This window comes from Catellatospora tritici (assembly GCF_019083965.1).
Classification (GTDB): domain Bacteria; phylum Actinomycetota; class Actinomycetes; order Mycobacteriales; family Micromonosporaceae; genus Catellatospora; species Catellatospora tritici.
This window is the reverse complement of sequence record NZ_JAHRCY010000002.1, coordinates 575,691-630,313: the sequence shown is the minus strand read 5'-3', so window position 1 is coordinate 630,313 and position 54,623 is coordinate 575,691. Positions and strand designations below refer to the sequence as shown.

The window sequence follows — 54,623 nt, the reverse complement described above, 5'->3', positions numbered from 1 at the left end:
CGAATTCAGGCCAAGATTCCCGCACTTTCCCCGAAACTGCAGCGATCTTGGCAGCGCGCGCGGTCGTGGGTGGCGGGTGGCGGGTGGCGGGTTGCGGGTGGCGGGGACGTGCGTCACTCCGGTTCGGCCGCGTATGGGACCAGCGCGGTGATCTCCGCGCCGCCGTCCGGGCTGTCGCGGACCTCCACCTCGACGCTGTCGGAGAAGGTGCGCACCAGCCACAGCCCGCGCCCGCCGGTCGCGCCCGGTCCCGGCCGCTGCGCGTGCAGCGCTTCGAGGGACGGTCCGCTGCCCGCGTCGATGACCTGGCAGGCGATGGCGTCGCCGTCCCCCCACAACCGCAGCCGCCCGTGCCCGCCGCCGTGCCGGACCGCGTTCGTGGCCAGCTCGTACGCGATGAAGACCAGGACGTCGATCCGTGCGTCCGGCATGCCCGCCTCGCTGGCGTGGGCGGCGACGGCGGCGCGCAGGCCCACCAGCTCGGACTCGGCGAACCGCAGGTCGAGCAGCAGCCGTCGGTGGTCGGGCCGTGGCGAGTTGCCCGGCCGGTCGCGCGCGGGTTGGTCAGTCACCATGCGCTACGGCCATCAGAGTGACGCCGGGGATGTCCCGCAGGCCCAGCGCGGTGAGGATCTTGTATGGCATGCCCTGGCAGCGCACCGTCATCCGCTGCGCGGCGGTGAGACCGACGGCCGACTGCACGATCACACCGGCGGCGACGGTGTCGAGGAAGACGAGCCGGGTGAGGTTGACGTCGATGTGGTCGTCGAGGGCCAGCGCCTCGGCCATGGCGCGGGTGAGCGGCTCGGCGGCCCGGTAGTCGATCTCTCCGGCGACCCGTACCCCCGTGGGCACGTGCTGTCGGCAGATTCGCAGCATGGCGTCGTCGTGGTACGTGATCGCGGCGACGGTGGCGCCGTGCGCCTCGGCCGCGGTGGCCAGGGTGACGGTGTCGAAGCACTGGCGGTCGTACTGGCAGACCGCCGTCGCGTTCTCCTGGGCCAGGATCCTGGTCAGCTGCGACTCGTAGTCCATCAACCCGGCGGCGCCGCTGACCGGGCGCAGCGCCCAGCACATGTCGCTGGTGACCCGCAGTCCGTGGTAGCCGTCGCGGCCGGCCAGCTCGATCTGCGCCCGCAGCGCGCCGAGGACGCGGCCCGAGTCGAACACGCCGTCGGGGACGAAGAACTCGCCGGCGGCGGCGATGTGCAGTTGCCCGTCGGCCCGTTGCGGCGCGAAGCCGCGGCGGGCGAGCTCCTCGGTGAGCGCGGTCGGGCTGAGCGACTCGGTGAGGCAGACGACCTTCTCCCCAGCGCGCAGCCCGTCGCGGACGAAGGCGGCGACGATGTCCAGCCGCTCGTCGGTGTCGGAGAACGTCAGACAGGCGTGATCGCCTGGCCGCAGGTCCTCCACGGACGTACCGCTCACCGGCCCTCCTCTACCCACTTTGTGGGCAACACGGTAACCCGGTATCAAGGGTGCAACCGAGCTACCCAGGGAGCGGGCCGGTCAAACTCAGCCGAGCCGGGACAGCGTGCCGAGCGCGCGGCTCAGCGGTGCAGGTGCTCCAGGTTGCGCCACTGGCCGATCGCGCACAGGCCGTCGGCGACCCGGCGGGCCTCGTTCTCGGTGGCGTACTCCCGCATGATGGACCGTCCGTGCTGGCGGTGCTCCACCTCCCAGGGCCCGGCGGGGTTGACCCGGAGGAACACGTCCTGACGTGCGTAACTAGTGGTGGTGCCGTTCCAGCGGTGTTCGACCAGACGCATCATGGCGCGTATCGTACACACGTTCGAACGAACGTGGGAGCTTTCCGGTGACAGGGGCGGGCCGTAAAGTGTTGGGGGCGATGCTCCCCCGGTGGGATGTTCTCGGCTGACCTGCGTTGTGAATCCCCACCGAACGGCTATAGTTCCGCGTGTCCGCGGCGTGGCACGCCGCCCGGACTTCCGCCATGCTGGGCGACTGTGGCACGATCCTGTTGAGTTGTGAGGGCCTCGTGTGCAGGAGTCGGAGATGCGAGTGAACAAGCTAGGGCGATGGGTCCTCAGCGGCATGCTCGTGTGCGCCGTGCTTTCCTTGGGAGACAGCGCTACCGAGTCCGATCAGGACTTCACCTGGGGAGCCCAGGACTTCACGTGGGGGCGGATGATCGCGGACAGCGACGCCACCACCTCGCCGGACGCTGTCGTAGTCGATCCGGCCGCCACCGACCTCGTGATCCCGGCTGGAATGAATACCGAGAAAGACTTCACCTGGGGCTGATCCCCGGGTGAGAGGCCGGCGAGGGCGAGGCTTGGGTGGCGAGAACTGACAGGTCTATCCGGCGGTCACCAGAGTTCGCCTGGCTGATCACCGGCCCGATGATCCTGCTGACGCTCGGGCTCGTCGCACTCCTGCAGTTGAGCAGCGCCGACCGACCGCTGACCGTCCCCGCGGGTCTCGTCCTGCCGTTGGCACTGCTTTTCGTGGTGCTTTTCGTGGTCGCCGACGTCTCCCAGCTGTCGTTCGAGGTCCGTCGGCACGCGTTCCTGCTGACGCCGATGGAGATCCCGTTCCTGCTCGCGCTGTACTTCCTGCCGCCGGTGACGGTGGTGCTGACGCGGCTGGTAGCGGTGGTTCTGACCCGGGTGGCAGCGCCGATCGTCATGTCCAGGCGCCCGGTCGTCCTGGTGAAGGCGGCCTTCAACATCGCCCTGGTCTGTCTCTCCAGCGCGGTGGGCTGCACCGTGGTGGTGGCCCTCGGGCCGCTGGAGGCCACCGAGGCCTCGACCTGGCTCGCGCTCGTCGCGGCGGTCATGACCACGGTCTTCGTCTCGCTGGTCGGGGTGCTTGGCGTCATCACGCTGGTGCAGGGGCGCCTGCCCGGCAAGGACATGTCCGTCCCGCTGCCAGGCATCGCCGTGGCGCTGGTGAACACGATGATCGGCCTCGTGGTGCTGCTGGTGCTCCAGCAGAGCCTGTGGGCGATGCTACTGCTCTTCGGGTTGCTGAGCTGCTTCATCGTCGCCTATCGGTCCTACGCGCGCTCGCAGCGGCAGCACCAGACGCTGACCGAGATCTACGACCTGACCCGGGCCATGTCCGACACCCCGCACGACGGCACCCTGCCCGACGCGCTGCTCGGTCGGGTGCAGCGCCTGCTGCAAGCCGAGTACGCGACGCTGTGGCTGCCGGCCCAGGGCCGTCATCCAGAGGTCCTGCTCAGCGCACGCGCCGACGACAAGGGACTGCTCGACGTGGCCGGCGCCCCCGCCTCGATGCGCAAGCGGGCGGTGGAGGCGGGTGCCACGGTGGCGGCGGGAGCCCGGATCGGCGACGACCAGCTGCGCTCGGAGCTGCGTGAGGCGGCCGTCAAGGACGCGATCGTCGTGCCGCTGCGGGCCGGATCCGCTGTCATCGGCACCCTGGAGGTCGCCGGGCGCCTGGGCGACGTGGCGCACTTCGGCGAGGCGGACGTCCGGCTGCTGGAGACGATCGCCGCGCACGCCGCGGTGGCGGTGGAGAACAACCGCCTGGTCGACCGGCTGCGCTTCGACGCGTACCACGACGCGCTGACCGCCCTGCCCAACCGGCGCCGGGTGAGCCAGGCGCTGGAGGAGGCGGTCCGGGTCCGCGCCCCCGGAGAGGTCGTGGCCCTGCTGATGTTCGACGTCGACGGCCTGCGCGACGTGAACGACTCGCTCGGGCACGCGGCGGGTGACCAGTTGCTGGCCGAGGTGGCCACCCGCATCCGTACGCTGGCGCCGCCCGCGGCGCTGGTGGGTCGGACCGGCGGTGACGAGTTCGTGGTGACGCTGCGCCTGCCCAACGCCGACGCCGCCGTGGACCTCGCGGCCGAGCTGCGCGTCCAGCTGCAGGACCCGATGACCTTCGGTTCGCTGACCCTTGACGTCGACACGGCCGTGGGTATCTCGCTGCACCCGGAGCACGGCTCAGACCCCGCGACCCTGCTGCAGCGGGCGGACGTGGCGACCCATGCGGCCAAGGGGCTCGCCGGCGGCGTGCAATTGTTCGACCCGGGCCTGGAGTCGCGGTCGATGCGGCGCCTGGGCCTGGCCGGCGACCTGCGCCGCGCTCTGGACAACGACGAGCTCGAGGTGTTCTTCCAGCCGAAGGTCTCGCTGCGCGACCGCCGCCTGGTCGGCGTCGAGTGCCTGGCCCGCTGGGAGCACCCGACGCACGGCGCGGTGGCGCCGGAGGACTTCGTCGCCGTGGCCGAGCACACCGGCCAGCTGAGTCGCCTGACCGACGTGGTGCTGCGGGAGGGTCTGCGCCGGGCGCGCCAGTGGGTCGACGCCGGTCGGCCGCTGTCGGTGGCGGTGAACCTGTCCCCGCGGACGCTGGTCGACCCGTCGTTCCCGCAGCGCGTCGACGACCTGCTGCAGGAGTTCGGGGTGTCACCCGACCGGTTGACGTTGGAGATCACCGAGGACGGGGTGGTGGACGGCGTCGACCGGCTGCTACCCACCCTGCGCCGGCTGTATGACCTGGGCGTGCACCTGTCCGTCGACGACTTCGGCACCGGCTACTCGTCGCTGTCGTACCTGCGGCGGCTGCCGGTGCACGAGGTGAAGGTGGACCGGTCGTTCGTGCAGGGCATGGCGACGGACCCGGGGGACCTGGCGATCGTGCGGGCCGTGGTGGACATCTCCCGGCACTTCGGGCTGAACGTGGTCGCCGAGGGCGTGGAGAGCGAGCTGACGCTGGAGCTGCTGGAGGAGATCGGCTGCGACATCGGCCAGGGCTTCCTGTTCAGCCGTCCGCTGCCGTACGAGCGCCTGGAGGCGTGGCTGGGCGCGCAGACCGACGCCGAGCCGACTCCGCTGGGCGAGGTGCGCCGCCTGCGCGCGGTGGGCTGAGTCTGCCGACAGGTTGTCGCGCGCCACACCGAACCCGATTTCCGCCAGCGCCCGTTGTTGTGTACTCTTACCAAGGCGCGCGGCGAGGTGGGAAACCACCAGGCAGTGAGCACGCCCCCTTAGCTCAGTCGGCAGAGCGTCTCCATGGTAAGGAGAAGGTCTACGGTTCGATTCCGTAAGGGGGCTCGACCGGCCTGCCGGATCATCTTCCGGCAGGGCTCGCCTCAGCGGTGTAGCTCAGTTGGCAGAGCAAGCGACTCATAATCGCTGTGTCGCCGGTTCAAGTCCGGCCATCGCTACGCAGTGGACACCCAGGGCGCCAGTCGCCGGAGGGTTTCGCGACCAGGCCGGGTGACATACCCCATGGTCAGCGGTGTAAGGATCGCCACTGGTGACCCTTTTGCAGATCAGGACGGGCGCCGTCTATCCTGATATGCCGGTAATCAAAGCAGCTGTTTCAGAAAGGCACTCCCGTGGCCAAGGCGACTGACGTACGTCCAAAGATCACCATGGCGTGCGTGGACTGCAAGGAGCGGAACTACATCACCAAGAAGAACCGGCGTAACGACCCGGATCGGATTGAGCTGAAGAAGTTCTGCCCGCGCTGCGGCAAGCACACCGCGCACCGCGAAACTCGTTGAGCGGTCCCGCGTCTCAGCGCGAGACCCGCTGACAGCGGTCTCAACAGATCTTCGAGCAGGGGGTGGCCCGTCAGGGCCACCCCCTGCTGGCATAGGTTCACTGACATGCCGATGGATCAGTCATTCATCGGTCGGACGTACCCGCCGACCGAGCCCTACCAGGTGGGGCGCGAGAAGATCCGGGAGTTCGCCGACGCGATCGGCGCCCCGGACGCTCTGTACCACGACGTGGCGGCCGCGCACGCGGCCGGCTACCGCGACGTGGTCGCGCCGCCCACCTTCCCGATCATCCTGAGCTTCGCCGCGATGGAGCAGATCGTCACCGACCCCGAACTGGGGATGGACTACACCCGGGTGGTCCACGGCGACCAGCGTTTCTCCTACCGCCGCCCGATCGTGGCCGGGGACGAGCTGGTCGTGGTGAGCAGCATCGACGACATCACGAACCGGGGCGGACACGACTTCCTCACCACCCGGGCGGAGCTGTCCACGCCGGCCGGCGAGCCGGTGGTCACGGTCGTGTGCAAGCTGGTCGTCCGAGGGCATGGTGAGTGAGATGGCGTACGAGACGGGGCAACAGCTGCCCCTACAGACCTTCCAGGTCACCCGGGCGGACCTGATCCGCTACGCCGGGGCGTCGGGCGACTTCAACCCGATCCACTGGAGCCAGCGCACCGCGGTCGGAGTGGGCCTGCCGGGCGTGATCGCGCACGGCATGTACACGATGGCGCTGGCGGGCCGGGCGGTCACCAACTGGGTGGGCCGGGCCGACGCGGTGCTCGACATCGGGGTCCGGTTCACCCGGCCGGTGCCGGTGCCGGACACGGACGAGGGAACCGCGGTGGACTTCACCGCCGTGATCAAGTCGGTCTCCGAGGAGGGTCTCGTCACGTTCGACCTGACCGCCACGTGCGGCGGCGAGAAGGTATTGGCGCAGGCCAGGGTCGTTATTCGGCAGAATTGACCGGCCGGTGGACGGGTCGCGAAACAGGCCGGACAAAAAAGGGCTGAGCCCAGTTGGCTCACTCGCCCGGATACCCGTACACTGGTCCGCCGTGGGGTTAGTGACCTCTGACGGTGAGCTACAGCCGCCGGTCAGATGAACTTTCCCGCACAGGGGTGTGGCGCAATTGGCAGCGCAGCGGTCTCCAAAACCGCAGGTTGCAGGTTCGAGTCCTGTCGCCCCTGCGGCTTCGGCCTACCGGCCCTCGGTGGGCGATCCGTGGGTTACTGGCCGTCGGCACGTCCGACGGCGCACCATGGGTCGTATGGCCCTCTCGGCCCCACCTGGGGCAAGGGCCAGCGTGACAGGTGCCTCTCGACAGCGAGGGCACACGGGCCCGTGTCCCTGCACGGATCCGACACCACCCCGCGAGATGGAAGTAGGGCGCAGTGGCCGAGAGCAACCGACGTGGCGAGGACGCCGCGGCCGAGCACGTCGAGGACGTGTTCGACGACGCTGTCGACGATGACGCTCTGACCGACGACGAGGACGCTGCCGTCGGCGGCGGACGCGGCACGGCTACCAAGGCCCGCCCGGTCACGGACGGCAAGGGCGCTCGCGCGGTGAAGAAGGCGGATGCGACCGAGAAGGTCGGTTTCTTCGGTCGAATCGGACGTTTTGTCCGTGAGGTCGTCGCCGAGCTGCGTAAGGTCATCTGGCCGACCCGCAACGAGCTGCTCACCTACACGGCCGTCGTGCTTCTGTTCGTGACCGCCATCATGGCGATCGTGACCGGCCTCGACTACCTGTACGCCAAGGGTGTGCTGTTCGTGTTCGGCGACCACAACGCCAAGTAACAAATACGGAAGTGAGCGAGCTACGTGCCTGAGTACGACGAGACGGCCCAGTCCGAAGACACCGAGCTGACCTCCGCGGTCGCGGTGTCCGACGAGCCGGTGCCGAGCGGGGCGGCGGAGCACGCTGAGGACGAGTTCGACCCGGCCGCTGAGCTGCGGCAGAAGCTGCGGTTCGCGCCGGGCGACTGGTATGTCGTGCACTCGTACGCCGGTTACGAGAACAAGGTCAAGACCAACCTCGAGACCCGGATCACGAGCCTCGACATGGAGGAGTTCATCTTCCAGGTCGAGGTGCCGACCCGCGAAGAGGTCGAGGTCAAGAACGGCAAGCGCACCCAGGTGCAGAGCAAGGTCTTCCCCGGCTACCTGCTGGTCCGGATGGATCTGACGCCCGAGTCGTACTCGTGTGTGCGCAACACGCCCGGGGTGACCGGGTTCGTGGGTGCCACCGACCGCGCCGACCGACCCGCGCCGCTGAGCCTCGACGAGGTGCTGAAGTGGCTGCTGCCCTCGGTGGAGCAGCCGGGCGCGCAGAAGAAGGCCAAGGCCGAGATCAAGGTGCTCGACTTCGAGGTCGGCGACTCGGTCACGGTCACCGACGGCGCGTTCGCCTCGCTGCCGGCGACGATCAGCGAGATCAACGCCGACCAGCAGAAGCTCAAGGTGCTGGTCTCGATCTTCGGCCGGGAGACCCCGGTCGAGCTGAACTTCAACCAGGTCGCCAAGATCTGACGAAGCTCTCCGGACGCGGCGGGTGGCCTCTGGCCCCCGCCGCGTTCTCTGTCTGCCCGCCCGCGGCAGAGCCGCGTCCTACCGTCGCACCCACCTCGGTGGATAGGCGCGTACCAGTATGCGGTAACCTTGAACGTCCGGCCTGTGCCGCGCGCTGACCGTGCGCGTTCCGCACCGGCCGGTCCGGTGTAAACCACCCTGATCCGGCGTTCGGTGCCGGGTCGACAAGTCCCAGGAAGTAGACATGCCTCCGAAGAAGAAACTCGTCAAGACGTTCACGCTGCAGCTGAAGGCCGGCCAGGCCACTCCGGCTCCGCCGGTGGGTCCGGCGCTGGGTCAGCACGGTGTGAACATCATGGAGTTCTGCAAGGCGTACAACGCCCAGACCGAGTCGCAGCGCGGTGACATCGTCCCGGCGCAGATCAGCGTGTACGAGGACCGTACGTTCACGTTCATCCTGAAGACGCCGCCCGCCGCCCGTCTCCTGATCAAGGCCGCCGGTGTGCCCAAGGGCTCCGGCGTGCCGCACACCACCAAGGTCGGTTCGGTGACCCGTGCCCAGCTGCGCGAGATCGCCGAGAAGAAGATGTCCGACCTGAACGCCAACGACCTGGACATGGCCGAGCGGATCATCGCCGGCACCGCCCGGTCGATGGGCATCACCGTCAAGGACTGACGCCGTCGTCACGGCGTTCGCGCCGACGGTGACCCCATTTCGTGGGAGGGCCCGTACGGGCTCGACACAACCACAGGAGAACTGAGAAATGAAGCACGGCAAGACTTACAACAAGTCCTTCGAGCAGGTGGACCGTAACAAGCTGTACGGCCCGCTCGAGGCGATCAAGCTCGCCAAGGACACCACCAAGGTGAAGTTCGACGCCACGGTCGAGGTCGCGATGCGCCTCGGCGTCGACCCCCGCAAGGCGGACCAGATGGTTCGCGGCGTGGTGAACCTGCCGCACGGCACCGGTAAGACCGCCCGCGTCATCGTCTTCGCCTCCGGCGAGAAGGCCGCCGAGGCGACCGCCGCCGGCGCCGACGCCGTGGGCACCGACGAGCTGGTGGCCCGGATTCAGGAAGGCTGGCTGGACTTCGACGCCGCGATCGCGACGCCGGACCAGATGGCCAAGATCGGTCGGATCGCGCGGATCCTGGGCCCGCGCGGCCTCATGCCGAACCCGAAGACCGGCACGGTGACGATGGACATCGCCAAGGCGGTGGCCGACATCAAGGGTGGCAAGATCACCTTCCGGGTGGACAAGCACTCGAACCTGCACCTGATCATCGGCAAGGCCTCGTTCTCGCCCGAGCAGCTGGTCGAGAACTACGCCGCCGTGCTGGACGAGGTCCTGCGGTCCAAGCCGTCCGCGGCCAAGGGCAAGTACCTCAAGAAGGTGTTCGTCACCACCACGATGGGCCCGGGCATCCCGGTCGACCCGAACGTGACGCGCAACTTCCTGGAGACCGAGGCCTGATCCGCCTCGCTCCACTCCGGCGCCGCCCGCACTCCGCGGGCGGCGCCGCTGCCGTTCCGGGGTACGTCACACCGACCCGATTTGGTGGGCCGACAGCCGGTCACGTACAGTCGTCGTAACAGTTCCACCCAAAGACCGCTGGTCATCGTCCGGGAATCCGGGCGATCGAAGGTCCCGCCGCTCGGCAACGAGCGGGTGAACGGGCGGCCCGCGCAGGGAAGAACGGTGAGCCTTTGAACGGCGTGAAGCCGTGTGAAGCCCCGTGCGCCCTGCGCCGGGGCGTTTTTCGTTCTCCCATTCGCTGCCGGGACGGGGTTCCCCGCGAAACCAGCCTGGAGTACGAGAGAGGAGGGGACATGGCGGACAAGATCCGTGCCGACAAGGCCGGCAACGTCGCGGAGCTCACCAAGCGCTTCCAGGAGTCGAACGCCACGGTGCTCACCGAGTACCGCGGCCTGACCGTGAAGCAGCTGACCGATCTGCGTCGTTCCATGGGCGGTGCCGAGTACACCGTCGCCAAGAACACGCTCGCGAAGATCGCCGCGACCAACGCCGGTCTGACCGGTCTCGACGCTCTGTTCACCGGTCCTACCGCGCTCGCCTTCGTCTCCGGCGATGTCGTCGAGGCGGCCAAGGGCCTGCGCGACTTCGCCAAGGCCAACCCGCTGCTCGTCATCAAGGGCGGCGTCTTCGAGGGCAAGGCCATCTCGGCCGCCGAGGTCGGCAAGCTGGCCGACCTGGAGTCCCGCGAGGTGCTGCTGTCCAAGCTGGCCGGCGCGATGAAGGCAAGCATGAGCAACGCCGCTGCCCTGTTCCAGGCGCCGCTGGTGAAGGCCGTCCGTACGGCTGCCGCTCTGCAGGACAAGCTCGAGAAGGAGGGCGCCGACGCGTGAGCGTCGCCGCCTTCTGTCCCAACCCTGCTCGCGGCGTCCTGCCGCAGCGATTGAACCCAGTACGAAAGGACGCCTGACATGGCGAAGCTGAGCACCGACGACCTCCTTGCCGCGTTCAAGGAGATGACCCTGATCGAGCTCTCCGAGTTCGTGAAGCAGTTCGAGGAGACCTTCGACGTCAAGGCCGCCGCCCAGGTCGTGGCCGGCCCGGTCGGCCCGACCGCCGTCGTCGAGGCGCCGGAGGAGAAGGACGAGTTCGACGTCGTCCTGGAGTCCGACGGTGGCAAGAAGATCCAGGTCATCAAGGTCGTGCGTGAGCTGACCGGCCTGGGCCTGAAGGAGGCCAAGGACGTCGTCGAGGCCGCCCCCAAGGCGATCCTCGAGAAGGTCAACAAGGAGGCCGCCGAGAAGGCCAAGGCCAAGCTCGAGGCCGAGGGCGCCAAGATCACCCTCAAGTGATCCGGTGCCGCGTTCCGTCTGACGGGACGCGGCCTACCGCGCTGATGCGCTCGTCGAGAGGCGGGCACCCGACAGGGTGCCCGTCTTTCGCGCTTCTGGCTGCGCATATGGTCGGTCCGTTGCATAGTTGACGCCGTACGTGACACTGGAACCAGCCGTCGGGTCTTGACTGTGACCGCGACGCCAGGCAGTCTTTCTTCAGTACGACCTTCCGAGTTAGTAGCGGCGGGAGTGCGGAGCGTGGCGACACCGATCTGAAGGTGGGCTGGACCACGTTCTGCGGAAGCCTGCCTTTGAGACTCGACAGCGGTCTGTGCTTCGGCTACACTGCTAGTTTGCGCTGCCCTTCGACTTTTCCCGTGCCCAGAATGTCCGATGCCGGATGCTGGTCAGGGGTCGTCGGGATGCTCGCGTAACGGCCGTTGCACCACCGGTCCTCGGAAGGACGTATCTTGGCAGCCTCCCGCCCTGCGAAGACCAGTCGATCGTCGAGCGCGTTCGCTCCTCGCCGGATCTCGTTCGGCAGAATCACCGAACACCTCGAAGTACCAAACCTGCTCGCTATTCAAACCGAGTCTTTCGACTGGCTTGTCGGCAATGAGTCCTGGCAGACCCGTTCGGTGGATCTCGCCGACGCCCGCTCGGGCCTCGCGGAGATCCTCGAGGAGATCAGCCCGATCGAGGACTTCTCCGGCACAATGTCGCTCAGCTTCTCCGACCCGCGCTTCGACGAGGTCAAGGCCTCCATCGAGGAGTGCAAGGAGAAGGACCTCACCTACTGCGCGCCGCTGTTCGTGACGGCGGAGTTCACCAACAACTCGACTGGCGAGATCAAGAGCCAGACCGTGTTCATGGGTGACTTCCCGATGATGACGCCCAAGGGCACTTTCATCATCAACGGCACCGAGCGCATCGTGGTCAGCCAGCTTGTCCGCTCTCCCGGCGTGTACTTCGCCAAGGAGCCGGACAAGACCTCCGACCGCGACCTCTCCAGCGTCAAGGTGATCCCGAGTCGGGGTGCCTGGCTGGAGTTCGACATCGACAAGCGCGACACCGTCGGTGTGCGTATCGACCGCAAGCGCCGCCAGGCGGTCACCGTCCTGCTCAAGGCCATCGGCTGGACCAACGACCAGATCCGTGAGCGGTTCGGCTGGTCCGAGCTGCTCATGACCACGCTGGAGAAGGACCACATCGCCGGCCAGGACGAGGCGCTGCTCGACATCTACCGCAAGCTGCGCCCTGGCGAGCCGCCGACGCGCGAGAACGCCCAGACCCTGCTCGACAACCTCTTCTTCAACCCGAAGCGGTATGACGTAGCCAAGGTCGGTCGCTACAAGTTCAACAAGAAGCTCCAGCTCGAGGTGCCGATCACCACGGGCACGCTGACCGAGGACGACATCGTCGCCACCGTGGAGTACCTGGCTCGCCTGCACGCGGGCGAGGAGGGCTACGAGGCCGACGACATCGACCACTTCGGCAACCGTCGGCTGCGCACCGTCGGCGAGCTGATCCAGAACCAGGTTCGGGTCGGTCTCTCCCGCATGGAGCGCGTCGTGCGCGAGCGCATGACCACGCAGGACGTCGAGGCGATCACGCCGCAGACCCTGATCAACATCCGCCCGGTGGTGGCTGCGATCAAGGAGTTCTTCGGTACGTCGCAGCTGTCGCAGTTCATGGACCAGACCAACCCGCTCGCGGGTCTGACCCACCGTCGCCGTCTGTCGGCGCTCGGCCCGGGTGGTCTGTCGCGTGACCGTGCCGGCTTCGAGGTCCGTGACGTGCACCCGTCGCACTACGGCCGGATGTGCCCGATCGAGACGCCGGAAGGCCCGAACATCGGTCTGATCGGCGCGCTCTCGACGTTCGCGCGGGTCAACCCGTTCGGCTTCGTCGAGACGCCGTACCGCAAGGTCGTCGAGGGCCGGGTCACCGACCAGATCGACTACCTGACCGCGGACGAGGAGGACCGGTTCGTCAAGGCGCAGGCCAACGCCGTGCTGATGGGCGACGGCTCGTTCGCCGAGGACCGCGTCCTGGTCCGCCGTAAGGGCGGTGAGGTCGACTACGTGCCGCCGGCGCAGGTCGACTACATGGACGTGTCGCCGCGGCAGATGGTGTCCGTCGCGACCGCGATGATCCCGTTCCTCGAGCACGACGACGCCAACCGCGCGCTCATGGGCGCGAACATGCAGCGTCAGGCGGTGCCGCTGGTCAAGGCCGAGGCTCCGCTGGTGGGTACGGGTATGGAGTACCGTGCCGCCACCGACGCCGGTGACGTGGTCGTGGCCGAGGTGGGCGGCGTGGTCGAGGACCTGTGCGCCGACTACATCACGGTGCACCAGGACGACGGCTTCCGCCGGACGTACCTGCTGCACAAGTTCCGCCGCTCCAACTCCGGCTCCTGTGTGAACCAGAAGCCGGTGGTGCTGGAGGGTGCCCGCGTCGAGGCCGGTCAGGTCATCGCGGACGGCCCCTGCACCGACAACGGCGAGATGGCGCTCGGCCGCAACCTGCTGGTCGCCTTCATGCCGTGGGAGGGCCACAACTACGAGGACGCGATCATCCTGTCCCAGCGTCTGGTGCAGGAGGACGTGCTCACCTCGATCCACATCGAGGAGCACGAGGTCGACGCCCGCGACACCAAGCTGGGCCCGGAGGAGATCACCCGGGACATCCCGAACGTCTCCGAGGAGATGCTCGCCGACCTCGACGAGCGCGGCATCATCCGCATCGGTGCCGAGGTCGTGCCGGGCGACATCCTGGTCGGCAAGGTCACGCCCAAGGGTGAGACCGAGCTGACCCCGGAGGAGCGCCTGCTGCGCGCGATCTTCGGCGAGAAGGCGCGCGAGGTGCGTGACACCTCGCTGAAGGTGCCGCACGGCGAGACCGGCACGGTCATCGGCGTCCGCACCTTCTCCCGCGAGGACGGCGACGAGCTGCCTCCGGGCGTCAACGAGCTGGTCCGGGTGTACGTGGCCCAGAAGCGCAAGATCCAGGATGGTGACAAGCTCGCCGGCCGCCACGGCAACAAGGGCGTCATCTCCAAGATCCTGCCGGTCGAGGACATGCCGTTCCTGGAGGACGGCAGCCCGGTCGACATCGTGCTCAACCCGCTGGGTGTGCCGGGTCGTATGAACATCGGCCAGGTGCTGGAGGTCCACCTCGGGTGGGTCGCCAAGACCGGTTGGAAGGTCGAGGGCGACGACGCGGAGTGGAAGAAGGCTCTGCGCTCCATCGGGGCGCACGAGGCTGAGGCCAACACCAACGTGGCGACCCCGGTCTTCGACGGCGCGCACGACGACGAGATCGCCGGCCTGCTCAGCAGCACCCTGCCCAACCGGGACGGGCTGCAGCTGATCGGCGAGTCGGGCAAGGCGAAGCTGTTCGACGGCCGGTCGGGCGAGCCGCTGCCGGACCCGATCTCGGTCGGCTACATGTACATCCTCAAGCTGAACCACCTGGTCGACGACAAGATCCACGCTCGGTCGACCGGCCCGTACTCGATGATCACGCAGCAGCCGCTGGGTGGTAAGGCGCAGTTCGGTGGCCAGCGGTTCGGCGAGATGGAGTGCTGGGCCATGCAGGCCTATGGCGCGGCATACGCGCTGCAGGAGCTGCTGACCATCAAGTCCGACGACGTCCTGGGCCGCGTGAAGGTGTACGAGGCCATCGTCAAGGGCGAGAACATCCCCGAGCCGGGCATCCCGGAGTCGTTCAAGGTGCTTCTCAAGGAACTGCAGTCGCTGTGCCTGAACGTCGAGGTGCTGAGCAGCGACGGTGTGGCCCTGGAGATGCGCGAGACCGACGACGAGGTGTTCCGGGCCGCGGAGGAGCTCGGCATCGATCTGTCCCGGCGTGAGCCGAGCAGCGTCGAGGAAGTCTGATGAAGGCGATCCCCGGGGCTGGTCACTCCGCCCCGGGGATCGCTTTCCCCATCAACTGATCCTGACGAAGACACGAGCAAAGAGGGACTTACAACGTGCTCGACGTTAACTTCTTCGATGAGCTTCGAATCGGCCTGGCGGGCGCTGAGGACATCCGGCGCTGGTCGCACGGCGAGGTGAAGAAGCCCGAGACCATCAACTACCGCACCCTGAAGCCCGAGAAGGACGGACTCTTCTGCGAGAAGATCTTCGGTCCGCAGCGGGACTGGGAGTGCTACTGCGGCAAGTACAAGCGGGTGCGCTTCAAGGGCATCGTCTGTGAGCGCTGTGGCGTCGAGGTGACCCGGTCCAAGGTGCGCCGTGAGCGCATGGGTCACATCGAGCTGGCCGCCGCGGTCACCCACATCTGGTACTTCAAGGGCGTGCCGAGCCGGCTGGGTTACCTGCTGGACCTGGCCCCGAAGGACCTCGAGAAGATCATTTACTTCGCCTCGTACGTGATCACGAGCGTGGACGCCGAGGCGCGTCACCGCGACATGAGCACCGTCGAGAACGAGATCTTCGCCGAGAAGCGTCAGGCTGAGAACGCTCGCGACGCCGAGGTCGAGAAGCGTGCGGTCAAGCTCGAGGCCGACCTGGCCGAGCTGGAGGCCGAGGGCGCCAAGGCCGACGTGCGCCGCAAGGTCAAGGAGGCCGGCGAACGCGAGATGCGCCAGATCCGCGACAAGGCGCAGCGCGAGATCGACCGCCTGGACGAGGTGCTGGACACGTTCCGCAAGCTCGACTCCAAGCAGCTGGTCACCGACGAGCTGCTCTACCGCGAGCTGCGCGACCGGTTCGGCGAGTACTTCACCGGTGGCATGGGCGCCGAGGCGATCAAGGCCCTGGTCCAGAACATGGACCTGGAGGCCGAGGCCGAGTTCCTGCGCGAGACCATCCGCTCGGGCAAGGGGCAGCGCAAGCTGCGCGCGCTCAAGCGGCTCAAGGTCGTGGCCGCGTTCCTGTCCACCGGCAACTCGCCGCTGGGCATGGTGCTCGACTGCGTGCCGGTCATCCCGCCGGACCTGCGTCCGATGGTGCAGCTCGACGGTGGCCGCTTCGCGACCTCCGACCTCAACGACCTGTACCGCCGCGTCATCAACCGCAACAACCGCCTCAAGCGTCTGATCGACCTCGGCGCGCCCGAGATCATCGTGAACAACGAGAAGCGGATGCTGCAGGAGGCTGTCGACGCTCTGTTCGACAACGGTCGCCGTGGCCGTCCGGTGACGGGTCCGGGCAACCGCCCGCTCAAGTCGCTGTCCGACATGCTCAAGGGCAAGCAGGGCCGGTTCCGTCAGAACCTGCTCGGCAAGCGCGTGGACTACTCGGGCCGTTCCGTCATCGTCGTCGGCCCGCGGCTGAAGCTGCACCAGTGTGGTCTGCCCAAGCAGATGGCGCTGGAGCTGTTCAAGCCGTTCGTGATGAAGCGGCTGGTCGACCTGAACCACGCCCAGAACATCAAGTCGGCCAAGCGCATGGTCGAGCGTCAGCGCCCGGTCGTGTGGGACGTGCTGGAAGAGGTCATCACCGAGCACCCGGTGCTGCTCAACCGCGCGCCCACGCTGCACCGTCTGGGCATCCAGGCGTTCGAGCCGCAGTTGGTCGAGGGCAAGGCCATCCAGATCCACCCGCTCGTCTGCACCGCCTTCAACGCGGACTTCGACGGTGACCAGATGGCCGTGCACGTGCCGCTGTCCGCCGAGGCCCAGGCCGAGGCGCGCATCCTGATGCTGTCGAGCAACAACATCCTCAAGCCGGCCGACGGCAAGCCGGTGACCATGCCCACCCAGGACATGATCATCGGGCTGTACCACCTGACCCACCAGCGCACGGGCATGCTGGGCGAGGGCCGGGTGTTCAGCTCCGAGGCCGAGGCGATGATGGCGTTCGACAACGGCGAGCTGCACCTGCAGGCGCCGGTGCGGATCCGCCTGCGCGACATCACGTCGGTCGACAACGGCCCGTCGACCGCGGCGTGGACCGCGCCGGAGGGCTGGGAGCAGGGCGAGGCGCTGCTGCTGGACACCACGCTGGGCCGGGTCCTGTTCAACGAGACCCTGCCGGTGGGCTACCGCTTCGTCAACCACGAGGTGCGCAAGAGCCAGCTGTCGGGCATCGTCAACGACCTGGCCGAGCGCTACCCGAAGGTGGCTCTCGCCGCGACGCTGGACGCGCTCAAGGAGGCCGGTTTCCACTGGGCCACCTGGTCGGGCGTGACCATCGGCATGGAGGACGTCATCTCGCCGCCGCGCAAGGGCCAGATCCTGGAGCGGTACGAGAAGGACGCCGAGCGGATCGACAAGTCCTACCAGCGTGGTCTCATGACCGCCGAGGAGCGCCGCAGCGAGCTGATCGAGCTGTGGACCAAGGCGACCACCGAGCTGGCCAAGGAGCTGGACACGGCGCTGCCGCAGGAGAACCCGCTGTGGCGCATGATCCACTCCGGCGCGCGAGGCAACATGCTGCAGCTGCGTCAGATCGCGGCGATCCGTGGTCTGGTGGCCAACCCCAAGGGTGAGATCATCCCGCGGCCGATCAAGTCCTCGTACCGCGAGGGCCTGAGCGTGCTGGAGTACTTCATCTCCACGCACGGTGCCCGCAAGGGTCTGGCCGACACCGCGCTGCGTACCGCCGACTCGGGTTACCTGACCCGTCGTCTGGTGGACGTGTCGCAGGACGTGATCATCCGTGAGGACGACTGCGGCACCGACCGCGCCATCCCGATGGTGATCGGCGCCCGGACCCCGGGTGACCCGAACTCGCCGCTGCACGTGCACGAGCACGCCGAGACCGGGGCGCACGCCCGTACGCTGGCCGAGGACATGTCGGACCCGTCCGGCAAGCTCGTCGCGGCGCGGGGTGTCGACCTCAACTCGATCGTGGTCGACGCGCTGGTCAAGGCCGGGATCGAGACGGTGCGCGTGCGCAGCGTGCTCACCTGCGAGAGCAAGCTCGGCGTCTGCGCGGCCTGCTACGGCCGGTCGCTGCCGGCGGGCAAGCTGGTCGACGTCGGCGAGGCGGTCGGCATCATCGCGGCCCAGTCCATCGGTGAGCCCGGTACCCAGCTGACGATGCGTACCTTCCACACCGGTGGTGCGGCCTCGGGTGAGGACATCACCCAGGGTCTGCCGCGTGTGCAGGAGATCTTCGAGGCGCGTGTGCCCAAGGGCAAGGCGCCGATCGCGGACACTCCGGGACGCATCCGGATCGAGGCCGGAGACCGGTCGAAGAAGATCATCATCGTGCCGGACGACGGCAGCGACGAGATCGTCCACGACAAGATCTCCAACCGCGTGAAGCTGAAGGTGCACGACGGCGCCCACGTGGAGGTCGGCGAGAAGCTCACCGAGGGCACCATCGACCCGCACGAGCTGCTGCGCATCATGGGCCCGCGCGCGGTCCAGGTCCACCTGACCAACGAGGTCCAGGAGGTCTACCGCTCGCAGGGTGTGATGATCCACGACAAGCACATCGAGATCATCATCCGCCAGATGCTCAAGCGCGTGACGATCATCGACTCGGGCGCGACGGAGTTCCTGCCCGGTGTGCTGGTCGACCGGGCGCAGTTCGAGGGTGAGAACCGTCGTCTGGTGTCCGAGGGCGGCGAACCCGCCGCCGGCCGTCCGGTGCTGATGGGTATCACCAAGGCGTCGCTGGCCACCGAGTCGTGGCTCTCGGCCGCCTCCTTCCAGGAGACGACCCGGGTGCTCACCGACGCGGCGATCAACGCGCGCAGTGACTCGCTCATCGGCCTGAAGGAGAACGTGATCATCGGTAAGCTCATCCCGGCTGGTACTGGCATCAGCAAGTACCGCAACGTCCGGGTGGAGCCGACCGAGGAGGCCAAGGCGAAGGTCTACTCGATGACCTCGTACGGCGAGACCGACTACGGCTTCGGGCCGGCCAGCGGTGTCGCGGTGCCTCTGGACGACTTCGACTTCGGCTCGTACCGGTAGCGAGGGCGTCGGATCCCGTCGGGATCCTGAACTGAACAGGTGATCGTGGCGTCACCCGTGTCGTTAGTACGGCATGGGTGACGCCACGATCGTTTTCACCGGCCGCGACCCGGCCGACCCCGACCCGGTCGCCGACAGCAAGGCCACCGCGGCGTTCGGCCTCGGCCTGCTGTCCGCCGTGACCGGCCTGGCGCTGGGTGGAGTGGTGCCGGGGACCATCGCGCTGGCGCTGGCCCGCCAGGCGCGGGCGGAGCTGCGGGACGGCGCGGGCTGGCGCACCGGCGCGGGCCGGGTCCGCTGGGCCGAGCGGCTGGCCTGGCTCGGCCTCGCCCTGGCCGCGATCAGCGCGCTGGCCCTGGCGGTGATGCTGGTGCTGCGCGGGGTGCGCTTCGGACGGCAGGACTTCCCGCCCACGGTCGACTGAGACTCACCGCGCCATGGCAGGATCGCGGTGTGAGCCAGCAACCGCCCCCCATCCCGCAGTGGCCCGCGCAGCCGCCCGTGCCGCAGCCGCAGTGGATGCCGCCGCCGGTGGCGGGTCCGGTGCCGGTGGCCTACCCCGCGCCGACGCGCGTCGAGCTGGTCCCCGGCACGCCGTACGCGGTGGCCGTGCTGCCCGCGCCGTCGAGCTCGTCCGGCGTGGCCATCGGCGCGCTGGTCGCCGGGATCGCCTCGGTGCTGGTCTCGTCCGTGGTGTGGTGCCTGGGGGTGGTCGGCGGCCAGGCGGGCTGGGGCGCGTTGGTGGCGGGCGCCTTCACCGTCCTGTCGGTGCTGCTCGGCGCGGCCGCGGTGGTGCTGGGTCTGGTGGCCCGGCGGCAGATCCGGGCCACGGCCGCGACCGGCCAGGCCAGACTCACCGGGGGCGCCCTGGCGCTGTCCGGCCTGATCTGCGGTGCCGCGGGCATCACGCTGGCGCTCACCGGAGTGCTGGTGGCGACGGTGCTGGGGCTCGGCGACGGCGCTCCTACGACTCCGCGACCTGTGGTCAGCGCCTCACCATCACGGTGACCCCACTCACCGAGGGCCGTCTCGTGCGAGCCCGCCGGGGCGACGAGGTAGACTGATTGCGGAGTTCGTGTCGAAGGCGGAACTGGTTGGGCTGGGGCGCTTTCCCGGCCATCGATGATTCAGTGAAGAGTTCATCGACGGGCGTGGGCTCACCCCGTTTTGACCAGTCGGCCCTTGGTTCGGTACTCTTTCCCCTCGTGCCCGGGCATGCCCCGGGCCCCTCGTGCGTGCACCGAACGCGGGGAGCGAGTCCTTCAGGGCCTCGCAGACCGCGGCACCACGACAACGACAGACTCCGACAGCTCGAGCAATCGAGCCGCCGGGCCCGTGCGCCGGACGACACGCCCGACCGCGGGGGTCGAGTGGCGTCCCGGGTAACACCGTGACAGCACCGATCGCGCAGCAGTTCGGGCCGTGTACGCGGCCTAGGCCACATAAGTTTCCACGGCGAAGGTCGTGGAGAGAACGCAAAAAGGGAGCGGAGAAGCCCGGTGCCCACCATCCAGCAGCTGGTCCGCAAGGGCCGCCAGGCGAAGACGAGCAAGACCAAGACGCCGGCGCTGAAGGGGAGTCCTCAGCGGCGCGGGGTGTGCACGCGTGTGTACACCACGACCCCCAAGAAGCCGAACTCGGCGCTTCGGAAGGTCGCTCGCGTCAAGCTGAGCAGCCAGATCGAGGTGACCGCGTACATTCCCGGCGTCGGCCACAACCTGCAGGAGCACTCCATCGTGCTCGTCCGCGGCGGCCGTGTTAAGGACCTGCCCGGCGTGCGCTACAAGATCATTCGTGGTTCGCTGGACACCCAGGGCGTCCGCAACCGCAAGCAGGCACGTAGCCGCTACGGTGCGAAGCTTGTCAAGGAAGGGAAGAAGTAATGCCGCGTAAGGGCCCCGCGCCGCGCCGGCCGCTGGCCGCTGACCCGGTGTACAGCTCGCCGCTGGTCACCCAGCTGGTGAACAAGATCCTGCTCAACGGCAAGCGTCAGCTCGCTGAGCGAGTGGTGTACGACGCCCTGGAGGGCTGCCGCGAGAAGACCGGCACCGACCCGGTCGTCACGCTCAAGCGCGCCATGGACAACGTCAAGCCGACCCTCGAGGTCCGCAGCCGCCGTGTCGGTGGCGCGACCTACCAGGTGCCGGTCGAGGTGCGTCCGGCTCGCGCCACCACGCTGGGTCTGCGTTGGCTGGTCACCTACTCCCGCGCCCGTCGCGAGAAGACCATGGTCGAGCGGCTCATGAACGAGCTGCTGGACGCCAGCAACGGCCTCGGTGCCGCCGTCAAGCGGCGCGAGGACACCCACAAGATGGCCGAGTCGAACAAGGCCTTCGCTCACTACCGCTGGTGAAACGCCGTGGAGCCGGTCCCGGAACCCGGGCCGGCTCCACACCTTGACTTTCGGGACACCGTTCCCGTTCTTGAAAGGATCGTGAAGTGGCCGCCGCAGACAGCGCCCTCGCCAAGACTCGCAACATCGGCATCATGGCGCACATCGACGCCGGTAAGACCACCACTACCGAGCGGATCCTGTTCTACACCGGCATCACGCACAAGATCGGTGAGGTCCACGAGGGCGCGGCCGTCATGGACTGGATGGAGCAGGAGCAGGAGCGTGGTATCACCATCACCTCCGCTGCTACCAAGTGTGAGTGGAAGGGCCACACGATCCAGATCATCGACACGCCCGGCCACGTCGACTTCACCGTCGAGGTGGAGCGTTCGCTGCGCGTGCTCGACGGCGCCGTCGCGGTCTACGACGGCGTGGCGGGTGTGGAGCCGCAGACCGAGAACGTGTGGCGCCAGGCTGACAAGTACAACGTTCCGCGTATGTGCTTCGTCAACAAGCTGGACCGCACCGGTGCGGACTTCTTCCGCTGCGTCGACATGATGATCACGCGTCTCAACGCGACCCCGCTGGTGCTGCAGATCCCGATCGGTCTCGAGGGCGACCACATCGGCGTCGTGGACCTGCTGGGCATGCGCGCGCTGACCTGGCGTGGCGAGACCCAGAAGGGCGAGGACTACGCCGTCGAGGCGATCCCGGCCGACCTGCAGGCGCAGGCCGACGAGTGGCGCGTCAAGCTGCTCGAGACGCTGTCCGAGGCCGACGACGAGATCATGGAGCGTTACCTCGAGGGCGGCGAGTTCACCGTCGAGGAGCTCAAGGCCGCGATCCGTCGCGCCACCATCGCCGACAAGCTGAACCCGGTCGTCTGCGGCTCCGCCTTCAAGAACAAGGGCGTGCAGCCGATGCTGGACGCCGTGATCGACTTCCTGCCCTCGCCGCTGGACATCCCGGCGATCGACGGCACGCTGATGGACGGGGAGACCCCGGCGGTCCGCCACGCGGACCCGAAGGAGCCCTTCTCCGGCCTGGCCTTCAAGATCCAGACCGACAAGCACCTGGGCAAGCTGACCTACGTGCGCGTCTACTCGGGCACGCTCGAGTCGGGCTCGCCCGTGATCAACTCGACCAAGGACCGCAAGGAGCGGGTCGGCAAGATCTACCAGATGCACGCCAACAAGCGCGAGGAGCGCGCGTCGGCGGGCGCCGGTGACATCATCGCCGTGCAGGGTCTCAAGCAGACCACCACCGGCGACACGCTGTCGGACCCGGCCAACCCGGTGATCCTGGAGTCGATGACCTTCCCGGACCCGGTCATCTCGGTGGCCATCGAGCCGAAGACGAAGGCCGACCAGGAGAAGCTGGGCACCGCGATCCAGAAGCTCGCCGAGGAGGACCCGACCTTCCGCGTGAAGCTCGACGAGGAGACCGGCCAGACCGTCATCTCCGGCATGGGCGAGCTGCACCTGGAGATCCTGGTCGACCGGATGAAGCGCGAGTTCAGCGTCGAGGCCAACGTCGGCAAGCCGCAGGTGGCGTACCGCGAGACCATCCGCCGCACGGTGGACAAGCTCGAGTACACCCACAAGAAGCAGACCGGTGGTTCCGGCCAGTACGCGAGCGTCATCATCGGGCTCGCGCCGCTGCCGCTGGACGCACCCACGAACTACGAGTTCGTCAACGCCGTGACCGGTGGCCGCATCCCGAAGGAGTTCATCCCCTCGGTGGACGCCGGTGCGCAGGACGCCATGCAGTACGGCGTGCTCGCGGGCTACCCGCTGGTCGGCGTCAAGATGACGCTGATCGACGGTAAGTACCACGAGGTCGACTCGTCGGAAATGGCGTTCAAGATCGCCGGTTCGATGGCGCTGAAGGAGGCGGCCCGCAAGGCCGACCCCGCCATCCTCGAGCCGATGATGGCAGTCGAGGTCGTCACCCCCGAGGACAACATGGGTGACGTCATCGGCGACCTGAACTCCCGCCGCGGCATCATCCAGGCGATGGAGGAGCGCGGCGGTGCCCGCGTCGTCCGTGCCCTGGTGCCGCTGTCGGAGATGTTCGGCTACGTCGGCGACCTGCGGTCGAAGACCCAGGGCCGGGCGAGCTACAGCATGGTATTCGACTCCTACGCCGAGGTTCCCGCGAACGTCGCGAAGGAGATCATCGCTAAGGCCACGGGCGAGTGATGTGACAGTGGCGCCGGCCCCGGCCGGCGCCACTGCTGCGAGCTCCACCAGCTCCAGCGAAGGTAAAGCGCCGGCGACCCCGGCGGGCAAAGGTCCTAAGCGCCAGTTGGCGCCGTCGGGCGAACGAACCAACAGTCCACAGGAGGACACCAGTGGCGAAGGCGAAGTTCGAGCGGACTAAGCCGCACGTCAACATCGGCACCATTGGTCACATCGACCACGGTAAGACGACGCTGACGGCGGCCATCACTAAGGTCCTGCACGACAAGTTCCCGGCTCTCAACCCGTACACGCCGTTCGATGAGATCGACAAGGCGCCGGAGGAGAAGGCTCGTGGTATCACGATCTCCATCGCGCACGTCGAGTACCAGACCGAGCAGCGGCACTACGCGCACGTTGACTGCCCGGGTCACGCTGACTACATCAAGAACATGATCACCGGTGCCGCCCAGATGGACGGCGCCATCCTGGTGGTCGCCGCGACCGACGGCCCGATGCCGCAGACCCGCGAGCACGTGCTGCTGGCCCGTCAGGTCGGCGTTCCCTACATCGTCGTGGCGCTCAACAAGAGCGACATGGTGGATGACGAGGAGCTGCTGGACCTGGTCGAGCTCGAGGTTCGCGAGCTGCTGTCGAGCCAGGAGTACCCGGGTGACGACCTGCCGGTCGTCCGGGTCTCCGCGCTCAAGGCGCTCGAGGGCGACGCGAAGTGGTCCGAGGCGCTCATGGGTCTGATGGACGCGGTCGACTCCGCGATCCCGCAGCCCGAGCGTGAGGTCGACAAGCCGTTCCTCATGCCGATCGAGGACGTGTTCACGATCACCGGTCGTGGCACCGTCGTCACCGGTCGTGCCGAGCGTGGCATCCTCAAGCCGAACGAGGAGGTCGAGATCGTCGGCATCCGCGAGAAGTCGATGAAGACCACCTGCACCGGCATCGAGATGTTCCGCAAGCTGCTCGACGAGGCTCGCGCGGGCGAGAACGTCGGTCTGCTGCTGCGCGGTATCAAGCGCGAGGACGTCGAGCGCGGCATGGTCGTGGTCAAGCCTGGCTCGACCACGCCGCACACCGAGTTCGAGGCGTCGGTCTACATCCTCTCCAAGGAGGAGGGTGGCCGTCACACCCCGTTCTTCCAGAACTACCGTCCGCAGTTCTACTTCCGGACCACGGACGTCACCGGCGTCGTCACGCTGCCCGAGGGCACCGAGATGGTCATGCCCGGCGACAACGTGGAGATGAACGTGAAGCTCATCCAGCCGATCGCGATGGAGGAGACCCTCCGCTTCGCGATCCGCGAGGGTGGCCGCACGGTCGGCGCCGGCCGAGTCACCAAGATCCTCAAGTGATCTGAGCGGGCGCCCCGCCTCGGCGGGGCGCCCGCACCAAGAACATGGCCCGCCCGGTGCGCCCAAACGGCGCATCGAGGGACAGCCACGTTCTCTGTACACGCAGGTCGGGCCCGTTTTAGTGAGGCCTGGCACCCTGATTTCACAATGCCGTACCTGGTACGGCATAATGAACAGGTTGCGTTGCGAGCGGTCACCTCGTGTGGGTGGTCCGCGTCGCGCGGCGTCAGAGGAACGAAGACATCGATCCGGGATCACGACCTCGGCTCGAAAGCTCGGGACTCTGGCGGGAAGCTCCTGTGATCGGGCGTGATGCCCGTTGAGCCAAGCGAAGAGCCCCCACCAGGGCGAAAGTCTGGGTCAGCGCGCGACACGCCCGACCGCGGGGGTCGGAGAAGGTCGGTGCGTCGGCAGACTGCGCCGGCGGGGATCGCAATCAGAGAAGGAAACAGAAGCCACCATGGCGGGACAGAAGATCCGCATCCGGCTCAAGGCCTACGACCACGAGGTCGTCGATTCCTCGGCGCGGAAGATCGTCGAGACGGTGACCCGTACCGGGGCGCAGGTTGCTGGCCCGGTGCCACTGCCCACGGAGATCAACCGTTTCTGCGTGATCCGTTCGCCGCACAAGTACAAGGACTCGCGCGAGCACTTCGAGATGCGCACGCACAAGCGTCTGATCGACATCATCGACCCGACCCCCAAGACGGTCGACTCGCTCATGCGACTCGACCTGCCGGCTGGCGTCGACATCGAGATCAAGCTGTAGGGACCGGACACTGATGGACAGGCAAGTTAAGGGCATCCTGGGCGCCAAGCTCGGCATGACCCAGGTCTGGGACAACAACAAGGTAGTCCCGGTCACTGTGGTTCAGGCCGGCCCGTGCGTCGTCACGCAGGTCCGCACCGCGGACAAGGACGGCTACTCGGCCGTCCAGCTGGCCTATGGCGCGATCAACCCGCGCAAGGTGAGCCAGCCGAAGGCCGGTCACTTCGCCAAGGCGAACGTCGCGCCGCGCCGTCACATCGTCGAGCTGCGCACCACCGACGCCGGTGAGTACGAGCTCGGCCAGGAGGTCACCGTGAACACGTTCGCGGCCGGTCAGGCCATCGACGTGACCGGTAAGACCAAGGGCAAGGGCTTCGCCGGTGTCATGAAGCGGCACGGCTTCCACGGCCTCAAGGCGAGCCACGGTGTCGAGCGCAAGCACCGCTCGCCCGGCTCGATCGGCGCTTGCGCCACGCCGGGTCGCGTGTTCAAGGGCGTCCGCATGGCGGGCCGGATGGGTGCCGTGCGCTACACCGCGCAGGGTCTCACCGTGCACGCGGTGGACACCGAGAACAACCTGCTGCTCGTGCGGGGCGCCATTCCCGGCCCCAAGGGTGCGCTGGTGCTCGTGCGCAGCGCCGCGAAGCTGAAGAAGGGTGGTGCGGCGAAGTGACCACGGTTGACGTGATCAGCGCTGCGGGCGCCAAGAACGGCTCGGTCGAGCTGCCCGCGGACGTCTTCGACGTGCAGGCGAACATCGCCCTGATGCACCAGGTCGTCGTGGCCCAGCTGGCCGCCGCGCGCCAGGGCACGCACAAGGCGAAGAGCCGCGGCGAGGTCGCCGGTGGCGGTAAGAAGCCGTACAAGCAGAAGGGCACCGGTCGCGCCCGTCAGGGCTCGATCCGCGCGCCGCAGTTCACCGGTGGTGGCGTCGTCCACGGCCCGGTGCCGCGTGACTACAGCCAGCGGACCCCGAAGAAGATGAAGGCCGCCGCCCTGCGGGGTGCCCTGTCGGACCGGGCCCGCAACGGTCTGGTGCACGTGGTGTCGGCGTTCGTCGACGGCGAGACCCCGTCGACCAAGGCCGCCCTGGCCACGATCAAGGCGACCGCGGGCGAGGTCCGCCGGGTGCTGGTCGTGCTGGGCGCCGAGGACGAGGTCAACTGGGTGAGCCTGCGCAACCTGCCGCAGGTGCACCTGCTCGAGGCCGGGCAGCTGAACACGTACGACGTTCTCGTCAGCGACGCGGTGGTCTTCACCACCGACGCGCTCGAGGAGTTCCTGGGCGTGCCCGCTGAGGAGGGTTCCAAGTGACGACGATTGCCGACCCGCGCGACATCATCGTCGCTCCGGTGGTCTCCGAGAAGAGCTACGGCGAGCTCAACCGCAACTGGTACACCTTCCTGGTGCACCCGGACGCGAACAAGACCGAAATCAAGATCGCTATTCAGCAGATCTTCAATGTTCGGGTGCTGACCGTGAACACGCTCAACCGTGAGGGCAAGCGCAAGCGCACCCGCACCGGCTGGGGTCAGCGCAAGGCGACGAAGCGCGCGATGGTGAAGCTCGCCGATGGCGACCGCATCGAAGCCTTCGGCGGACCGGTGAGCTGAAGGGTTATAGAAGACAATGGGTATCCGTAAGTACAAGCCGACGACGCCCGGTCGCCGTGGCTCCAGCGTCGCCGACTTCACCGAGATCACCCGGTCGACGCCGGAGAAGTCGCTGCTCGTTCCGCTGCCGAAGAAGGGCGGGCGCAACGCGCACGGCCGGATCACCACGCGGCACCAGGGTGGCGGTCACAAGCGTCAGTACCGTCTGATCGACTTCAAGCGGGTGGACAAGGACGGCGTGCCGGCGAAGGTCGCGCACATCGAGTACGACCCCAACCGCACCGCGCGCATCGCGCTGCTGCACTACGTCGACGGCGAGAAGCGCTACATCATCGCGCCGAAGGACATGAAGCAGGGCGACCCGATCGAGTCGGGTCCGGGCGCGGACATCAAGCCGGGCAACAACCTGCCGCTGCGCAACATCCCGGTGGGTACGACCATCCACTGCGTGGAGCTGCGTCCGGGTGGCGGGGCCAAGATGGCCCGCTCGGCCGGTGTCGGCATCCAGCTGCTGGGCCGCGAGGACGACTACGCCACCCTGCGTATGCCGTCGGGCGAGATCCGGAAGGTCGACGTGCGCTGTCGCGCCACCGTCGGCGAGATCGGCAACGCCGAGCAGTCGAACATCAACTGGGGCAAGGCCGGCCGTATGCGGTGGAAGGGCAAGCGCCCGACCGTCCGTGGTGTCGCCATGAACCCGGTCGACCACCCGCACGGTGGTGGTGAGGGCAAGACCTCCGGCGGTCGCCACCCGGTCAACCCGCAGGGTAAGCCCGAGGGCCGTACCCGTAAGAAGGGCCAGGCCAGCGACAAGCTGATCGTCCGCCGCCGCTACGCGAACCGCAAGCGCGGGTAAGGGAGACTGACACATGCCTCGCAGCCTTAAGAAGGGCCCCTTCATCGACGACCACCTGCTCAAGAAGGTGGAAGTGCAGAACGAGAAGGGCACCAAGAACGTCATCAAGACCTGGTCGCGCCGCTCGACCATCGTGCCGGAGATGCTGGGTCACACCATCGCCGTGCACGACGGCCGCAAGCACATCCCGGTCTTCGTGTCGGAGGCGATGGTCGGGCACAAGCTCGGCGAGTTCGCGCTGACCCGCACGTTCAAGGGTCACGAGAAGGACGACCGGAAGAGCCGCCGTCGCTGACGGCGGACCGCATAAGGAACAAGGGGAAACACGATGCCAACGAATGACGCGCAGGCCGCGCCGGGCGCCCGTGCGGTCGCCCGCCACGTGCGCCTGTCCGCCAGCAAGGCGCGCCGTGTGGTCAACCTCGTTCGCGGTCTGCCCGCGAAGGAGGCACTGACGGTGCTGCAGTTCGCGCCGCAGGCCGCGAGCGAGCCGGTGTACAAGGTGCTGGCGAGCGCCATCGCGAACGCCGAGAACAACGAGCGCCTCGACCCGGACGCGTTGCTGGTCAGCGCGGCGTACGTCGACGAGGGCCCGACGCTGAAGCGGTTCCGGCCGCGGGCGCAGGGCCGGGCGTACCGGATCCGCAAGCGCACGTGCCACATCACCGTCGAGGTGGAGGCCGTCGCGCCGAAGGCTCCGGTCCGCAAGGCCACCGCCGCCGCGAAGGCGACGCCGGCCAAGGCTGAGGCGGCTCCGGCCGCGCCGGCCAAGGCTGCCAAGGCCACCAAGGCCAAGAAGGCCGCCGACGCCCCGGTTGCCGAGCAGGAGGAGACCAACTAATGGGTCAGAAGGTTCACCCGATTGGGTTCCGGCTCGGCATCTCGACCGACTGGAAGTCCCGCTGGTACGCCGACAAGCTGTACAAGGACTACATCGGCGAGGACGTCAAGATCCGTCGCATGATGGCCAAGGGCCTGGAGCGCGCCGGTATCAGCAAGGTCGAGATCGAGCGGACCCGTGACAAGGTGCGCATCGACATCCACACCGCCCGGCCGGGCATTGTCATCGGCCGTAAGGGTGCGGAGGCCGACCGCCTGCGTGGCGAGCTGGAGAAGCTCACCCAGAAGCAGGTTCAGCTGAACATCCTCGAGGTCAAGAACCCCGAGTCGGACGCGCAGCTGGTGTCGCAGGGCATCGCCGAGCAGCTCACGGGCCGCGTGGCGTTCCGCCGCGCGATGCGTAAGGCGATCCAGTCGGCGATGAAGAACCCGATGGTCAAGGGCATCCGGGTGCAGGTCTCGGGCCGCCTCGGCGGCGCGGAGATGAGCCGCACGGAGTTCTACCGTGAGGGTCGGGTGCCGCTGCACACGCTGCGCGCCAACATCGAGTACGGCTTCTTCGAGGCGCGTACCACCTTCGGCCGCATCGGCGTGAAGGTGTGGATCTACAAGGGTGACGCTGTGCCGGGTCGCGAGACTCCGGCCGAGTCCGCGGGTCGTCCGCGTCGCCAGGAGCGGGGCGGTGAGCGGTCCGAGCGTCCGCGCCGTGGCCGTTCGGGTGCGACTGGCACGACCGGTGCGGGCACCGAGGCCGGCCGCGCGGCCGCCGCGGAGCTCACCAAGGACAACGCCGACGCGGCTCCGGCCGTGGCGGTTGAGCAGGAGGGCTGAACAATGCTGATGCCGCGTAAGCCTCCGAATGGCTTCCGCAAGCCGCATCACCCCGACCGTTCCGGTCGGAGCAAGGGCGGCAACCGGGTGGTGTTCGGCGAGTTCGGCATTCAGGCGCTCGAGCCGGCGTACGTCACCAACCGGCAGATCGAGTCGGCACGTATCGCCATGACCCGTCACATCCGTCGTGGTGGCAAGGTCTGGATCACGGTCTTCCCGGACCAGGCCCTGACCAAGAAGCCCGCCGAAACCCGCATGGGTTCCGGTAAGGGCTCGCCCGAGTGGTGGGTGGCGAACGTCAAGCCGGGACGCATTCTCTTCGAGATGGCGTTCCCGAACGAGGAGACTGCTCGTGAGGCCATGCGCCGCGCGATCCACAAGCTCCCGATGAAGTGCCGAATCGTGAAGCGCGAAGTGGGTGAGGCGTGATGGCGGGCACCAAGGCCGTCGAGCTGCGTGAGTTCTCCGGCGAGGAGCTGGTCACGAAGCTGCGCGAGGCCAAGGCGGAGCTGTTCAACCTCCGCGTGCAGGGCGCGACCGGACAGCTCGACAACAACCGTCGGCTGGACGTGGTGCGTCGGGAGATCGCCCGGATCTACACGATCATGCGCGAGCGTGAGCTGGGGCTCTCGGCCGCGCCTACTGAGGTGGCGTAACGAACATGAGCGAGACCAACGAGAACGCTGTCGAGCGCAACCGGCGTAAGGTTCGTGAGGGCCTGGTCGTCAGCGACAAGATGGACAAGACCGTCGTCGTGGCGGTCGAGGACCGGGTCAAGCACTCGCTGTACGGCAAGGTTCTCCGCCGTACCGCGAAGCTGAAGGCGCACGACGAGCAGAACGCGTGCGGCATCGGCGACCGGGTGCTGCTCATGGAGACCCGTCCGCTGTCCGCCACCAAGCGGTGGCGCGTGGTGGAGATCCTCGAGAAGGCCAAGTGACCCTGCCACCGGCAGGTTCGCCGGCCGCCTAGCGGCCGAAGATCAGATAGCTGGACGGGGCGTCCTGTGGGGCGCCCCGGAAGGTTCGAGTTCCGCCAGGCTCCGCCCGTTCGACCCCGAACGGGCGGAGAACCGGCAGACATACAGGAGTTGACGTGATCCAGCAGGAGTCGCGACTGCGAGTCGCCGACAACACGGGTGCCCGGGAGATTCTCTGCATCCGCGTTCTCGGTGGTTCGGGTCGGCGCTACGCGAGCATCGGCGACGTCATCGTGGCCACCGTCAAGGACGCCATCCCCGGTGCCGGTGTGAAGAAGGGCGACGTCGTCAAGGCGGTCGTCGTCCGCACCGTCAAGGAGCGGCGCCGTCCGGACGGCTCGTACATCCGGTTCGACGAGAACGCCGCCGTCATCATCAAGGACGGTGGGGACCCGCGCGGTACCCGCATCTTCGGCCCGGTGGGCCGCGAGCTGCGTGACAAGCGCTTCATGAAGATCATCAGCCTTGCCCCGGAGGTGTTGTGACCATGAAGGTCAAGAAGGGCGACAAGGTCAAGGTCATCGCCGGCAAGGACAAGGGCAAGGAGGGTACGGTCCTCGCGGCCTACCCCCGGACCGAGAAGATCCTGGTCGAAGGCGTTAACCGGATCACCAAGCACGAGAAGATCCGGACCACCCAGCGTGGTGCCAAGACCGGCGGCATCGTGACCCAGGAGGCGGCTATCCACGTCTCCAACGTCATGCTGCTCGAGGACGGCAAGCCCGTCCGCGTCGGTTACAAGATTGACGAGAGCGGCGTGAAGGTCCGGATCTCGCGTCGTACTGGCAAGGAGCTGTGATGTCGACGGCGACCGAGACCAAGAGCATGCCGCGTCTCAAGGAGCGTTACCGCGCCGAGATCGCCGGCCAGCTGCGCGAGCAGTTCGGCTTCGCGAACCCGATGCAGGTGCCGGGCCTTGTCAAGATCGTGGTCAACATGGGCGTCGGCGAGGCGGCCCGTGACTCGAAGAAGATCGACGGTGCGGTCAAGGACATCACCGCGATCACCGGCCAGAAGCCGCAGATCCGCCGGGCGACCAAGTCCATCGCGCAGTTCAAGCTGCGTGAGGGCATGCCGATCGGTGTCAAGGTGACGCTGCGCGGTGACCGGATGTGGGAGTTCCTCGACCGACTGCTGTCGATCGCGCTGCCCCGTATCCGCGACTTCCGCGGTCTCGACGGGCGCAAGCTCGACGGGCACGGCAACTACACCTTCGGTCTGACCGAGCAGTCGGTTTTCCACGAGATCGACCAGGACCGGATCGACGCGGTCCGCGGTATGGACATCACGCTGGTGACCACCGCCAAGACCGACGATGAGGGCCGGGCGCTGCTGAAGCTCCTGGGCTTCCCGTTCAAGGAGAACTGAGCATGGCCAAGAAGGCGCTGATCATCAAGGCTGCGGCCAAGCCGAAGTTCGCGGTGCGCGCATACACCCGGTGCCAGAAGTGCGGCCGGCCGAAGGCCGTCTACCGCAAGTTCGGGCTCTGCCGTGTCTGTGTTCGGGAGATGGCCCACCGCGGTGAGCTTCCCGGCGTGTCCAAGGCTTCCTGGTAAATCCAAGGCTTCCCCTTCGCCGTAGGCCCGGCACTGACCTGGGAACCGCGGCGAGAAAGGCTGATAAACAATGACGATGACCGACCCGATTGCAGACATGCTCACGCGTCTGCGCAACGCCAACCAGGCGTACCACGACAAGGTGACGATGCCCTACTCGAAGATCAAGGCGAGCATCGCCGAGGTCCTCAAGGCCGAGGGTTACATCGCCAACTGGATCGTGGAAGAGCCCACCGAGGGCGCCGTCGGCAAGAGCCTGACCGTCGACCTGAAGTTCGGCCCGAACCGGGAGCGGAGCCTGGCCGGCATCCGGCGAGTCTCCAAGCCCGGCCTGCGGGTTTACGCCAAGTCTCCGGAGCTGCCCCGAGTGCTGGGTGGCCTGGGTGTGGCGATCATTTCGACGTCTCAGGGGCTGCTCACCGACCGGCAGGCCCGTAAGCGCGGGGTGGGCGGGGAAGTCCTCGCCTACGTCTGGTGAGGAAGGTCTGCAATGTCGCGAATCGGACGTAAGCCGATCCCGGTGCCTTCCGGCGTCGAGATCACCATCAACGGCCAGACCGTCAAGGTCAAGGGCCCCAAGGGCGAGCTCCAGCACACGCTGAGCGAGCCGATCGTCGCCGAGCGCGGTGAGAGCGGCGAGCTGCTCGTCACCCGCCCGAACGACGAGCGCCGCGCCAAGGAACTGCACGGCCTCTCCCGTACCCTCGTCGCCAACATGATCGTCGGCGTCACCGAGGGCTACAAGAAGAGCCTGGAGATCAACGGCACGGGTTACCGCGTCACGGCCAAGGGCGCCGACCTCGAGTTCGCGCTCGGGTTCTCGCACCCCGTGATCGTCAACCCGCCGGAAGGCATCACCTTCGCGGTGGAGCGGCCGACGCTGTTCCACATCTCCGGCATCGACAAGCAGCTTGTCGGTGAGGTCGCGGCCAACATCCGGAAGATCCGTCCGCCGGAGCCGTACAAGGGCAAGGGCGTCAAGTACCAGGGCGAGGTCATCCGTCGTAAGGCCGGTAAGGCTGGAAAGGCAGGTAAGAAGTGAGCGCCACGCTGCTCAAGCGCCGTAACGGTGTCGGCGCCAAGCGCGCTGTCGGGAAGGCGCGTCGCCACTTCCGCATCCGCCGGAACCTCAACGGCACGGCCGAGCGTCCCCGCCTGGTCGTCACCCGTTCGCTGCGCCACATCTGGGTCCAGATCGTGGACGACACCAAGGGTCACACCGTGGCGTCGGCTTCGAGCATGGACGCGTCCATCCGGGGCGGCGAGGGCGACAAGAGCGCCATCGCCGGCAAGGTTGGTGCGCTCATCGCCGACCGGGCCAAGGCCGCCGGCATCACCAAGGTCGTCTTCGACCGCGGTGGCAACCGCTACGCGGGCCGCATCGCGGCTCTGGCGGACGCCGCTCGCGGTGCCGGACTCGAGTTCTAGGAAAGGTGGCTGGGATAATGCCAGGACCACAGCGCCGGGGCACGGGTTCCGGTAACACTGAGGGCGGCGGCGAGGGTCGCGGTCGCGGCGAGCGTCGCGGTCGCGGCGAAGGCCGCGGCAACGCGCCGGTCGAGAAGACTCCTCACCTCGAGCGGGTCGTCACGATCAACCGCGTGGCCAAGGTCGTCAAGGGCGGTCGTCGGTTCAGCTTCACCGCGCTGGTCATCGTCGGTGACGGCGAGGGCAACGTCGGCGTCGGCTACGGCAAGGCCAAGGAGGTGCCCGCGGCGATCGCCAAGGGCGTCGAGGAGGCCAAGAAGCACTTCTTCCGGGTTCCCCGGATCGGCAGCACCATCCCGCACCCGGTGCAGGGTGAGGCGGCTGCCGGTGTGGTGCTGCTGAAGCCGGCCAGCGCCGGTACCGGTGTCATCGCCGGTGGTCCGGTGCGTGCCGTGCTGGAGTGCGCGGGCATCCACGACGTGCTGTCGAAGAGCCTCGGCTCCTCGAACCCGATCAACATCGTGCACGCGACCGTGGCCGCGCTCAAGATGCTGGAGTCCCCGGAGGCCATCGCGGCACGCCGCGGGCTGCCGGTCGAGGACGTCGCGCCGGCCGCGCTGCTGGCCGCGCGTGCGGGAGCGGGTGCGTAACGATGGCACGTTTGAAGGTCACCCAGCTGCGGTCTGAGATCGGGTGCAAGCGCAACCAGCGCGAGTCGCTGCGTTCGCTCGGGCTCAAGCGGATCAACGACGTGGTGGTGAAAGAGGACCGTCCCGAGATTCGGGGCATGATCTTCGCGGTCAACCACCTCGTGAAGGTCGAGGAGGTTGAGTAATGACGATCAAGATCCACCACCTCCGCCCGGCGCCCGGGTCCAAGACTGCCAAGACCCGTCTGGGTCGTGGTGAGGGCTCCAAGGGCAAGACCGCCGGTCGCGGTACCAAGGGTACGAAGGCCCGCTACCAGGTGAAGCCGTCGTTCGAGGGTGGGCAGATGCCCATTCACATGCGACTGCCGAAGCTGAAGGGCTTCCGCAACAAGTTCAAGGTCGTGTTCCAGGTGGTCAACCTGGACCGGCTCGCCGAGCTGTTCCCCAACGGCGGCCAGGTTGGCCCGCTGGAGATGGTCGAGGTCGGCGCGGTCCGCAAGGGCCAGCCGATCAAGGTGCTCGGCACCGGTGAGCTGGGCGGCGTGAAGCTCGAGGTGAAGGCGCACGCATTCAGCGCCTCCGCCAAGGAGAAGATCGCTGCCGCCGGCGGCTCTGCGACGGAGCTGTAGGACGACAGGCAAGAAGTGGCGCCCGACCGCATTGTTGGTCGGGCGCCACTGCCGCCTATGGGCTCTTCCGGTGGGCATTCCGACCGGCAGGGCCTACGCTGGCACGGGCGGGCCTAGGCTGGCACAGATATGTGCGGCGCAGACCTGACCATTGAGGGTCGGGACTGTTAGAGTCCGATCCCAGCTACGCGTAGACTGCGCGTGGCACGGTTGCGGCCGCCTTTCAGACGGACGGCCCATACCACAACTTGAAAAACCCGTTCCGCCCCTTAATCAGCCCACCGGCCCCCGGTGCCGCGCGCAGGAGGAAGAAGTTGCTCTCCGCTTTTGTCAGTGCGTTCAAGACGCCTGACCTGCGCAAGAAGATCTTGTTCACACTCGGGATCATCGCGATCTACCGACTCGGTGCCACGCTGCCCAGCCCCGGCGTTTCGTACGGGAACGTGCAGAAGTGCATCGAGGCGATGCAGGCCGGTGCCGACAACGGGGTCTTCACGCTGCTCAACCTCTTCTCCGGCGGCGCGCTGCTGTCCCTGTCGGTCTTCGCGCTCGGCATCATGCCGTACATCACCGCGTCGATCATCCTGCAGCTGCTCACGGTCGTGATCCCGCGACTCGAGGCGCTGCGCAAGGAGGGCCAGGCGGGCCAGGCGAAGATCACGCAGTACACCCGTTACCTGACCCTGGGTCTGGCGGTGCTGCAGTCCTCGGCCTTCGTGGCGCTCGCCAAGTCGGGTCAGCTGTTCCAGGGCGCCTGCGACCAGTGGCCGATCGTGCCGCAGACCTCGCTGCCCGGGTGGGCCACCCTGACCGCCCTGGTGGTCACCATGACCGCCGGCACCGGTGTGGTCATGTGGCTCGGTGAGCTCATCACCGACCGCGGCGTCGGCAACGGCATGTCCGTCCTGATCTTCACCTCGATCGCGGCCCGCCTCCCCAGCGAGGGTTGGACCCTGGTCAAGTCGAAGGGCTGGCCCGCCTTCTTCGGCGTGCTCGGTCTGGTCGTCGTGGTCATCGCGCTCGTGGTCTACATCGAGCAGGCGCAGCGCCGCATCCCGGTGCAGTACGCCAAGCGCATGGTCGGCCGGCGCATGTACGGCGGCACCTCGACCTACATCCCGCTGAAGGTCAACCAGGCGGGTGTCATCCCGGTCATCTTCGCGTCGTCGCTGCTCTACCTGCCGACGCTGGTGCTGCAGTTCATGGACAAGAACAACCCCGGCCCGTTCTACACCTGGGTGAGCCGCTACCTGGCCAGCCCGGCGTCGTGGAGCTACATCGCGCTGTACTTCGTCCTGATCATCTTCTTCACCTACTTCTACGTCTCGATCACGTTCAACCCGACCGAGATCGCGGACAACATGAAGAAGTACGGCGGCTTCGTGCCGGGTATCCGTCCGGGCAAGCCCACCGCCGACTACCTCGACTTCATCCTCAGCCGGATCACCCTCCCCGGCGCGCTGTACCTCGGCATCATCGCCGTCCTGCCGAACCTGTTCTTCCGCTGGCTGGACGCGACGAGCTACCAGAACTTCCCGTTCGGCGGCACCGCGGTGCTGATCATGGTCGGTGTGGGTCTGGAGACGGTCAAGCAGATCGAGAGCCAGCTGATGCAGCGAAGCTACGAGGGATTCCTTCGATGATCATCCGGGCGCATCGGGTCGGTGGCGCGTTCGCGCGTCACCGGCTCGCCCTTTTGTGTGAGGTGCGGTAATGAGGCTTGTGCTGGTGGGTCCGCCGGGAGCGGGCAAGGGAACGCAGGCGGAGTTCATCGCCTCGCACCTGTCCGTCCCGAAGATCTCGACGGGCGACATCTTCCGGGCCAACGTCTCCCAGGGCACGCCGCTCGGCCTGGAGGCCAAGCGGTACATGGACGCGGGCGGCCTGGTCCCGGACGAGGTCACCATCAACATGGTGCGCAGCCGGCTGGCCGAGGCGGACGCCGCCGACGGCTTCCTGCTCGACGGCTTCCCCCGCACCGTGCCGCAGGCCGTGGCCCTGGACAAGATCCTCGCTGACACCGGCGCGATGCTGGACCTGGTGCTCGAACTGATCGTCGACAACGACGAGGTGATCCGGCGCCTGTCCGGTCGGCGGACCTGCCACGGCTGCAAGAAGATCTGGCACGTGGAGTTCGACCCGTCCTCGCACGAGGGCGTCTGCGACCGCTGCGGCGGCGAGCTCTACCAGCGCGACGACGACAAGGCCGAGACCATCGCCGAGCGGCTCAAGGTCTACGCCCGCGACACCGCGCCGCTGGTCGACCACTACGGCGCGCAGAGCAAGCTCGTCGGGATCGACGCCACCGGGCCGGTGGAGGACGTCACCGAGCGGGCCATCAACGAGCTGCGGTCGTTCAGCGCGTAACATTGGCGGGGGTGATCCCCCGGACGGTGGGCTCCCCGCCCGCCGAAACACAGCTTGATCAACGCCCGCGGGCCGGTGCCCGCGGGCGTTGTCGCGTGCGGGCCCCAGCGGGTCGGCGGTCGACCGCGGCGGGCAGGCGCCCGGCGCGCGGCGGCGGGCGGCGCGACGTACGGCAGGCACGGCAACCAGGAAGGCGTAGGCCGCAGCACATGGACATCGAGATCAAGACTCCCGAGCAGTTGCGGCTGATGCGGGCCGCGGGCCTGGTCGTGGCCGCCGCGCTCGCGGCGACCCGGGACGCGGTCAAGCCGGGCGTGAGCACGGCCGACCTGGACGCCGTCGCCGAGGACGTGATCCGGTCACACGGCGCGGTGCCGTCTTTCAAGGGCTACCACGGCTTCCCGGCGAGCATCTGCTCGTCGGTGAACGAGCAGGTCGTGCACACCATCCCGAACGCCAGGCACGTGCTGGCCGAGGGCGACCTGATCTCCATCGACTGCGGCGCGATCCTGAACGGCTGGCACGGCGACGCGGCCATCACGGTGGGCGTGGGGGAGACCCGGCCCGAACTGCTGCGCATGGCCGCGGTCGCGGAGGACTCCATGTGGGCCGGCATCGCCGCGGCGGCGCGCGGGGTGCGCGCCGGGACCGGGCGGCTGACCGACGTGTCGTACGCGATCGAGTCGTCGATCCGCAACGGTGGCGGACCGTATGCCCGCGCGACCGGAACGCACCGCAAGTACGGCATCGTCAAGGGCTACGGCGGCCACGGCATCGGCACCCAGATGCACCAGGAGCCGCACATCCACAACCACGGCCGTCCTGGCCGGGGCCCGAAGCTGATCCCCGGCATGGCCCTGGCCATCGAGCCGATGATCACGATGGGTTCGGCGCGTACGGTCGAGCTGTCCGACGGCTGGACCGTGGTCACCACCGACGGCTCCGCCGCCGCCCACGTCGAGCACTCGATCGGCCTGTTCGAGGACGGCGTGTGGGTGCTCACCGCCGAGGACGGCGGCCGAGACCGCCTCGGCGACCTCCTCACTTCCCACGCCGCCTGACCCGGCACCCGCCCGCCCGTGGGTGCGTACGGGATGAGATCCGACACACCCGACCGCGGGTTGGTGTACCGCGGTTTGGTATCGATGCCCACCAGGGCGTAGACTGACCAATCGGCGCACCGCGTCCACTCCTTCGTGCTTCCCGCGCTTCGGGAGCCGTTGGAACCGCGGCTGGCGCGGCCGGATTCCCGGTCGTGATGGACCAGGTGGGCCGACCCATTCACCCTATGTCAGGTAGCGGAGGACATGCCGAAGAAGGACGGGGCCATCGAGATCGAGGGCCGAGTTATCGAGCCACTCCCGAACGCAATGTTCCGGGTCGAGCTCGCTAATGGCCACAAGGTCTTGGCCCACATCAGCGGCAAGATGCGTCAGCACTACATTCGCATCCTGCCCGAGGACCGAGTCGTCGTCGAACTCTCGCCGTACGACCTCACCCGCGGGCGGATCGTCTACCGCTACAAGTAACCACTGGCTCACAGGGTGAGTCCGTGTCCGTCTTTCCCTGCCCCGGGTCGCCCGGGGTGGGAATAGCAGCAAAGGCGAGCCGTGAAGGTCAAGCCGAGTGTCAAGAAGATCTGCAACAAGTGCCGCGTCATCCGTCGGCACGGCCGCGTCATGATCATTTGTGACGACCCGCGCCACAAGCAGCGCCAGGGCTGAGTTCAGTCCCTGCCTGCTGAGGCAGTTGCAGCACCACCAGCAATAGCTCGTTCCAGCCGCGGGAACGCTCCGACTCGTCGGACAGCTGCGCGGAACAACCCCCGGTCGGAGGCCGGGGCCTCTCCTGGGCAGGAGGGGGTTGGATCGGGCGCAGACCTCCGCGATATACGAGGAGCAGCCCAGAGATGGCACGTCTCGTCGGCGTCGATCTCCCCCGCGAGAAGCGGGTCGAGATCGCGCTCACCTACATTTTCGGCATCGGCCGCACCCGCTCGGTGGAGCTGTGCTCCGCCACGGGCATCGACCCGAACAAGCGGGCGAAGGACCTCACCGACGAAGAGGTCGTCCAGCTTCGTGACTACATCGAAGCGAACTTCAAGGTTGAAGGCGACCTGCGCCGCGAGGTCGCCGCTGACATCCGCCGCAAGGTGGAGATCGGTTGCTACGAGGGCATCCGGCACCGCAAGGGCCTGCCTGTCCGTGGACAGCGCACCCGCACGAACGCTCGTACCCGCAAGGGCCCGAAGCGCACCGTGGCCGGCAAGAAGAAGCCCGGCAAGAAGTAATTCGGCGCCGTAGCAACCGCATCGAGAAGGAGCGCATAAAGATATGCCACCCAAGGCACGCACCGGGGCTGCTGTAAAGAAGGTCCGGCGCAAGGAACGCAAGAACGTCTCCCACGGGCAGGCGCACATCAAGAGCACGTTCAACAACACCATCGTGTCCATCACGGACCCGACCGGTGCTGTGATCTCGTGGGCCTCCGCCGGCCAGGTCGGTTTCAAGGGCTCGCGCAAGTCGACTCCGTTCGCCGCGCAGCTGGCCGCCGAGGCCGCCGCTCGTCGCGCGATGGAGCACGGCATGCGCAAGGTCGACGTGTTCGTCAAGGGTCCGGGCTCCGGTCGTGAGACCGCCATCCGTTCGCTGACCGCTGCCGGTCTCGAGGTCGGGCAGATCTCCGACGTCACGCCGCAGCCGCACAACGGGTGCCGTCCGCCGAAGCGCCGCCGGGTCTAAGGGAGATAGATAAACAATGGCTCGTTACACCGGCGCAGACTGCCGCCGTTGCCGTCGCGAGAAGGTCAAGCTGTTCCTCAAGGGCAGCAAGTGCGATGGGCCGAAGTGCCCGTTCGAGTCGCGCCCCTTCCCGCCCGGCCAGCACGGCCGCGGTCGTACCAAGGAGTCCGAGTACCTGCTGCAGCTTCGTGAGAAGCAGAAGGCCCGCCGCATCTACGGCGTGCTGGAGAAGCAGTTCCGCGGCTACTACGAAGAGGCCAACCGCAAGTCCGGCAAGACCGGTGAGGTTCTGCTCCAGATCCTCGAGTCGCGCCTGGACAACGTCGTCTACCGGGCCGGCCTGGCCAAGTCCCGTGACCACGCCCGTCAGGTCGTGAAGCACGGTCACTTCCTGGTCAACGGCAAGAAGGTCGACATCCCGTCGTACCGGGTGACCGAGCACGACATCGTCGAGGTCCGGGACAAGTCCCGTCAGCTCACCCCGTTCGTCGTGGCGCAGGCCGAGGCCGGCTCGCGCGGCGTGCCGGCGTGGCTGGAGGTCATCCCCAGCCAGTTCAAGGTCCTGGTCCACTCGCTTCCGGCCCGTCAGGTGATCGACACCCAGGTCCAGGAGCAGCTGATCGTCGAGCTCTACTCCAAGTAGGTAGTGCTCAAGGCCGGTGCGGCATTCTGCCGCACCGGCCTGGCCCGTCACGTGTGGCATCAAATAGCGGATGCCCAACGTATAGGAGATCACCAGTGCTTATCTCTCAGCGACCGACTCTCACCGAAGAGACGATCAACGAGACCCGCTCCCGGTTCACCATCGAGCCGCTCGAGCCCGGGTTCGGCTACACCCTCGGCAACTCGCTGCGTCGTACGCTGCTCAGCTCGATCCCGGGCGCGGCAGTCACGAGCATCAAGATCGACGGTGTGCTGCACGAGTTCACCACGATCCCCGGTGTCAAGGAGGACGTGGTCGAGCTGGTCATGAACGTCAAGGACCTGTGCGTCTCGTCGGAGCACGACGAGCCGGTCAGCATGTACCTGCGCAAGCAGGGCCCTGGCGACGTGACCGCCGGTGACATCCAGCCCCCGGCTGGCGTCAGCGTGCACAACCCGGACCTCAAGCTCGCGACCCTGAACGGCAAGGGCCGGCTCGACATGGAGCTGACCGTCGAGCGGGGTCGTGGCTACGTCACGGCGGCGCAGAACAAGAACGCCGGTGCCGAGATCGGCCGGATCCCGGTCGACTCGATCTACTCGCCGGTGCTCAAGGTGACCTACCGGGTCGAGGCGACCCGTGTCGAGCAGCGCACCGACTTCGACCGTCTGATCATCGACGTCGAGTCGAAGGCCTCCATCCCCCCGCGGACCGCGCTGGCTTCGGCCGGCTCGACCCTCGTCGAGCTGTTCGGCCTGTGCCGCGAGCTGGACGAGACCGCCGAGGGCATCGACATCGGCCCGTCGCCGCAGGACGCGCAGCTCGCTGCCGACCTGGCACTGCCGATCGAGGAGCTGGACCTGACCGTCCGGTCGTACAACTGCCTCAAGCGCGAGGGCATCAACAGCGTTGGTGAGCTCATCGGGCGTACCGAGGCGGACCTGCTCGACATCCGCAACTTCGGGCAGAAGTCGATCGACGAGGTCAAGATGAAGCTGGCCGGGATGGGTCTGGGGCTGAAGGACTCGGCTCCGAACTTCGACCCGGCGCACGTCGTGGACACCTACGGCGAGGCTGACTACGACACTGACGACTACCGCGAGACCGAGCAGCTGTAAGCCTGCCTCGGCAGCTCGGTAAGACATCAAGGAGCACCAATGCCCACGCCCACCAAGGGTCCCCGCCTCGGGGGCAGCCCCGCGCACGAGCAGCTGATCCTGGCCAACCTGGCCACGTCGCTGTTCAAGCACGGGCGCATCACCACCACCGAGACCAAGGCCAAGCGGCTGCGCCCGCTGGCCGAGCGTCTGATCACCAAGGCCAAGCGGGACGACCTCGCGGCCCGGCGTGACGTCCGCAAGACGATCGGCGAGCGGGACACCTTCGTGGCCCTGTTCGAGACGATCGCCCCGCGGTACGCCAACCGCAACGGCGGTTACACCCGGATCGTGAAGACCGGCCCGCGCAAGGGTGACGCCGCTCCGATGGCGATCATCGAGCTGGTCGAGGAGCTCGAGGTGGCGGCGCCCGCCGCGCCGGCCAAGGCCGCCAAGGCCCAGGCCAAGAAGGCTGCTCAGGAGGACAAGGTCGCCGTCCTGTCCGGCGAGGCCGCCGACGAGCCGGCTGCCGACGCGGACGCCGACAAGTAAGGCACGTCCGACCCGAAGCTCCTCTCCCGCCGCGTCACGCGGCCGGGGGAGGAGCTTCGGTCCATTTGCGGGAAGGGCAGAAGGCGATGCGGGTACGGCTGGACGTCGCGTACGACGGCACCGACTTCTCCGGCTGGGCCGCCCAGCCGGGACGGCGCACGGTGGCCGGGGTGCTGCTGGCGGAGCTGGAGCGGATCGCCGGGCCCGGCAACCCGACCGGCCTGACCGTCGCCGGGCGCACCGACGCCGGGGTGCACGCCACCGGCCAGGTCTGCCACGTCGACCTGCCCGACGACCGCTGGGAGGCGCTGGCGCCCACCCTGGTACGCCGCCTGGCCGGGCTGCTGCCCGCCGACGTACGGGTGCTGCGCGCCACCGCCGTGCCGCCGGAGTTCGACGCCCGCTTCTCGGCCCTGTGGCGCCGCTACGAGTACCGCGCCAGCGACGCCGAGGCCGGTCCCAGCCCGCTGCGGCGCCTGGACACCCTGTTCTGGCAGCGCCGGCTCGACCTGGACCGCCTCAACGCGGCCGCGGCCGGACTGTGCGGCGAGCACGACTTCGCCGCGTTCTGCAAGCGCAAGGAGCACGCCACCACCATCCGTTGGATCACCGCGCTGTCCTGGCGGCGCGAGCCGGACGGGGTGCTGGTGGCCACGGTGCAGGCGGACGCGTTCTGCCAGGCCATGGTGCGCAGCCTGGTGGGCGCGATGCTGACCGTGGGGGACGGGCGACGGGAGCCGGACTGGCCCGCGTCGTTGCTGACCCGGACCGAGCGCTCCAGCGACGTCGTGGTGGCGCCGCCGCACGGGCTGAACCTGGTCGCGGTCGGCTACCCGGACGCGGCCGAGTTCGCCGCCCGCGCGGAGCAGACCCGCGCCCTGCGCGGCACCCCGGCGGGAGCCCGCACCACCGGCGCGGACGCCGAGGACTGACCGGCGGCCCGGCCCGGTCAGCCGGCGGACGGGGCTGACGCGGGGGCGGCGCTGGCGTCGGTCGCGCCGGAGGGCGTGATCGGGTCGTAGGCGCGGTCTTCGAGGACCTTGCCGCGCAGGTAGAACTCGATGACGTCGTACAGGATCTGCTTGGCGAACGGGTCGCCGACTGCGATCTCGTCGCCGTCGGAGCGGGCGATCACGCAGTAGACCAGGTAGTGGCCCTTGATGTTCCACCCGGCGTGGGTGGACGACAGCGCCAGCGGACGGGTCTTGCTGTCGGGGGCGTACCCGAGGAAGCGGCCCTTGCCCGCGTCGACGATCGGCTTGATCGCCTCGTACGCCTGCTCGGCGCTGGCCACGGTGTCCAGGTTCACGATGCCGCCGGTGACCAGGTACTGCCCGTTCGGCGAGCGCAGCGTGCCCCGCACGACCTGGCTGCAGCCCAGCTTGGCGATCAGCTTGGTGATGTCGCCGTTGGTGGTCGCCCGGCAGTCCTTGAGCACCTGCGACTTGACCAGCGTGTACGCCTCGGTCGGCTTGTTCACGTCGATGACGATCTTCGACGCGGGGAAGACCTCCTGGATGGTCAACGGCTTGCCGTCGACCTCACGGGAGGAGATGTCGACGGGCATGGCCGTGGGCGGGGGAGAGCTGTTGGCCTGCGCGCCGCTGCTGTTCTTCTCGTCGAGCACCATCAGGACCGAGCCGACCCCGCAGGCCGCGAGCACCGCGATCACGCCGAGCACGCTCAGCGTCTTCTTCCACCGGTTGGACAGGTTCGGGTTGATCGGCAGGCGCTGGAACCTGCTCGCGGCGTCGGCCGGGCGGATCCCGCCGGTGCGCTGCGGCGGTGGTGGCGGCGGCGGGGGCGCGACGGCCGGTCGGGTCGGCGGCGGGGTCACCCGGACCGGGTTGGCCGGGTTGGCGGGCGCGGTCGTCCGGCCGGGCGGCATGGCGCCGGGGCGCGCGGGCAGACCCGGTGAGACGGGGGCGGGCAGCGTGCCCGGCCCGCCGGGGCGCTGGGTGGGCGGCTCCACGCCGCGTCGGGGCGCAGCCGTGGTGGCGCCGCGTGCCACCGGTACGGGCGGCGGGGGCGGGTCGCCCACGCCCCGGGGACGGGCCAACGCGCCGTTGCGGGCGCCGGGCGGCTCACCCGGGACCGGTCCGCCCGGGACCGGGCGGCGGCCGGTGCCCGGCGGCGGGGTCTGGCCGCGGCCCGGCTCGGCACCACGGCGGCCTGGCTCGAACCCGCTGGGCCCGGTGACCGGCGCGCCGGGACGTGCCGGCGGTGTGCCCTGGTCGAACGTGCCACCGCGGCCGAGCCCGCCACGGTCCTGGGTGCCGCGTCCCGGCGCGCCGGACCGGTCCTGGGCACCCCGGCCGGGCGCACCCGCACGGTCCGGAATGCCGCTGCCGGGCGCACCCGCACGGTCCTGGGTGCCGCGACCGGGCGTGCCGGAGCGGTCCTGGCTGCCCCCGTCGCGGCCGAACCCCCGGCCGGTGCGGTCGGGGGTGCCGAGACGGTCCTGGGTGCCACCGCGGGGCGGTGGGGGCTTGCGTTCGACGAAGCCGTTGAACCGGTCCGGTGCCCCGGCACCGGAGGTGGGCGCGTCGGCCGCGCGGCGGCGTCCTACACCTCGGTCGCGGTCTGGTGACTCTGCGTCATGGGTACCTCCCCGCTGCGTGCCGTGTCGACCCGTCCCGGTCTCGCCTGGTGCGCGCGGATCCAGGGGGTCGCGGTCGCGCGGGTCGCGCCGGGAGGACGGAGTCCAGTCCCCTGCGCCAGTCCCGTAGCCGTGAGCCATGTCGCACAGCGTAATGGACGACACAGTCGGACTTAACCCTGCGGCGCGGTGGTCCGTCCGTTCGGGGGAGAATGGCCCGGTGGGCGAGCACTATTTCACCGCGGAGCCGGGCGCGCCGGTCCGACCCCGACAGGTCGAGTTCAGCATCGGCGGCGACGAATACACGCTGACCTCGGCGGGCGGCGTGTTCTCCGCCGACCGGCTGGACACCGGCACGACCGTACTGCTGAAGAAGGGTGACCTGCCCACCGCCGCGAGCACCGGCGCCCTGCTCGACCTGGGTTGCGGCTACGGGCCGATCACGATGGTGCTGGCCCGCCGGGCGCCGGGGGCGCAGGTGTGGGCGGTCGACGTCAACGCCCGTGCGCGCGAGTTCACCGAGGCCAACGCGCAGCGGCTGGGCGTGTCCGAGCGGGTGCGCGTGGCCGAGCCGGACGCGGTGCCGGAAACTGTCGAGTTCGCGCAGATCTGGTCCAACCCACCGATCCGCATCGGCAAGCCCGAGCTGCACGAGCTGCTGCTGCGCTGGCTGCCCCGGCTGGCCCCGGACGGGGTGGCCTGGCTGGTGGTGGGCCGCCACAAGGGCGCGGACTCGCTGCAGGCGTGGCTGAACGAGCAGGGCTGGCAGGCCGACCGGCATGCCAGCGGGTCCGGTTTCCGGGTGCTGAAAGTAACTCGCCCGCAGGCCGCCTGATCAGGCAGGATTCCCGCGTGGGTTACGTGGATGTCTCGGGCGTGTCGTGGACGCTGCCTGACGGACGGGTGCTGTTCTCCGACGTGTCGTTCCGGGTCGGTGAGGGCGCCAAGGTCGCGCTGGTCGGCCCGAACGGGGCGGGCAAGACGACGCTGCTGAAGATGGTCGCGGGCGACCTGCCGACGCCGGTCGGTGGGATCGCGCGCGCCGGCGGCCTGGGCGTGATGCGCCAGTTCATCGGCATGTACGGCTCGTCCGCGGCCACCGGCGCGGCGGGCGGCGGTGACGCGACCCTGGCCGAGCTGGCGTTCTCCCTGGTCGAGCCGCGGCTGCAGGCGGCCGGGGCGAAGCTGGTGCGGGCCGAGGCGGCGATGCGTGAGGCCGAGGCGCGCGGGCGGCTCAGCAGCTCCGCCCAGCAGGCGCAGCTGCGCTACGCCGAGGCGCTGTCGGCGTTCGGCGAGGCGGGCGGTTACGACGCCGAGGTGCTGTTCGACACCGTCTCCACGCTCATCCTGGAGAAGCCATGGGACGAGACCCGGGACCGGCCCGTCCGCACGCTCTCCGGCGGCCAGCAGAAGCGGTTCGCGCTGGAGCTGCTGCTGCGCGGCAGTGACGAGGTGCTGCTGCTCGACGAGCCCGACAACTTCCTGGACGTGCCCGCCAAACGCTGGCTGGAACAGCGGCTGCGCGAGTCGAAGAAGTCCGTCCTCTACGTCTCGCACGACCGCGAGCTGCTCAACCAGACCGCCGACCGAGTGGTCGCGGTCGAGGGCGGCGGCGCGTGGACCCACCCCGGCAACTTCGCCTCCTGGCACGAGGCCCGCGTGGCCCGGCACGACAGCATGGAGGAGCGCCGCCGTCGCTGGGACGAGGAGCACGAGAAGCTGCGCGCGCTGATGCTGATGTACAAGCAGAAGGCGGCGTACAACGACGGGTTGGCTTCGCGGTATCAGGCCGCGCAGACGCGGCTGCGCAAGTTCGAGGAGGACGGCCCGCCGCCGCTGCCGCCCAAGGACCAGCAGATCCAGATGCGGCTGCGCGGTGCCCGCACCGGCAAGCGCGCCGTCATGTGTGAGCAGCTCGAACTGGACAACCTCACCTTCCCGTTCGACCTGGAACTCTGGTACGGCGACCGCCTGGCCGTGCTCGGCGCCAACGGCACCGGCAAGTCGCACTTCCTGCGGCTGCTCGCCCAGAGCCATGGGGACCCGTCGGGGCGGTCGGCCGACGGCGCCGACCACGCCAAGGTGGCCCACCACGGCAGGGCGCGGCTGGGGGCGCGGGTCGTGCCGGGGCACTTCTCGCAGACCCACGACCGGCCGGATCTGGCCGGGCGGGAGCTGATCGACATCCTGTGGCGCGGCGACTCGCACCGGCCGTCGCTGGCCCGCGAGGCCGCGTACAAGGTGCTCGACCGGTACGAGCTGGCCAAGCAGGGCGAGCAGCGGTTCGGCACGCTGTCGGGCGGGCAGCAGGCGCGGTTCCTGGTGCTGCTGCTGGAGCTGTCCGGCGTGACGCTGCTGCTGCTGGACGAGCCCACCGACAACCTCGACCTGGCCAGCGCGGAAGCACTGGAGCAGGGCCTGGAGGGGTTCGAGGGCACGGTTGTCGCGGTGACCCACGACCGCTGGTTCACCCGCTCCTTCGACCGCTTCCTCGTCTTCCAGAACGATGGCGAGGTCGTCGAAACCCCCGAACCCGTCTGGGACGTCCGCTGAGGTCAGGCAGCTTCGGGGAAAGTGCGGGAAGCTTGGCCGCCAAAGCCGCACTTTCCCTGAAACCGCACCATCCCGAAGCGACTTGGTCGCGCGGTAGCGTGTGCGGCATGGGGTTGGGGCGGCTGCATCTGGTGACCGACAGCAGGCCGGGGCGTGACCCGGTCGCGATCGTGCGGGCGGCGCTGAGCGTCGCCACGCCGGACCTCGTGATCCAGTTCCGCCCGGCCGACGACTGGACCGACCGATACTGCTACGACCTGGCGGGCCAGATCGTCGCCCTGTGCCGTACGCACGGGGTGCCGGTGCTGGTCAACGACCGCCTGCACGTCGGTGTCGCGGCGGGCGCCGCGGGCGGCCACGTCGGCGCCGACGATCTGCCCGTGGCGGCGGCGCGGCGGCTGCTCGGGCCGGGCGCGATCCTCGGCGCCACCGCCCGGCTGCCCGCGACGGCGCTGCGCGCGGTCGGCGACGGCGCCGACTACCTCGGCGTCGGCCCCTGCTACGCCACGTACACCAAAGACGACCTGCCGGTGTCGATCGGGCCCGAGGGGCTGCGGGCCGTGGCGCGGCAGTGCGCCGATACCCCCATCATCGCCATCGGCGGGGTGACCGCCGCCCGGGTGCCGGACCTGCTCGCGGTCGGTGCCCACGGCGTCGCCGTGATCGGCGCCGTCTCCGACGCCCCCGACCCGGCTCGCGCGGTCGCGGAGCTGCTCGCCGCCGTCGCGGCGCGACCGTGACCGAGCCGACCCTTCGGGTGCCCTGTCCGGACTGCGGTGGCACGGCGGACCGGGACGTGTCCGGTCAGGTGGACTGGTCCGGCGCGCTGCGTTGGTGTGCCGAGACTCACTGCGCGGCTTGCGGTTTCACGACGTACGCGATGGACGACGTGTTGAGCGCCGCGGAGCGCGCGGCCGTCGCCGCGCAGGAAGGCTGGTTCGCGCTGCTGCTGACGCCCGCCGACAGCGCCGACCCGCGCGTGCGCAGCGCGGTGCGGCATGCGCTCGACCTGACGTTCGCGCAGGTGGTGGCGATGTTCCGGGAGTGTCCACGGCGGCCGGTCACCGGATTGCGGGTTGAGCTGGACCTGGTCGTGGCGCGGATTCGGCGCGCGGCGCCGCGGGCGACGCCGACTGTCGAACCGTTGCCGTGACAACGGGATCGGATGATCGGCGAGTCTGGATGCCGTACGAACACGTGGTTGCCACTCGGTGCGGGCGGGGTTACGCTGCGCTCGGCTGGCCTGAAACTGACGGGTAGCCTACGTAACACACAGGCAACACAACGCATGAGAACCCCACGGGAGCCCAGTGAACTGGGCTGAGAGGGGAGCTGACTCGCTCCCGACCGTTGAACCTGATCCGGGTAATGCCGGCGCAGGGAGGAGAAGCGGATGACTCCGCGCAGGGTATCCGTCGTCGGCGGCGGCATCATCGGACTCTCCATCGCCTGGGAGTGTCGGCGCCGCGGCCACGAAGTCACCGTCCACGACCCCGATCCCGGTAACGGCGCGTCCCATGTGGCCGCCGGGATGCTCGCGCCGGTCGGGGAGTCCTACTTCGGCGAGCGGGAGCTGACCGAGCTGCTGCTGGAGTCCGCCCGCCGCTGGCCCGCGTACGCACGGGAGCTGGCCGCGGCGTCGGGACGCGAGCTGGGGCACCGTACCGAGGGGACGCTGCAGGTCGGGCTGACCGCCGACGACCTGGCGCAGCTGCGACGGCTGTGGACCCACCAGCGGGAACTGGGCACCCCGGTCGTCTCGCTGGACAGCGAGCAACTGCGCGAGCGGGAGCCGCTGCTGCACCCTCGGGCGCGCGGCGTGCTGGTCGAGTCCGACCACCAGGTCGACCCGCGCAGGGTCGTCGCCGCGCTGCGCACGCTGGTTCCGGTGCGACCGACCGCGATCGGTTCACTGACCGAGCTGGACGCCGACGCCGACACGGTGGTGCTGGCCGCGGGCTGCGCCAGCGCCGCGCTGGCCGGGCTGCCGGTGCGGCCGGTGCAGGGCACCATCGTCCGCCTGCGCGGGCCGGTGGTGCTGCGCCACGTCATCCGGGGGTACGCCGACGGCAGGGCCGTCTACCTCGTCCCCCGTGCCGACGGTGAGGTGCTGGTCGGGGCGACGGTCGAGGAACGCGCCGACGGGCACGCCACCGCCGCCGGGGTCAGGGATCTGCTGCGCGCCGCCACCGACCTGGTGCCGGAGCTCGGCGAGCACGCGCTGGTCGAGGTGTCGACGGGCCACCGCCCCGGCACCGAGGACAACGGTCCGATCGTCGGCGAGCTGGAGACCGCCGGGGCGAGGGCGCCCCGACTGCTCGTCGCGACCGGGCACTACCGCCACGGGGTGCTGGCCGCCCCGTACACCGCGCACGCCGTCGCCGACCTGGTGGACGGGCGGGCGCTGCCCCTGCTGTGGGCGCCCTTCACGCCGCAACGCCTTTCCGCCGGAGGTGCCAGATGATCACAGTCGTCGTGAACGACGTTCCCCGCCGGACCGATGACACCGATACCGTCGCCGAGCTGCTGAACAACCTGCCGGTGCCGCCGCGCGGGGTGGCGGTGGCGGTCAACGGCGAGGTGGTGCGCCGGGCCGACTGGCCGCGGCACCGCCTGGTCGACGGCGACCGGGTCGAGGTGCTCACCGCGGTGCAGGGCGGCTGAGGTGGACGACAGGTTCTCCCTCGGCGGGGTCGAGTTCAGCTCGCGCCTGATCCTGGGCACGGGCGGCGCGTCCAGCCTGCACTCGCTGGAGCAGGCGCTGGTGGCCAGCGGCACCGAGCTGGTCACCGTGGCGCTGCGCCGGATCGACCCGAGCACCCCGGCCGGGCTGATGGACGTGCTGGAGCGCTGCGGGGTCCGGGTGCTGCCGAACACCGCCGGCTGCTTCACCGCGGCCGACGCCGTACGCACCGCGCACCTGGCCCGCGAGGCGTTCGGCACCGACTGGGTAAAGCTCGAGGTGATCGGGGACGAGCGGACGCTGCTGCCCGACGCGGTCGAGCTGCTGCGGGCGGCCGAGCGGCTGGTCGAGGACGGGTTCACCGTGCTGCCGTACACCACCGACGATCCGGTGCTGGCCCGGCGCCTGGCCGATCTCGGCTGCGCCGCGGTGATGCCCGCCGGTGCCCCGATCGGGTCAGGCCTGGGCATCAGCAACCCGCACCACATCGAACTGATCCGCGAGGCGGTGACCTGCCCGGTCATCCTCGACGCCGGGATCGGCACCGCCAGCGACGCCGCCCGCGCGATGGAGCTGGGCTGCGACGCGGTGCTGCTGGCCAGCGCGGTCACCCGGGCCGAGGACCCGGCCGCGATGGCCGCCGCGATGCGCCACGCCGTGCTGGCCGGACGGCTCGCCGCGAAGGCCGGGCGCATCCCGGTGCGCCGGTACGCGCTGGCGTCGACCTCGGCCGAGGGCCTGCCGTCATGGTGAGCCCGGTGCGCGGGGTGGTCGTGGTGACCGACCGCGGCCAGGCGGCCCGGCCGCTGACCGAAGTGGTCGCCGCGGCGGTCGCGGGCGGGGCGCGGCACGTGCTGCTGCGGGAGAAGGACCTGCCCCGACCGGCGCGACTGGAACTGGCGTACGCGCTGCGGGCGCTGCTCGAACCGGTCGGCGGTCTGCTCATCGCGGGCGGCCAGGACGTGCTCGAAGGCGAGGCGCTGCACCTGGCCGCAGGGGCGGTCGCCCCGCTGGGCCGTCCGCACGTGCTCGGCCGCTCCTGCCACGGCGAGGCCGAACTGGCCCGCCTGACCGCCGAGGACTACGCCACCGTCTCCCCGATCTGGCCCACCGTCACCAAACCCGGCTACGGCCCGGCGCTGGGCCTTCCCGAGCTGCGCAGACTGTGCCGGGTGGCGGACCGGCCGGTGCTGGCGCTGGGCGGGGTGACCAGCCCCGAGCAGGTGGCCGGGTGCCGGGAGGCGGGCGCCGCCGGCGTCGCGGTGCTGGGTGCGGTCATGCGCGCCGAGGACCCGGCCGAGGTGACCGCGCGGCTGTGCGCGGCGTGGGACGGCGTGTGCGACGGCTCCGGCCGTCGCGGGGCGACAGTGATCGCATGACCCCTCACCAGACCCCTCACATTGTGCTGACCATCGCCGGGTCGGACAGCAGCGGCGGGGCGGGCATTCAGGCCGACCTGAAGACGTTCGCGGCGCTCGACTGCTACGGCGCCAGCGTGATCACGGCGGTGACCTCGCAGAACACCAAGAACATCAGCGACGTGCACGCGCTGCCGCCCTCGGTGGTGGCTGCGCAGCTCGGCGCCGTGCTGGAGGACCTGCCCATCTCGGCGGTGAAGATCGGCATGGTGGCCAGCGGCGAGATCGCGGGCAACATCCGCGCCCGCGCCCGCAACGGCGAGCTGCCGCGCATGGTGCTCGACCCGGTGCTCACCGCCTCGACCGGGCGGCGGCTCGGCATCGTCAGCGCGATCGAGCGGCTGCTGCCGTACGCGACCGTGGCCACACCCAATGTGGACGAGGCGTCGGCGCTGGTCGGCTGGCAGGTCGCCACCCCCGCCGACATGGCCGGGGCGGCCGCGCAGCTGGCCTCGCAGGGGCCGCAGTGCGTCGTGGTGACCGGCGGCGACCTCGGCGGCGCGGAGTCGGTCGACGCGGTCTGGACCGCCAACGGCACGCGGTTCATGCGCGCCCCGCGCATCCCGACCGGCAACACCCACGGCACCGGCTGCACGTTCTCGGCCGCGATCGCGGCGCGGCTGGCGCAGGGCTACCCGGTCGAGGACTCGATCGCCTACGCGAACCGGTATGTGCGCGCGGCGCTGCTGGGCGCGCAGGACTGGCGGATCGGCAGCGGGGCGGGCCCGCTGAACCACTTCCCCCGACTCAAGGAGGCAACATGACGAGCAAGGTGGCCGCCGAGGATTCAGGCCGGATGCGGCGCAAGGTCTATGTCGAGGGCTCGCGTCCCGACATCCGGGTGCCGTTCGCGGAGGTCGAGCTGACCGACGGCAGCACCCCGGTGCGGCTGTACGACACCTCCGGCCCCGGTGTCTTCGCCGACCTGCCCCGCACCGACTGGGTCGAGGATCGTCGCCTGCACGGCGCCCCCGTCACCCAGCTCGGCTGCGCGCGGGCCGGAATCGTCACCCCGGAGATGGAGTTCGTGGCCGTCCGCGAGGGCGTGACCCCGGAGTTCGTCCGTGACGAGATCGCCGCCGGCCGGGCGGTGCTGCCCGCCAACGTCAACCACCCCGAGATCGAGCCGATGATCATCGGCAAGGCGTTCCTGGTGAAGGTCAACGCCAACATCGGCACCTCGGCCGTCACCTCCGACGTCGCCGAGGAGGTCGACAAGCTCACCTGGGCCACCAAGTGGGGCGCGGACACGGTGATGGACCTGTCCACCGGCCCGCGCATCCACGAGACCCGCGAGGCGATCGTGCGCAACTCGGCCGTGCCGATCGGCACCGTGCCGATCTACCAGGCGCTGGAGAAGGTCAAGGGCGACCCGCTGAAGCTGACCTGGGAGATCTACCGCGAGACCATCATCGAGCAGGCCGAGCAGGGCGTGGACTACATGACCGTGCACGCGGGCGTGCTGCTGCGCTATGTGCCGCTGGCCGCCGACCGGGTCACCGGCATCGTCTCGCGCGGCGGCTCGATCATGGCGGCGTGGTGCCTGGCCGGGCACCGGGAGAACTTCCTGTATACCCACTTCGAGGAGCTCTGCGAGATCTTCGCCAAGTACGACATCACGTTCTCGCTGGGTGACGGGCTGCGGCCGGGGTCGATCGCGGACGCCAACGACGAGGCGCAGCTGGGCGAGCTGCGTACCCTCGGGGAGCTGACCGAGATCGCGTGGCGGTACGACGTGCAGGTGATGGTCGAGGGCCCCGGCCACGTGCCGATGCACAAGATCAAGGAGAACGTGGACCTGCAGCAGGAGTGGTGCCACGAGGCGCCGTTCTACACGCTCGGGCCGCTGACCACCGACATCGCACCGGCGTACGACCACATCACCAGCGCCATCGGCGCCGCCATGATCGCGATGTGGGGCACCGCGATGCTGTGCTACGTCACGCCGAAGGAGCACTTGGGGCTGCCGGACCGCGACGACGTGAAGGCGGGCGTGATCGCGTACAAGATCGCGGCGCACGCCGCGGACCTGGCCAAGGGGCACCCGGGCGCCCAGGCGTGGGACGACGCGCTGTCCAAGGCGCGCTTCGAGTTCCGCTGGGAGGACCAGTTCAACCTGGCGCTGGACCCGGACACCGCGCGCGCCTACCACGACGCGACGCTGCCCGCCCCGGCCGCGAAGACGGCACACTTCTGCTCCATGTGCGGGCCGAAGTTCTGCTCCATGCGCATCAGCCACGAGCTGAAGGAGTACGCCGCCAAGGGCATGGCCGACAAGTCCGCCGAGTTCGTCGAGTCCGGCGGCAAGGTGTACCTGCCACTCGCCTGACCCCCCGTCGCCCGCCTCGCCGCCCCGCCCCGGGCGCGCGGGGCGGGCGCGCCGCGCTGCGATCGTGGCACGCTGCCCTGGCGTGGTGGAGGGCTCCGCCTTCACCAGCTCGGGTCGTCGATCGGGCGCAGCAGCGGCAGGCCGTCCAGGAGCTGCACGATCAGTTTGGCGTTGCCGGTGGGCAGGTGGCTCATCCGCAGGTTGCGGTGGATCGGGCAGTCGCAGGTGGGGTCCAGCGGCGCCGGGCAGGCCGCGCGGGCCAGGCGCAGCGGTGCGATCGCGGAGTCGTCGAGGTGCCAGAACCGGTCCTCGGGCCGCCAGCCGTTACCGTCCCGGCGCCGTCGACCCAGGGTCGCCTCCTCGTCGCAGGCGCACGCGCACAGCCACGTCTCCACCGGGCCGTCGGCCGACACCGCGAACCATGCCCCGAACCGCAGGTCGCAGTCGTCGAGCGAGGCATGCTCCGAGGACCGTCCGAGCACGTCGGGACGGTCCAGGCGAATGCGGTCCTCGCCTCGGACCGCCTCGCGAGTGGAGACCGTCTCGACCTTCGCGACCGCGTCCACGGCGTCTTTCATCAGCGCGATCAGGTCACCGGCCGGTGCGGACAGGTCCTCGGCGGTGGCGACCGCGAGCCGCACCGTGCAGACCCCGACCGCGTCCAACTGCACCGACAGGCGGCCGGGCCGCCCGGCGACGACCACGTCGCGGCCACTCAACTCGGTGTCGACGGGCACCGGCTCGACGGGCGCGGCGGCGGGCAGGCCCAGCTCCCGGCACAGTGGTTCCAGGCGGTACTTCGTCATCCACCGCACCCGCTCGACCCACACCTGTCGACCGCCGACCCGCAGTGACGGCGCCCGGC

General features: G+C 69.0%; 66 protein-coding genes, 3 tRNA genes and 1 riboswitch (1 of these 70 only partly in view). Of the genes, 64 read left to right on the top strand and 5 right to left on the bottom strand.

Annotation, left to right across the window (positions count from 1 at the left end; translation table 11 throughout):
- Positions 1 to 113: 113 nt before the first annotated feature.
- From KUA19_RS06780 to KUA19_RS06770, 3 genes are all read right to left on the bottom strand, one after another.
- A complete protein-coding gene (locus KUA19_RS06780) occupies positions 114 to 572 on the bottom strand; it encodes an ATP-binding protein (RefSeq protein WP_217395209.1) in 459 nt (152 codons plus the stop codon).
- On the bottom strand, positions 565 to 1,428 hold the full coding sequence (locus KUA19_RS06775) for an MEDS domain-containing protein (RefSeq protein WP_217395208.1): 864 nt from the start codon (positions 1,426 to 1,428) through the stop codon (positions 565 to 567). The genes KUA19_RS06780 and KUA19_RS06775 overlap by 8 nt, the downstream gene beginning before the upstream one ends.
- Before the next feature lie 122 nt (positions 1,429 to 1,550).
- A complete protein-coding gene (locus KUA19_RS06770; protein ID WP_217395207.1) occupies positions 1,551 to 1,772 on the bottom strand; it encodes a hypothetical protein in 222 nt (73 codons plus the stop codon).
- Between the two features lie 244 nt (positions 1,773 to 2,016).
- Between KUA19_RS06770 and KUA19_RS06765 the strand changes: the two genes are divergently transcribed.
- The 54 genes from KUA19_RS06765 to truA all read left to right on the top strand — a co-directional run bounded on the left by KUA19_RS06765 (position 2,017) and on the right by truA (position 43,108).
- Positions 2,017 to 2,265, top strand: a complete 249-nt coding sequence (locus KUA19_RS06765) for a hypothetical protein (protein WP_217395206.1) — start codon at positions 2,017 to 2,019, stop codon at positions 2,263 to 2,265.
- Between the two features lie 98 nt (positions 2,266 to 2,363).
- On the top strand, positions 2,364 to 4,862 hold the full coding sequence (locus KUA19_RS06760; RefSeq protein ID WP_217395205.1) for a putative bifunctional diguanylate cyclase/phosphodiesterase: 2,499 nt from the start codon (positions 2,364 to 2,366) through the stop codon (positions 4,860 to 4,862).
- 113 nt (positions 4,863 to 4,975) lie between these two features.
- Positions 4,976 to 5,048, top strand: a tRNA-Thr gene (locus KUA19_RS06755).
- 40 nt (positions 5,049 to 5,088) lie between these two features.
- Positions 5,089 to 5,161, top strand: a tRNA-Met gene (locus KUA19_RS06750).
- 174 nt (positions 5,162 to 5,335) lie between these two features.
- Positions 5,336 to 5,503 (top strand): 50S ribosomal protein L33, encoded by a 168-nt coding sequence (gene rpmG, locus KUA19_RS06745; protein ID WP_018347744.1) that lies wholly within the window; start codon positions 5,336 to 5,338, stop codon positions 5,501 to 5,503.
- Positions 5,504 to 5,608: 105 nt separating this feature from the next.
- Complete coding sequence (locus KUA19_RS06740) at positions 5,609 to 6,058, top strand: MaoC family dehydratase N-terminal domain-containing protein (RefSeq protein ID WP_217395204.1); 450 nt, start codon at positions 5,609 to 5,611, stop codon at positions 6,056 to 6,058.
- A 1-nt stretch (position 6,059) separates the two neighbouring features.
- Entirely contained in the window at positions 6,060 to 6,467 is a 408-nt protein-coding gene (locus KUA19_RS06735) for a MaoC family dehydratase (RefSeq protein ID WP_217395203.1), read from the top strand.
- A 151-nt stretch (positions 6,468 to 6,618) separates the two neighbouring features.
- Positions 6,619 to 6,691: transfer RNA gene (locus tag KUA19_RS06730), tRNA-Trp, on the top strand.
- 204 nt (positions 6,692 to 6,895) lie between these two features.
- Positions 6,896 to 7,303, top strand: a complete 408-nt coding sequence (secE, locus tag KUA19_RS06725; protein ID WP_217395202.1) for a preprotein translocase subunit SecE — start codon at positions 6,896 to 6,898, stop codon at positions 7,301 to 7,303.
- A 24-nt stretch (positions 7,304 to 7,327) separates the two neighbouring features.
- Positions 7,328 to 8,035 carry a transcription termination/antitermination protein NusG gene (gene nusG / locus KUA19_RS06720; protein WP_217395201.1) on the top strand — a complete coding sequence of 236 codons (708 nt, stop codon included), beginning with the start codon at positions 7,328 to 7,330 and terminating at the stop codon, positions 8,033 to 8,035.
- Positions 8,036 to 8,279: 244 nt separating this feature from the next.
- Complete coding sequence (gene rplK, locus KUA19_RS06715) at positions 8,280 to 8,711, top strand: 50S ribosomal protein L11 (RefSeq protein ID WP_217395200.1); 432 nt, start codon at positions 8,280 to 8,282, stop codon at positions 8,709 to 8,711.
- Between the two features lie 88 nt (positions 8,712 to 8,799).
- Positions 8,800 to 9,510 carry a 50S ribosomal protein L1 gene (rplA, locus tag KUA19_RS06710; RefSeq protein ID WP_217395199.1) on the top strand — a complete coding sequence of 237 codons (711 nt, stop codon included), beginning with the start codon at positions 8,800 to 8,802 and terminating at the stop codon, positions 9,508 to 9,510.
- Between the two features lie 356 nt (positions 9,511 to 9,866).
- Positions 9,867 to 10,403, top strand: a complete 537-nt coding sequence (gene rplJ / locus KUA19_RS06705) for a 50S ribosomal protein L10 (RefSeq protein WP_217395198.1) — start codon at positions 9,867 to 9,869, stop codon at positions 10,401 to 10,403.
- Positions 10,404 to 10,481: 78 nt separating this feature from the next.
- The gene (gene rplL, locus KUA19_RS06700) at positions 10,482 to 10,862 is read left to right on the top strand and encodes a 50S ribosomal protein L7/L12 (RefSeq protein ID WP_217395197.1); all 381 of its coding nucleotides are present in this window, start codon (positions 10,482 to 10,484) and stop codon (positions 10,860 to 10,862) included.
- Positions 10,863 to 11,314: 452 nt separating this feature from the next.
- Positions 11,315 to 14,746: a DNA-directed RNA polymerase subunit beta gene (rpoB, locus tag KUA19_RS06695; protein ID WP_217395196.1), complete on the top strand. Its 3,432-nt coding sequence runs from the start codon at positions 11,315 to 11,317 to the stop codon at positions 14,744 to 14,746.
- A gap of 95 nt (positions 14,747 to 14,841) precedes the next feature.
- Complete coding sequence (locus KUA19_RS06690) at positions 14,842 to 18,744, top strand: DNA-directed RNA polymerase subunit beta' (RefSeq protein ID WP_217395195.1); 3,903 nt, start codon at positions 14,842 to 14,844, stop codon at positions 18,742 to 18,744.
- A 73-nt stretch (positions 18,745 to 18,817) separates the two neighbouring features.
- Complete coding sequence (locus tag KUA19_RS06685) at positions 18,818 to 19,168, top strand: hypothetical protein (RefSeq protein WP_217395194.1); 351 nt, start codon at positions 18,818 to 18,820, stop codon at positions 19,166 to 19,168.
- A gap of 29 nt (positions 19,169 to 19,197) precedes the next feature.
- The gene (locus KUA19_RS06680) at positions 19,198 to 19,752 is read left to right on the top strand and encodes a hypothetical protein (protein ID WP_308167356.1); all 555 of its coding nucleotides are present in this window, start codon (positions 19,198 to 19,200) and stop codon (positions 19,750 to 19,752) included.
- Between the two features lie 491 nt (positions 19,753 to 20,243).
- Positions 20,244 to 20,627, top strand: a complete 384-nt coding sequence (gene rpsL / locus KUA19_RS06675; RefSeq protein ID WP_120317147.1) for a 30S ribosomal protein S12 — start codon at positions 20,244 to 20,246, stop codon at positions 20,625 to 20,627.
- On the top strand, positions 20,627 to 21,097 hold the full coding sequence (rpsG, locus tag KUA19_RS06670; protein ID WP_217395193.1) for a 30S ribosomal protein S7: 471 nt from the start codon (positions 20,627 to 20,629) through the stop codon (positions 21,095 to 21,097). The genes rpsL and rpsG overlap by 1 nt, the downstream gene beginning before the upstream one ends.
- A gap of 86 nt (positions 21,098 to 21,183) precedes the next feature.
- Entirely contained in the window at positions 21,184 to 23,280 is a 2,097-nt protein-coding gene (gene fusA / locus KUA19_RS06665; RefSeq protein WP_217395192.1) for an elongation factor G, read from the top strand.
- Positions 23,281 to 23,432: 152 nt separating this feature from the next.
- Positions 23,433 to 24,626 carry an elongation factor Tu gene (gene tuf / locus KUA19_RS06660; protein ID WP_217395191.1) on the top strand — a complete coding sequence of 398 codons (1,194 nt, stop codon included), beginning with the start codon at positions 23,433 to 23,435 and terminating at the stop codon, positions 24,624 to 24,626.
- Between the two features lie 460 nt (positions 24,627 to 25,086).
- Positions 25,087 to 25,395, top strand: a complete 309-nt coding sequence (gene rpsJ / locus KUA19_RS06655; protein ID WP_007073037.1) for a 30S ribosomal protein S10 — start codon at positions 25,087 to 25,089, stop codon at positions 25,393 to 25,395.
- Between the two features lie 13 nt (positions 25,396 to 25,408).
- A complete protein-coding gene (gene rplC / locus KUA19_RS06650; RefSeq protein ID WP_217395190.1) occupies positions 25,409 to 26,068 on the top strand; it encodes a 50S ribosomal protein L3 in 660 nt (219 codons plus the stop codon).
- Positions 26,065 to 26,709, top strand: a complete 645-nt coding sequence (rplD, locus tag KUA19_RS06645) for a 50S ribosomal protein L4 (protein ID WP_217395189.1) — start codon at positions 26,065 to 26,067, stop codon at positions 26,707 to 26,709. The genes rplC and rplD overlap by 4 nt, the downstream gene beginning before the upstream one ends.
- A complete protein-coding gene (gene rplW, locus KUA19_RS06640; protein ID WP_212827732.1) occupies positions 26,706 to 27,008 on the top strand; it encodes a 50S ribosomal protein L23 in 303 nt (100 codons plus the stop codon). Before rplD ends, rplW begins: the two co-directional genes overlap by 4 nt.
- 16 nt (positions 27,009 to 27,024) lie before the next feature.
- A complete protein-coding gene (gene rplB, locus KUA19_RS06635) occupies positions 27,025 to 27,864 on the top strand; it encodes a 50S ribosomal protein L2 (RefSeq protein WP_217395188.1) in 840 nt (279 codons plus the stop codon).
- A 13-nt stretch (positions 27,865 to 27,877) separates the two neighbouring features.
- Positions 27,878 to 28,159, top strand: coding sequence for a 30S ribosomal protein S19 (gene rpsS / locus KUA19_RS06630; RefSeq protein WP_217395187.1), 282 nt, complete (start codon positions 27,878 to 27,880; stop codon positions 28,157 to 28,159).
- Positions 28,160 to 28,192: 33 nt separating this feature from the next.
- Positions 28,193 to 28,705 carry a 50S ribosomal protein L22 gene (gene rplV / locus KUA19_RS06625; protein ID WP_217395186.1) on the top strand — a complete coding sequence of 171 codons (513 nt, stop codon included), beginning with the start codon at positions 28,193 to 28,195 and terminating at the stop codon, positions 28,703 to 28,705.
- Entirely contained in the window at positions 28,705 to 29,535 is an 831-nt protein-coding gene (rpsC, locus tag KUA19_RS06620; RefSeq protein WP_217395185.1) for a 30S ribosomal protein S3, read from the top strand. The genes rplV and rpsC overlap by 1 nt, the downstream gene beginning before the upstream one ends.
- 3 nt (positions 29,536 to 29,538) lie before the next feature.
- The gene (rplP, locus tag KUA19_RS06615; protein WP_203741717.1) at positions 29,539 to 29,964 is read left to right on the top strand and encodes a 50S ribosomal protein L16; all 426 of its coding nucleotides are present in this window, start codon (positions 29,539 to 29,541) and stop codon (positions 29,962 to 29,964) included.
- Complete coding sequence (gene rpmC / locus KUA19_RS06610; protein ID WP_217395184.1) at positions 29,961 to 30,191, top strand: 50S ribosomal protein L29; 231 nt, start codon at positions 29,961 to 29,963, stop codon at positions 30,189 to 30,191. The genes rplP and rpmC overlap by 4 nt, the downstream gene beginning before the upstream one ends.
- A 5-nt stretch (positions 30,192 to 30,196) precedes the next feature.
- Positions 30,197 to 30,475 (top strand): 30S ribosomal protein S17, encoded by a 279-nt coding sequence (gene rpsQ / locus KUA19_RS06605; RefSeq protein ID WP_217395183.1) that lies wholly within the window; start codon positions 30,197 to 30,199, stop codon positions 30,473 to 30,475.
- A gap of 155 nt (positions 30,476 to 30,630) precedes the next feature.
- Entirely contained in the window at positions 30,631 to 30,999 is a 369-nt protein-coding gene (gene rplN / locus KUA19_RS06600; protein WP_203741712.1) for a 50S ribosomal protein L14, read from the top strand.
- Entirely contained in the window at positions 30,996 to 31,313 is a 318-nt protein-coding gene (rplX, locus tag KUA19_RS06595; protein ID WP_217395182.1) for a 50S ribosomal protein L24, read from the top strand. The genes rplN and rplX overlap by 4 nt, the downstream gene beginning before the upstream one ends.
- Complete coding sequence (gene rplE, locus KUA19_RS06590; RefSeq protein WP_217395181.1) at positions 31,313 to 31,882, top strand: 50S ribosomal protein L5; 570 nt, start codon at positions 31,313 to 31,315, stop codon at positions 31,880 to 31,882. Before rplX ends, rplE begins: the two co-directional genes overlap by 1 nt.
- A 2-nt stretch (positions 31,883 to 31,884) precedes the next feature.
- A complete protein-coding gene (locus KUA19_RS06585) occupies positions 31,885 to 32,070 on the top strand; it encodes a type Z 30S ribosomal protein S14 (protein WP_155374087.1) in 186 nt (61 codons plus the stop codon).
- Positions 32,071 to 32,140: 70 nt separating this feature from the next.
- Complete coding sequence (gene rpsH, locus KUA19_RS06580) at positions 32,141 to 32,548, top strand: 30S ribosomal protein S8 (RefSeq protein WP_217395180.1); 408 nt, start codon at positions 32,141 to 32,143, stop codon at positions 32,546 to 32,548.
- A 12-nt stretch (positions 32,549 to 32,560) separates the two neighbouring features.
- Positions 32,561 to 33,112 carry a 50S ribosomal protein L6 gene (rplF, locus tag KUA19_RS06575; RefSeq protein WP_217395179.1) on the top strand — a complete coding sequence of 184 codons (552 nt, stop codon included), beginning with the start codon at positions 32,561 to 32,563 and terminating at the stop codon, positions 33,110 to 33,112.
- Positions 33,109 to 33,498, top strand: coding sequence for a 50S ribosomal protein L18 (gene rplR / locus KUA19_RS06570; RefSeq protein WP_212827714.1), 390 nt, complete (start codon positions 33,109 to 33,111; stop codon positions 33,496 to 33,498). Before rplF ends, rplR begins: the two co-directional genes overlap by 4 nt.
- A 17-nt stretch (positions 33,499 to 33,515) precedes the next feature.
- A complete protein-coding gene (rpsE, locus tag KUA19_RS06565; protein WP_217395178.1) occupies positions 33,516 to 34,148 on the top strand; it encodes a 30S ribosomal protein S5 in 633 nt (210 codons plus the stop codon).
- Positions 34,149 to 34,150: 2 nt separating this feature from the next.
- Positions 34,151 to 34,333 (top strand): 50S ribosomal protein L30, encoded by a 183-nt coding sequence (rpmD, locus tag KUA19_RS06560; RefSeq protein WP_212827711.1) that lies wholly within the window; start codon positions 34,151 to 34,153, stop codon positions 34,331 to 34,333.
- A complete protein-coding gene (rplO, locus tag KUA19_RS06555; RefSeq protein WP_217395177.1) occupies positions 34,333 to 34,776 on the top strand; it encodes a 50S ribosomal protein L15 in 444 nt (147 codons plus the stop codon). Before rpmD ends, rplO begins: the two co-directional genes overlap by 1 nt.
- Before the next feature lie 314 nt (positions 34,777 to 35,090).
- On the top strand, positions 35,091 to 36,419 hold the full coding sequence (secY, locus tag KUA19_RS06550) for a preprotein translocase subunit SecY (RefSeq protein WP_217395176.1): 1,329 nt from the start codon (positions 35,091 to 35,093) through the stop codon (positions 36,417 to 36,419).
- Between the two features lie 70 nt (positions 36,420 to 36,489).
- Positions 36,490 to 37,143, top strand: coding sequence for an adenylate kinase (locus KUA19_RS06545; protein WP_217395175.1), 654 nt, complete (start codon positions 36,490 to 36,492; stop codon positions 37,141 to 37,143).
- 209 nt (positions 37,144 to 37,352) lie between these two features.
- The gene (gene map / locus KUA19_RS06540) at positions 37,353 to 38,204 is read left to right on the top strand and encodes a type I methionyl aminopeptidase (protein ID WP_217395174.1); all 852 of its coding nucleotides are present in this window, start codon (positions 37,353 to 37,355) and stop codon (positions 38,202 to 38,204) included.
- Between the two features lie 246 nt (positions 38,205 to 38,450).
- Positions 38,451 to 38,672, top strand: a complete 222-nt coding sequence (gene infA, locus KUA19_RS06535; protein WP_007073013.1) for a translation initiation factor IF-1 — start codon at positions 38,451 to 38,453, stop codon at positions 38,670 to 38,672.
- 81 nt (positions 38,673 to 38,753) lie between these two features.
- Positions 38,754 to 38,867 (top strand): 50S ribosomal protein L36, encoded by a 114-nt coding sequence (gene rpmJ / locus KUA19_RS06530; RefSeq protein WP_020520458.1) that lies wholly within the window; start codon positions 38,754 to 38,756, stop codon positions 38,865 to 38,867.
- A gap of 185 nt (positions 38,868 to 39,052) precedes the next feature.
- Positions 39,053 to 39,433, top strand: a complete 381-nt coding sequence (rpsM, locus tag KUA19_RS06525; RefSeq protein WP_217395173.1) for a 30S ribosomal protein S13 — start codon at positions 39,053 to 39,055, stop codon at positions 39,431 to 39,433.
- A 43-nt stretch (positions 39,434 to 39,476) separates the two neighbouring features.
- A complete protein-coding gene (gene rpsK / locus KUA19_RS06520) occupies positions 39,477 to 39,884 on the top strand; it encodes a 30S ribosomal protein S11 (protein ID WP_212827702.1) in 408 nt (135 codons plus the stop codon).
- Positions 39,885 to 39,900: 16 nt separating this feature from the next.
- Positions 39,901 to 40,527, top strand: coding sequence for a 30S ribosomal protein S4 (gene rpsD / locus KUA19_RS06515; protein WP_217395172.1), 627 nt, complete (start codon positions 39,901 to 39,903; stop codon positions 40,525 to 40,527).
- A 95-nt stretch (positions 40,528 to 40,622) separates the two neighbouring features.
- Positions 40,623 to 41,645 (top strand): DNA-directed RNA polymerase subunit alpha, encoded by a 1,023-nt coding sequence (locus KUA19_RS06510; protein WP_212827699.1) that lies wholly within the window; start codon positions 40,623 to 40,625, stop codon positions 41,643 to 41,645.
- A 39-nt stretch (positions 41,646 to 41,684) separates the two neighbouring features.
- Positions 41,685 to 42,176, top strand: a complete 492-nt coding sequence (gene rplQ, locus KUA19_RS06505) for a 50S ribosomal protein L17 (RefSeq protein ID WP_217395171.1) — start codon at positions 41,685 to 41,687, stop codon at positions 42,174 to 42,176.
- A gap of 86 nt (positions 42,177 to 42,262) precedes the next feature.
- Positions 42,263 to 43,108, top strand: a complete 846-nt coding sequence (truA, locus tag KUA19_RS06500; RefSeq protein WP_217395170.1) for a tRNA pseudouridine(38-40) synthase TruA — start codon at positions 42,263 to 42,265, stop codon at positions 43,106 to 43,108.
- Positions 43,109 to 43,125: 17 nt separating this feature from the next.
- On the opposite strand, the gene KUA19_RS06495 is transcribed toward truA, so the two are convergent.
- The gene (locus KUA19_RS06495; RefSeq protein ID WP_217395169.1) at positions 43,126 to 44,916 is read right to left on the bottom strand and encodes a hypothetical protein; all 1,791 of its coding nucleotides are present in this window, start codon (positions 44,914 to 44,916) and stop codon (positions 43,126 to 43,128) included.
- A gap of 13 nt (positions 44,917 to 44,929) precedes the next feature.
- Between KUA19_RS06495 and KUA19_RS06490 the strand changes: the two genes are divergently transcribed.
- The 10 genes from KUA19_RS06490 to thiC all read left to right on the top strand — a co-directional run bounded on the left by KUA19_RS06490 (position 44,930) and on the right by thiC (position 53,758).
- A complete protein-coding gene (locus tag KUA19_RS06490) occupies positions 44,930 to 45,610 on the top strand; it encodes a class I SAM-dependent methyltransferase (RefSeq protein ID WP_217395377.1) in 681 nt (226 codons plus the stop codon).
- A 17-nt stretch (positions 45,611 to 45,627) separates the two neighbouring features.
- Positions 45,628 to 47,328 carry an ATP-binding cassette domain-containing protein gene (locus KUA19_RS06485; RefSeq protein ID WP_217395168.1) on the top strand — a complete coding sequence of 567 codons (1,701 nt, stop codon included), beginning with the start codon at positions 45,628 to 45,630 and terminating at the stop codon, positions 47,326 to 47,328.
- A 107-nt stretch (positions 47,329 to 47,435) separates the two neighbouring features.
- Positions 47,436 to 48,068 (top strand): thiamine phosphate synthase, encoded by a 633-nt coding sequence (thiE, locus tag KUA19_RS06480; protein WP_217395167.1) that lies wholly within the window; start codon positions 47,436 to 47,438, stop codon positions 48,066 to 48,068.
- A 56-nt stretch (positions 48,069 to 48,124) separates the two neighbouring features.
- Positions 48,125 to 48,481: a hypothetical protein gene (locus tag KUA19_RS06475; protein ID WP_217395166.1), complete on the top strand. Its 357-nt coding sequence runs from the start codon at positions 48,125 to 48,127 to the stop codon at positions 48,479 to 48,481.
- Positions 48,482 to 48,617: 136 nt separating this feature from the next.
- Positions 48,618 to 48,728: riboswitch (TPP riboswitch) on the top strand.
- Positions 48,722 to 49,792, top strand: a complete 1,071-nt coding sequence (gene thiO / locus KUA19_RS06470; RefSeq protein ID WP_217395165.1) for a glycine oxidase ThiO — start codon at positions 48,722 to 48,724, stop codon at positions 49,790 to 49,792. Its footprint overlaps the riboswitch before it by 7 nt.
- Positions 49,789 to 49,992, top strand: a complete 204-nt coding sequence (thiS, locus tag KUA19_RS06465) for a sulfur carrier protein ThiS (protein ID WP_217395164.1) — start codon at positions 49,789 to 49,791, stop codon at positions 49,990 to 49,992. Before thiO ends, thiS begins: the two co-directional genes overlap by 4 nt.
- Position 49,993: 1 nt before the next feature.
- On the top strand, positions 49,994 to 50,764 hold the full coding sequence (locus tag KUA19_RS06460; RefSeq protein ID WP_217395163.1) for a thiazole synthase: 771 nt from the start codon (positions 49,994 to 49,996) through the stop codon (positions 50,762 to 50,764).
- On the top strand, positions 50,758 to 51,390 hold the full coding sequence (locus tag KUA19_RS06455; protein WP_217395162.1) for a thiamine phosphate synthase: 633 nt from the start codon (positions 50,758 to 50,760) through the stop codon (positions 51,388 to 51,390). The genes KUA19_RS06460 and KUA19_RS06455 overlap by 7 nt, the downstream gene beginning before the upstream one ends.
- Positions 51,387 to 52,193, top strand: a complete 807-nt coding sequence (gene thiD / locus KUA19_RS06450) for a bifunctional hydroxymethylpyrimidine kinase/phosphomethylpyrimidine kinase (RefSeq protein ID WP_217395161.1) — start codon at positions 51,387 to 51,389, stop codon at positions 52,191 to 52,193. Before KUA19_RS06455 ends, thiD begins: the two co-directional genes overlap by 4 nt.
- A gap of 32 nt (positions 52,194 to 52,225) precedes the next feature.
- The gene (gene thiC / locus KUA19_RS06445) at positions 52,226 to 53,758 is read left to right on the top strand and encodes a phosphomethylpyrimidine synthase ThiC (RefSeq protein WP_217395376.1); all 1,533 of its coding nucleotides are present in this window, start codon (positions 52,226 to 52,228) and stop codon (positions 53,756 to 53,758) included.
- A gap of 101 nt (positions 53,759 to 53,859) precedes the next feature.
- On the opposite strand, the gene KUA19_RS06440 is transcribed toward thiC, so the two are convergent.
- Positions 53,860 to 54,623, bottom strand: the 3' portion of a protein-coding gene (locus tag KUA19_RS06440) for a hypothetical protein (RefSeq protein ID WP_217395160.1). It continues 409 nt past the right edge of the window; 764 of the gene's 1,173 nt are visible here — the last part of the coding sequence; its start codon lies off the right edge, out of view — the gene reads right to left on this strand; it ends in the stop codon at positions 53,860 to 53,862.

What these genes read in the sequence shown, in the direction of transcription:
- KUA19_RS06770 (WP_217395207.1), bottom strand. Translation starts at nt 1,772, where the DNA reads ATGATGCGTCTGGTCGAACACCGCTGGAACGGCACCACCACTAGTTAC.
- KUA19_RS06765 (WP_217395206.1), top strand. Translation starts at nt 2,017, where the DNA reads ATGCGAGTGAACAAGCTAGGGCGATGGGTCCTCAGCGGCATGCTCGTG.
- KUA19_RS06760 (WP_217395205.1), top strand. Translation starts at nt 2,364, where the DNA reads ATGATCCTGCTGACGCTCGGGCTCGTCGCACTCCTGCAGTTGAGCAGC.
- KUA19_RS06740 (WP_217395204.1), top strand. Translation starts at nt 5,609, where the DNA reads ATGCCGATGGATCAGTCATTCATCGGTCGGACGTACCCGCCGACCGAG.
- KUA19_RS06735 (WP_217395203.1), top strand. Translation starts at nt 6,060, where the DNA reads ATGGCGTACGAGACGGGGCAACAGCTGCCCCTACAGACCTTCCAGGTC.
- rplK (WP_217395200.1), top strand. Translation starts at nt 8,280, where the DNA reads ATGCCTCCGAAGAAGAAACTCGTCAAGACGTTCACGCTGCAGCTGAAG.
- rplA (WP_217395199.1), top strand. Translation starts at nt 8,800, where the DNA reads ATGAAGCACGGCAAGACTTACAACAAGTCCTTCGAGCAGGTGGACCGT.
- rplJ (WP_217395198.1), top strand. Translation starts at nt 9,867, where the DNA reads ATGGCGGACAAGATCCGTGCCGACAAGGCCGGCAACGTCGCGGAGCTC.
- rplL (WP_217395197.1), top strand. Translation starts at nt 10,482, where the DNA reads ATGGCGAAGCTGAGCACCGACGACCTCCTTGCCGCGTTCAAGGAGATG.
- KUA19_RS06685 (WP_217395194.1), top strand. Translation starts at nt 18,818, where the DNA reads ATGGGTGACGCCACGATCGTTTTCACCGGCCGCGACCCGGCCGACCCC.
- rpsG (WP_217395193.1), top strand. Translation starts at nt 20,627, where the DNA reads ATGCCGCGTAAGGGCCCCGCGCCGCGCCGGCCGCTGGCCGCTGACCCG.
- rpsJ (WP_007073037.1), top strand. Translation starts at nt 25,087, where the DNA reads ATGGCGGGACAGAAGATCCGCATCCGGCTCAAGGCCTACGACCACGAG.
- rplC (WP_217395190.1), top strand. Translation starts at nt 25,409, where the DNA reads ATGGACAGGCAAGTTAAGGGCATCCTGGGCGCCAAGCTCGGCATGACC.
- rplB (WP_217395188.1), top strand. Translation starts at nt 27,025, where the DNA reads ATGGGTATCCGTAAGTACAAGCCGACGACGCCCGGTCGCCGTGGCTCC.
- rpsS (WP_217395187.1), top strand. Translation starts at nt 27,878, where the DNA reads ATGCCTCGCAGCCTTAAGAAGGGCCCCTTCATCGACGACCACCTGCTC.
- rplV (WP_217395186.1), top strand. Translation starts at nt 28,193, where the DNA reads ATGCCAACGAATGACGCGCAGGCCGCGCCGGGCGCCCGTGCGGTCGCC.
- rpsC (WP_217395185.1), top strand. Translation starts at nt 28,705, where the DNA reads ATGGGTCAGAAGGTTCACCCGATTGGGTTCCGGCTCGGCATCTCGACC.
- rplP (WP_203741717.1), top strand. Translation starts at nt 29,539, where the DNA reads ATGCTGATGCCGCGTAAGCCTCCGAATGGCTTCCGCAAGCCGCATCAC.
- rpsQ (WP_217395183.1), top strand. Translation starts at nt 30,197, where the DNA reads ATGAGCGAGACCAACGAGAACGCTGTCGAGCGCAACCGGCGTAAGGTT.
- rplE (WP_217395181.1), top strand. Translation starts at nt 31,313, where the DNA reads ATGTCGACGGCGACCGAGACCAAGAGCATGCCGCGTCTCAAGGAGCGT.
- KUA19_RS06585 (WP_155374087.1), top strand. Translation starts at nt 31,885, where the DNA reads ATGGCCAAGAAGGCGCTGATCATCAAGGCTGCGGCCAAGCCGAAGTTC.
- rpsH (WP_217395180.1), top strand. Translation starts at nt 32,141, where the DNA reads ATGACGATGACCGACCCGATTGCAGACATGCTCACGCGTCTGCGCAAC.
- rplF (WP_217395179.1), top strand. Translation starts at nt 32,561, where the DNA reads ATGTCGCGAATCGGACGTAAGCCGATCCCGGTGCCTTCCGGCGTCGAG.
- rpsE (WP_217395178.1), top strand. Translation starts at nt 33,516, where the DNA reads ATGCCAGGACCACAGCGCCGGGGCACGGGTTCCGGTAACACTGAGGGC.
- rpmD (WP_212827711.1), top strand. Translation starts at nt 34,151, where the DNA reads ATGGCACGTTTGAAGGTCACCCAGCTGCGGTCTGAGATCGGGTGCAAG.
- rplO (WP_217395177.1), top strand. Translation starts at nt 34,333, where the DNA reads ATGACGATCAAGATCCACCACCTCCGCCCGGCGCCCGGGTCCAAGACT.
- KUA19_RS06545 (WP_217395175.1), top strand. Translation starts at nt 36,490, where the DNA reads ATGAGGCTTGTGCTGGTGGGTCCGCCGGGAGCGGGCAAGGGAACGCAG.
- map (WP_217395174.1), top strand. Translation starts at nt 37,353, where the DNA reads ATGGACATCGAGATCAAGACTCCCGAGCAGTTGCGGCTGATGCGGGCC.
- infA (WP_007073013.1), top strand. Translation starts at nt 38,451, where the DNA reads ATGCCGAAGAAGGACGGGGCCATCGAGATCGAGGGCCGAGTTATCGAG.
- rpsM (WP_217395173.1), top strand. Translation starts at nt 39,053, where the DNA reads ATGGCACGTCTCGTCGGCGTCGATCTCCCCCGCGAGAAGCGGGTCGAG.
- rpsK (WP_212827702.1), top strand. Translation starts at nt 39,477, where the DNA reads ATGCCACCCAAGGCACGCACCGGGGCTGCTGTAAAGAAGGTCCGGCGC.
- rpsD (WP_217395172.1), top strand. Translation starts at nt 39,901, where the DNA reads ATGGCTCGTTACACCGGCGCAGACTGCCGCCGTTGCCGTCGCGAGAAG.
- rplQ (WP_217395171.1), top strand. Translation starts at nt 41,685, where the DNA reads ATGCCCACGCCCACCAAGGGTCCCCGCCTCGGGGGCAGCCCCGCGCAC.
- truA (WP_217395170.1), top strand. Translation starts at nt 42,263, where the DNA reads ATGCGGGTACGGCTGGACGTCGCGTACGACGGCACCGACTTCTCCGGC.
- KUA19_RS06495 (WP_217395169.1), bottom strand. Translation starts at nt 44,916, where the DNA reads ATGGCTCACGGCTACGGGACTGGCGCAGGGGACTGGACTCCGTCCTCC.
- KUA19_RS06490 (WP_217395377.1), top strand. Translation starts at nt 44,930, where the DNA reads ATGGACGACACAGTCGGACTTAACCCTGCGGCGCGGTGGTCCGTCCGT.
- thiE (WP_217395167.1), top strand. Translation starts at nt 47,436, where the DNA reads ATGGGGTTGGGGCGGCTGCATCTGGTGACCGACAGCAGGCCGGGGCGT.
- thiO (WP_217395165.1), top strand. Translation starts at nt 48,722, where the DNA reads ATGACTCCGCGCAGGGTATCCGTCGTCGGCGGCGGCATCATCGGACTC.
- thiS (WP_217395164.1), top strand. Translation starts at nt 49,789, where the DNA reads ATGATCACAGTCGTCGTGAACGACGTTCCCCGCCGGACCGATGACACC.
- KUA19_RS06455 (WP_217395162.1), top strand. Translation starts at nt 50,758, where the DNA reads ATGGTGAGCCCGGTGCGCGGGGTGGTCGTGGTGACCGACCGCGGCCAG.
- thiD (WP_217395161.1), top strand. Translation starts at nt 51,387, where the DNA reads ATGACCCCTCACCAGACCCCTCACATTGTGCTGACCATCGCCGGGTCG.
- thiC (WP_217395376.1), top strand. Translation starts at nt 52,226, where the DNA reads ATGCGGCGCAAGGTCTATGTCGAGGGCTCGCGTCCCGACATCCGGGTG.